Source organism: Brumicola pallidula DSM 14239 = ACAM 615 (assembly GCF_000428905.1).
In the GTDB taxonomy this organism is placed as follows: Bacteria; Pseudomonadota; Gammaproteobacteria; order Enterobacterales; family Alteromonadaceae; genus Glaciecola; species Glaciecola pallidula.
Genome location: NZ_AUAV01000024.1, coordinates 57,672 through 101,285 on the forward strand (window position 1 = coordinate 57,672; position 43,614 = coordinate 101,285).

Below are 43,614 nucleotides of genomic sequence, written 5' to 3' on the forward strand. Positions count from 1 at the left end.
AACAGCGAAATTGCAGCGGGTGTAATACCTGAAATACGCGATGCTTTTCCAATGGTTTCTGGTCGAGCATCACTTAATTTAGCAACGACCTCATTTGATAAACCTGAAATTTGCGAAAAGTTAAAGTCAATTGGCAATAGTGAATTTTCATGGCGCAATGATTTTGCAACTTCATCTTTCTGACGCTCTATATAACCCGCGTATTTTATTTGAATTTCAACCTGTTCTGCTGCTTTGGGATCACTAATACTTGGCCCCAAACTTTCGATACTGGTTAGTTTGGCATAGGTCATTTCAGGACGTCTTATTAACTCCTCGAGAGAATGCTCACGGCTAATAGGCGTTTTTAACATGCCATTGAGTTGCTCTAACGACTCATGTTTAGTATGTATCCATTGTGATTTTAGTCTTTGCTTTTCAAGCTCAACACTGTTCATTTTTTGCTGGAAATATGCCCATTGTTCATCTCCAACAAGACCAATTTCCCTGCCTTTTTCAGTCAGGCGAACATCAGCATTATCTTCTCTAAGTAACAACCGGTACTCCGCTCGGCTGGTAAACATACGATAAGGTTCTTTGGTGCCCATTGTGGCCAGGTCATCAATTAACACACCCATATAGGCCTCATCGCGACGCAATTCAAAACCGTCTTTTCCTTGGCACTGCAATGCGGCATTTGCGCCCGCTACTAAACCTTGTGCTCCAGCCTCTTCATAGCCAGTTGTACCGTTAATCTGACCCGCGAAAAATAATCCACCAATAAATTTAGTTTCAAGTGTTTGCTTTAAATCACGTGGATCAAAAAAATCATACTCTATGGCATAACCAGGGCGAATAATGTGTGCATTTTCAAACCCATTAATTGAGCGAACTAACGCCATTTGAATATCAAAAGGTAAACTCGTTGATATTCCATTTGGATATACTTCAACGCTGGTCAATCCTTCAGGCTCAACAAATATCTGATGTGATGTTTTATCTGCAAAACGAACTACTTTATCCTCAATTGACGGACAATATCTTGGTCCTACACCTTCAATAACGCCCGTATACATAGGCGATCTGTCTAAGCCAGAACGCACAATATCATGGGTTTTTTCATTGGTGTGAGTTATGTAACAAGGAATTTGACGAGGATGATCCTCTGCTTTACCCGTAAATGAAAATACAGGAAGCGGTGTATCGCCTGGCTGTGCCTGCATTTTTGAATAATCAAGCGTACGCGTATCTAAGCGAGCAGGGGTCCCTGTTTTAAGTCTGCCAACTCTAAATGGCAAGGCACGAAGTCTTACTGCTAGTGCATTCGATGGAGGGTCGCCAGCTCTTCCACCTTTGTAATTTTCCATGCCAATGTGAATAGTACCACCGAGAAAAGTACCGACGGTGATCACCACTGTTTTTGCTCTAAATTTCAAACCCATTTGTGTAACTACGCCAACAACACAATCATTCTCTACGATAAGATCATCACATGATTGTTGAAATAGAGTTAAGTTGGGTTGGTTTTCAAGTACCTGACGAACCGCCATACGATACAAGCTTCTATCAGCTTGTGCACGGGTTGCTCGCACTGCAGGTCCTTTGCTTGAATTTAATGTTCGAAACTGGATACCTGCTTTATCGGTTGCTTTTGCCATAACGCCACCAAGGGCATCGATTTCTTTGACTAAATGTCCCTTGCCAATACCACCTATGGCAGGATTACATGACATTTGTCCAAGCGTTTCAATACTGTGAGTAAGCAATAAGGTATTTACGCCCATGCGAGCCGCGGCTGTTGCAGCCTCAGTTCCAGCATGACCACCACCGACAACAATGACATCAAAATCTTGTTGGTAAAACATGTGCAATTGCCTCAATTAAAATCACGGTAAAACAAACAGCTTAGTTAGTGTTAGTACCCAATCAATTTATTGATCTGGTTATATTATATCTAACGCTAAAAAAAATATTTAAAACAACCCGAAAAAACGGGGTTCACATGGTATACGAGTTTAACCTTATTTGGAATCCTTATGATTCGAACACAAGTTGAAGTTGGGTTCATTTTTTATAAGATAGATTGAGTGTGAATTGAATTACCTATGCTAAACAATAGTTGAAAATTAAAAGTAGTCTAGTTAGATGCTTAAACATTTTTGTATGTTTTTAGCCTCAATTTATTGATTTTTTGCTTAGTAAAAAAAAAGGCTAAAATTGGCTTTGCGTTTTGCTTAATAAAAACAAAGATCTTAGATATATAGTTTATTATTATTATTATTAGGCAAGCACTTTTCTGTTTATAAGTGTTTATTTAAATTAAAAATCAATAAGTTAGAACACTTCAAACCCTGTGATCAAGAGGGTGTAGGTTGGGTATATGCTATGTATAACTAGCCCTTTTATCCACAAGCAGAATATCCGTTAAAATTGTCCAGTGAATGATCATAACTTTTGTACAACTTAGGATCGATCTTATCCACAATACTGAAGAACAGGTGTAAATATTGTGTATAACTTGTATATGAAATTAGAAAATAATGAGTTGTACTCATCGTCAGTGTCCTAGATCAATGCTTCTTATGGAATACGTAGATTGTTTTATTGATGTTTAGGTACTTATGCACAATAATTTACTTGCTTACAAAGTAATGAAAAACCTTACCTTCAAATAAAGTAAAAAAATAAGGTAAAGCAGGTCAATATATGGGTCCCCGTAATTCATGTTTTTTCGATTTTACAAGTAACATTAACGCTTATATAACCATTTTCAGTAGTTGAAATTATCATTATGAACATAGGAATCATTTCTATTTTGGTACTAAAACATAGTTAATAAAGGTACTAATGGTTAATATAGAACCGTTAAATTTTTTAAGGTAGTCATTTTTTTTGACTGTTTATAGCTAAAAAACGGAATGCTGCTTGTAAAATGATGCCAATGTCATCATTAAAGTCAGCTCTGTAGGCACAAATAATAAAGAAAGTGATACTAAAGACAACAGAACTTCAGGTTGGTTTATGGATTTTGTTGCGATGAGTTAGTATTTACAGGAAAAAAATAGGGTAGCGGATAATATTAGCTAAGGGGTATTAACGCTAAATTTAGTAAGGATGATGAGCAACCCTGCTATGTTCTCACCATTGAGCTGAACTAGCGTACTTGATTAGGCTGGTATTGATTGCCACTGGTTGGTTCTGCATAGTCAGGAACGACTTGCTTACGTCTGCTAGGGCCTTGGAAACGCACTTTATAAGTATCATACTCTTTAATTGATTCAAAACAGTATCGACCTAAGGCAGTTTCAAGGTCTTTTAAATTATGGTTGGTAATAAGAATACAGTTTTTATTATCAATAAGGCGTTGTCGCAATAAACTACCTAGCCAGCTTTGTGTGGTTTTTTTAAGCATTGTTTCATTGACGCAAACTTCATCTAATATTAGCAAATCAACTTCTTGTAGTTGTTTGTTTATTTGACGGAATTTTTCTGGAGCACTGTCGGCAGATTGGAAATCGTAAGACGAGAATCGCATTTCTAACAGTGTTTGTAATTGACGGTACATCACGGTAGTTTCGTACTGGTCTATTAACTGATGAGCGATGGCCCCTGCAATATGTGATTTACCACGACCATAGTCACCGTAAAAAATCATCATATGAGCGCCACTGTTGCGCCAGCTTGCATCGGCATGAGCTGCAATAAATGATTTTGCTATATTGATAGCTTCAACAACATCTTGTGCGTCTTCAATTAAATTGTGAAAAGTCCACTTTGGGTCTAGCTCTGATTTACCGTGTATCTTTTGTACGCGCTGAAGTCGAGTCTCTTGTTGTAATTTTTGAACATCTTGGTTGGCTAAACGATCAAATTCTTGACGACGTTCTTTATAGTTAAATTGAGCTTCAGGTTCGGGATCTTTTCCCAAAGACTTGGCCAATTCATTAATCCTATCGTTTAGACTTTTCATGATTTCCCGCTGTATTTTTCAATTAGTTGTTTAACGTTGTCATCTATTTCAATACCTGCCTGTGGTGTTATCCACTGGTGGCCTACTTTGGTTTGTTCTTTATTAACAGGCAGTCGTTGACGGCGCTGCTTTATATTTAACACAAATTTTTGTGTCCACTGATAATCAGTAAATTGTTTTTCAGGATAACCTAACCAATAAGCAATGTATTCACCCAGTTCATCAGCAGAATAACCTTTATCAATAACGCCGACAAGCTGGCAAAGTTGCTCGAATAAATCAGCATCTGGTCGCCAGTTGATATTCATTTTAATAAAACTCTGGTGTTTGTCTGTGCTGATGTCAAAAAGGTCTTTACTAATACTTAATGGCAAATGAATTACTTGATTATTCAAACTGCGTTTGTAAGATTGCTCGTGATTAATCCTAATTAGCCCAACGCTGTCTAATTCTTTAAGTAATGAATTAACTTGTCGTCCTAAAGTCACCACTTCTTCCTTACCATTCAAAAAATCCATAATATCTTTATAAGAAAGTGTAACATTACCTTTCATGGATTTACTTTTGGATACTAAATAAACACTATAGAGTGCTCTAGCATGATTGCTCATGGATAATTGAAGGGCGTCTAATTCTAAGCTATTCATGCTAATGACTATTCACCTATTACTTTATCTAATTGTGCAACAAACCATTCGACTGCAACTTCCTCAGGAATAGGGTGGTGCAGTACATCTATATGCAGGGGTTCACTTAGCAAAGTTACACCTTTTTCAACAAGTAAGGTTTCCATTTTCATTGCAGCGCCGCAATAAGTATCGTAACTGCTATCGCCAAGTCCAATAATCATGGCATTAAAACCGGTTAAATCATGCTGTTGAAGCGCCTTAGCATAAGGGGCAATATTGTCAGGCAAATCACCCGCGCCATGCGTAGAAGTACATATCAATAATACATGGTCTTTATTCAACGTAGACACGCTAGGTTCAAAGTGACATTCACCTGTATGACCAATTTCAATAATGCTAACCAATATTGCTTCTGCGACATATTCCGAAGCGCCTAGTACAGAACCTACCATGATATCGAAGTGCATGTAATTACCTTAAATGATGAATGCTATTGTAATTTAATATTTGTATTGGAAATCGATAACCTGAAACAATATATTGTTGATATTAAGCAGTGTTGTAAATACCTCAACCAAAAACGACCAGATATTGAGTGAGTGTATTTATATGACAAAGGTTATTTACCAATGCAAAAGGATGAAAATATTTTACCTAATAAATCATCTGAACTAAATTCACCGGTGATTTCATTTAAATACTGTTGTGCTATACGTAACTCTTCAGCAAGTAATTCCCCTGCCATATTATCTTCAAGTTGTGATTTGCCCAGTTTTATATGCTCATCAGCTTGTTGTAATGCGATAATATGACGTTGCCGTGCGATGACTTGGTCTTCTCCCGCTTGCTCAAAGCCCATACACTGCTTTAAATGGTCTCTGAGCTCATTTATACCGTGTTGTTGCTTTGCTGAAATACGTAATACAGGGTAAGTAGCACTTGTTGATAGACCAATCGTCTCACCGCTTTCATCACATTTATTACGAATAACGGTGATGTTTGGATTAGCGGGCAGGCGAGCGTAAAATTCTGGCCATATAGCGCTGGGTTGGTCTGCTTTTTCCTCGTTGCTGTCTACCATAAATAAAATACGGTCGGCCTTCTCAATTTCAGTCCAAGCTCTCTCTATACCAATTTTTTCGACTTCATCGGTGCTTTCGCGCAGCCCAGCGGTGTCGATAATATGCAATGGCATTCCATCAATATGAATATGTTCCTTTAGTACATCACGAGTAGTACCCGCGATGTGAGTTACGATCGCAGATTCTTTACCTGAAAGTGCATTGAGTAAACTCGACTTACCTGCATTGGGTCTACCTACAATGACCACAGACATGCCGTCGCGGATTAAGCTACCTTGTTTGGCTTGATGTTTAATGCTGTCGAGCTGTTTACAGATTTTAAGTAAGTCACCTTGAATTTTGCCGTCTCCCAAAAAATCGATTTCTTCTTCGGGGAAGTCAATCGCTGCCTCAACATACATACGGAGGTAAATAACTTGTTCAACCAAGGTATTAATTTGCTGAGAAAATTCACCTTGAAGCGAACGAAGTGCACTTTTGGCCGCTTGTTTTGAGGTTGCGTCGATAAGGTCGGCAATAGCTTCAGCTTGAGTTAAATCTAATTTATCGTTTAAAAAGGCTTGTTCACTAAATTCACCTGGTCGAGCTAAGCGGATATCCGAGATGGCAACACAAGCGTCGAGTAATAATTCCATTACAACTTGACCGCCATGGCCTTGTAGTTCCAACACATCTTCCCCTGTAAAAGAATGTGGAGCCTTAAAATACAAAGCGATGCCTTGGTCAATGACATTATTATGTTGGTCTTTAAATGGTAAATATCTAGCCTGACGCAGTGGAGGGCATTGACCCAATAAACGCAGCGCAACGTCTTGTGCTTTAGGTCCAGACACACGCACAATACCAACACCACCGCGTCCGGGCGCGGTGGCTTGTGCAACAATGGTTTCTTTATTTAATGACATGTTTAATCAATAGCCTGTTTTTGCTAATAACGGTTAACTAATTTCTTAGTATCGGAAGTTATTAAATTGCAATGGTTGACCCAAGTCTTCTTGTTTTAACAGTGCCATGACGTCTTGCAGATCGTCACGCTTTTTGCCGGTAACACGAAGTTGTTCGCCCTGAATAGTGGCTTGTACTTTTAGTTTTTTATCTTTAATTAGTTTAACTATTTTCTTTGCTAACGGTTGGTCAATACCTTGTTTAAATCCAATAGTTTGGCGATGAGTCCGGCCAGTATGACTGCTATCATTACGGTCCATAGACGATGTTTTGATTCCACGTTTTACTAACGCATTACGAAGTATATCCATCATTTGCTTAAGTTGGAAATCATCCTGAGCACTCATGATGACGGTTGAATCTTTGAATTCAAATGAAGCTTCGACGTTTCTGAAATCAAAGCGAGTGGTTAATTCGCGGCTTGCATTTTCAGTCGCATTCTTGACTTCTTCTTCGTTCAATTCAGAAACAATATCAAATGTAGGCATGGGCTTTCTCTCTAAAGTTATTTTGCGCTTAGCTTGTGTCAGTTATGTTAGTGGCTTTAGTGTAGCTTGTAACCACTGCGGTGTTTAGTAATTCTGAAATGTCGTAGACAAAAAAGCCCGCAATTAGCAGGCTTTTTAAAAAAAGATAATTAAAACTGTATATCAGTCTTACTATTTTACGTCTGTTTGCCCTTTACTACTAATGCCTCTTTTTTCCATTGATGCATAGATAATTTTCGCTTGAACAAGAGTAATAACATTACTCACTAACCAGTACAAGACCAACCCAGCAGGGAAGAAGAAGAAGAAAATACTCATTGCAACAGGCATATATGTCATTATTTTTTGTTGTAACGGATCAGTGATAGTCATGGGCTGTAAACGTTGCAACAAGAACATGCTCGCACCAGTTAAAATAGGTAATACATAATATGGATCAGCAACTGATAGGTCAGTTATCCAGAATATGAAATCGGCGTGACGTAATTCAACACTTTCGAGCAACACCCAGTATAAGGCTAAAAATATCGGCATTTGTAGAAGTAGAGGAAAACAACCGCCCATAGGGTTTACTTTTTCTTTCTTATACATTTCCATCATGGCCTGAGACAGCTTTTGGCGATCATCTCCAAAACGCTCTTTTAACTGCGCCATTTTAGGTTGCAAGTTACGCATTTTAGCCATTGATTCATATTGCTTTTTGGTTAGCCAGTACATGGCACCCTTAACAACAATAGTGACACAAATAATAGCTAAGCCCCAATTGATCACGATACTCTGTATCCACATTAGTAATGAAAATAGAGGTTGCGAAATCATAAATAAGAATCCGTAATCTACGGTTAGGTCCAGTCCAGGAGCAAGAGCTGCTAAAACGCTCTGTGTTTTAGGTCCCATATATAGTTGGCTTGAAATCGTACTTTCACCGTTAACTGCAATGGTTACAGGTTGTCCTGTATATCCGATAATCGCAAAATTACTATTAACAATTCTACTGGTAATAGTATTGGTCTGTTCTTGTGGTGGTACCCATGCAGTGACAAAATAATGCTCAATCATACCGGTCCATCCGCCAATGGTAACGACATTTAGTTTATCGTCTTGAAAATCACCAAAAGGAAATTTGTCATATTTGTCGTCTTTTGTAGAGTAAGCACCACCGCGATAAATAGGCATAAACATGCTGCCACCAGGCTGATCTAAGGTGGTTTGCTTGAGCTGTGCGAATTGCGCCATTATTGCAGGGGCATTTGTATTGTTTTTGATGTCATAATTGACCTCAACAACATGGTGATCGCGTTTGAACACAAAGGTTTTAGTGACACTAAGTCCTTCTGCTGATGACCACGTTAATGGAACGCTTAAGGTATCACCTTCCAATATAAAGTCATTCTTTGAGGTGCTGTATAAAGGACGGCCTTTTGGATTTGCATCAGGGCCTGACTTACCAACTAAGCCACTTTGTGCAATATGCAGTCGCTCAATATCGGGCTTGAGTAATTGATAGGAATCATTTTCGCCTTGGGTTATTGGATATTTAACTAGGTCAGCACGCACTACGTCACCACCGACTAAATCGATTGTAAGGTCGAGTGTGTCGGTCATGATTGTAATATAACGGTCACGGTTAGTTTCCAAAGCGCTAATTTGCGGCACGATGGAATCACTTACCGGGATGTCGTTAGCGATGTTATTGCCGATGGAGGGTATCGACGAGGGTGTCGGTATTTCTCCATTGGCTGACGAAACACTCGGCACACCTTGGCTGGCACTAGTTTGTTGAACAGGGGGTGTTATTGGCTGTGGGCCATAAGCGTCCCTATACTCAACCCATAATAGATAACTGACTAATAATAAGCCAATAACCAAGAGACTTCTTTGGGATTCCATATTTTTCTCATTTTAAAGTTTATTTTTAGGTGTTGCTACTGACGTTGGTTCTGCTGTCTCAGTGCGTTCTGAATGCGCGTCGTCGTTGTCAATTGTGCCAGGTACGTAATCGAACCCACCCGCATGCATTGGGTTACATTTCATTATTCTTTTTACAGATAGCCAAGTTCCCTTTACTAATCCGTGTCTTTCTAAGGCTTGGTGTGCGTAACAAGAACAGGTCGGATGAAAACGACAATTTTGTCCTAGCATTGGAGATATCAGAACTTGGTAAACTTTTATCAATGTTCTAAACGGCAGTGTTAGCACAGAAAGAAGCCTTGGGACGTCTGGATCTGGGTTTATTTTGCCGGTTGATTGCACCGAAGAGTCATCTTTCGCCATAATTTCTCTAATTGAATAACTAGTGCTTGGTTCTCCATTTGACCAATGCCTTGTTTCGCGATAACGATAATATCAACATTTGGTAGCTGATGTCTTTGTAATCGGAAGCTTTCTCTAATAATTCTTTTTATTTTGTTACGATCAGTCGCATTTTTGACTTTTTTCTTAGGTACAGTAATACCTAAACGAGCTGTTTTGTGTTCATTGTGTCGAGCTAAAATAGTGATGTGATTAGATACGGCAGGAATGGCTTGGTCAAATACAAAGGAGAAGTTTTTGGGAGTCAACAAACGTGACTCCCTGGGAAATGAGTGATTTACCAGTTTAATATGTTTTACTCACACATTAAGCTGATAATTTCGCTCTTCCTTTTGCTCTGCGATTTGCAAGAATTTTGCGACCATTTTTAGTGGCCATGCGAGCACGAAATCCGTGTGAGCGTTTGCGCTTTAAGTTACTTGGTTGAAAAGTTCTTTTCATGACCTGATCTCTACTTGTTTCAATTTAGCGTTGAAGCATTAGTTTCAACTTTTATGAAACCTTGCTTGGAAATGGACGCAGAATGATAGAGACCCTTAGTCGCATTGTCAATGTTTATCAGCGTATAAAGGGGTATTTATTTAAATTGTGCATAAATATCAAGCATTGGTGGTTTTTATCCACATTTTTTTAACTGGCAAGTAATTTATATGTGTTTGAGTGACGTAAAAAGGACGTAATTATTGCGTATTATGGTGTTACTGATACAATAAATTGAACAAATACAGGAGGTTATCCCCAGGTAAAGTTGTTATATAACAGTTATTTAGCAGTTTAAGGTGGGTTAGAGGTTATTGAACTAAAAGAATTCCCAATTATCTGTGGATAAATCGGTGAAAATCCCCTATTCTTATTGCCCTTTTTAAAAGACTAGCTAGAAAAGTGAGCCGTCAGAAGTGAAGCTTGTTAGTTGGTTTAAGTCGACCCAAATGGAGGTAGTCAGTTGAGTATAAGTTGGGAGCATTGCCTGGAGTTACTAAAGGAAGAACTTCCTTCTGAACAATTTAATATGTGGTTAAAGCCGCTTCGGTCTGAATTCAACGGTGAATATCTCCATTTATTTGCAACTAATCATTTTATTCTAGATTGGGTCAGAGATAAATATCATGGCATGATCACTGAAAGCCTTCGGACATTATACGGCCAGGATGCACCTAATCTAATAATAACAGTGCGTAGTATCGCTCAACAAAATGCGATGATGCAGCAGGAAGACTCGGTCAACATAAATTCCGCACATACACGTAATACTACGTTAGGCGGACAAGCATCATTGAGTGATAACATTCAATCACACACCAGCAACCAAACTAACATCCTTGATAATGCACAGAATGGCAATCAAGGCGATACTATTCAAAATAATAAGACACAAAGTCATCCGGCTCATATCAACGACAACGCTTCCGAAAATACCAATCAAAACAATGTAGATAATCGTCGTGCGCAATCGATGCATGCAAATAAAAGGCATCCGCAAGGCAGCGATGCTTATAAGGAAGGAACTGTTTTTGATCGCAGGAAAGTCAGTGTAGGAAAAAATAGCAGTGGTTCGCATGATCTCGCAGCACAAAAAAATCAGTCCGAACATAATGGTCATTTGTCGGAGCCACCAGGAAGTAGTAATCAAAACCCATTTTTAAATAAACAAAATGGAGCATCTCCTTCCTCAAATGCCGGTACTGGAATCGATATTAATCTGGGTAACCACAATCAGAGTAAGCAGGGATACTCACAGGCAAATAAAGTGGGTGAATATTCACAGTCAAATAGATTTAGTCAATATTCGGTTCAAAATAGTAAGGTAGGAATGAATCAAAATACAGACCGTGGCAATGCTGCTGCGGGATCTGTCAATGTGCATAAAAGTAACGTGAATCCTGAATATACTTTTGAGAATTTTGTTGAGGGTAAATCCAATCAGTACGCGCGCGCGGCAGCAATTCAAGTAGCCAATAATCCGGGGAAGTCATATAACCCCTTATTTTTATACGGCGGTACTGGCCTAGGTAAAACGCATTTAACACACGCGGTTGGTAATGGCATTTTGGCTAACAAACCGGATGCTAAAATTGTATACATGCACTCTGAGCGGTTTGTTCAAGATATGGTAAAGGCCCTACAGAATAATGCGATAGAAGAATTTAAGCGCTTTTATCGTTCAGTAGATGCGTTGCTAATCGATGATATTCAATTCTTTGCAAATAAAGATCGTTCGCAGGAAGAGTTTTTTCATACCTTCAATGCATTGTTAGAAGGTAATCAACAAATTATTTTGACGTCGGACCGTTATCCAAAAGAAATTGATGGCGTAGAGGACCGACTCAAGTCACGTTTTGGTTGGGGTTTAACAGTCATTATCGAACCACCTGAGTTGGAAACTCGCGTAGCAATTCTGATGCGCAAGGCCCACGAGTGCAATGTTCGTCTTCCAAATGAAGTGGCATTTTTTATGGCTAAACGATTGCGTTCTAATGTTCGTGAATTGGAAGGCGCACTAAATCGCGTAGTAGCAAACGCAAATTTTTCTGGTAGACCTATTACAATCGACTTTGTTCGCGATGCATTGCGGGATTTACTTGCCTTACAGGACAAGTTAGTTACTATTGAGAATATACAAAAAACAGTGGCAGATTATTATAAAATCAAAGTCGCTGACATACTGTCGAAAAGACGCAGTAGAAGTGTTGCTCGGCCTAGGCAAGTTGCCATGGCACTAGCTAAGGAGCTAACAAACCACAGCTTACCCGAGATTGGTAATGCTTTTGGTGGAAGAGATCATACGACGGTTATTCATGCTGTAAGAAAAGTTGTGCAACTTCGTAATGAAAGTCATGATATAAAAGAAGACTATAAAAATTTAATAAGAACGCTTTCTTCATAATAATTTTAACGAGAAGACATAAATGAAATTTACCATTAGCCGTGAAGGTTTATTACAACCTCTTCAACTTGTCTCTGGCGCGGTTGAACGACGCCACACATTACCCATATTATCCAATGTATTAATTAAGGTTAGTGAGGGGACACTGTGGTTAACAGGTACTGATTTAGAAGTTGAACTGATTTCGAGTGTCAAGCTCTCTGGCAGTTTCACAGATGGTGAGATTACGGTTCCTGCTAAAAAATTAGTTGATATTATTCGCGGTATTAATGGTGAAAGTAATATCATTTTTGAAGTTGAAGAAAACAAGGCCATTATAAAATCTGGTCGAGGCAAGTACACGTTATCGACACTGTCCGCTAGTGACTATCCTAACCTTGACGATTGGGAGGGTGAAGTCGAGTTTGAAGTGAAGCAATCAGACTTAAAAGGGTTAATTGAGAAAACCCATTTTTCAATGGCCCAGCAAGATGTTCGCTACTATCTTAATGGTATGAGCTTAGAAACGGAAGAACATATTATTCGGACGGTAGCAACAGATGGCCATCGACTTGCTTTGTCAACGCTTGATTACGTTGCGTCGGCATTGCCTGCACGTCAGGTAATTATTCCGAGAAAAGGTGTATTGGAAATCATTCGTTTAATTGACTACAACGACACGTTGGTTAAAGTACAAATCGGCAGCAATCACATTCGAATCTATTCAACAGACTTTATTTTTACAAGTAAATTGGTTGACGGTCGTTTTCCAGATTACAGAAGAGTGCTACCTAAGGGTTCCGACAAATCGGTTTGGTCCTCAAGAGAGTTACTCAAAGCGGCGTTTTCGAGAGCGATGATCCTGTCAAACGAGAAATTTAAAGGTGTTCGGTTAAATTTGGTAAGTGGCGAATTAAAGATAACAGCGAATAACCCAGAGCAAGAACAAGCAGAAGAAGTCGTTGATGTAAATTACGAAGGCGAGGATTTGGAAATAGGTTTCAATGTTGCTTACCTAATCGACGTATTAAATGTGTTGAATTCAGAGAACGTTATCTTTAATTTATCTGATGCTAATGCAAGTGCGCTGATCCATGCGGAAGGTGATGAGTCAGCGTTGTATGTCATCATGCCTATGCGTCTATAATTACTATCAAGGGCAAATCGTAGCCTTTATGCATTTATCCTTAGTGCAACTTGCTCAGTTTAGAAATTTTGAGCATGTTGCGTTCTCCCCCTGTAAATCTCTTAATATTATCCACGGTGCTAATGGCACCGGGAAGTCTTCGATTTTGGAGGCGGTCCATTTATTAGGATTCGGCCGTTCGTTTAGGACAAATCGGCAAAGCTCCATAGTTAAACACGGCACTGATACCGCAACGGTGTTTAGTCGTTTAGTTGACGAAGAGGGCGTTGAACAACGAATTGGTTGTTCAAGAAATAAGTCTGATGGATTCGAGTTTAGTATTAATGGAGAGAGAACCAAGAAGCTCTCAGATGTTGTTCGTAAAATTCCCATGCAGATTTTCACGCCACAAAGTAGTGATTTGATCATTGGACAACCGATGCTGAGAAGGCGCTTTGTTGATTGGGCATTGTTTCACGTGAAACATAGCTACTCTGATTTAATGTCGGCGTATTCAAAAACCTTAAGTCAGCGTAACGCTCTATTAAGAAATCATGTAAATAGCGGAACGGCAATAGACAGTCAACAGTTCGATTATTGGAGTGATTCCTTGTGCCGATATGGCAATTTGATTTCGGACGCTAGAAAGAGCTATTTGGCATCAATAAATGCTGAAGTTGTTGCACTTTATAGTCAATTTATACCTGAGTTCAAGATAGAACTAAGGTATAATACTGGATGGGATAGGGGCATGCTATTTGAAGAATCTCTTAGGCTTAAACAGTCACGTGATTTGCAATATGGATACACCACGGTTGGGCCTCATAAAGGCGACATTAAGTTCACCGTAAATGGTCTGAGCGCTTCTGAAAATCTGTCAAGGGGTCAACTCAGAATATTAGTGTCTATATTGCAAATTGCACAAATGAAAATGTTTTCTGCTTTAAGTGATAAATCAACTATCTACTTAGTAGATGATATAGCGGCGGAGTTGGATTTGAAAACGAGGGAGCATTTTCTGGACTTGATCCTTGAAACAAATACACAGGTGTTTGTGACGGCGATTGAGACTTCACAATTTGAATTCACAAATAAATATAATGATAAAAAAGTGTTTCACGTGGAACATAACCAAGTGAACGAGGAGTAAGAAATGTCAGAACAGAATTACGATTCTTCCAGTATTAAGGTTCTAAAGGGATTAGATGCCGTACGTAAACGTCCAGGTATGTACATCGGTGATACCGATGACGGAACTGGTTTACATCACATGGTTTTCGAAGTTGTTGATAACTCGATTGATGAGGCGTTAGCTGGGCATTGTAAAGATATCGTAATTAAAATTCATTCTGATAACTCTGTCTCTGTAAGCGATGATGGTCGAGGAATACCAACAGAAATTCATGAAGAAGAAGGCGTTTCCGCCGCTGAAGTTATTATGACCGTATTGCACGCCGGCGGTAAATTTGATGATAACTCTTATAAAGTATCCGGCGGATTACACGGCGTAGGTGTATCGGTTGTAAATGCGCTTTCAAAAAAACTGACTATTAATATTCGTCGCAGAGGCGAAATATTTGAACAAGAATATAACATGGGAGTGCCATGCGCTCCGCTAGCGGCTACTGGTAAAACTGATAAATCAGGGACTACTATTCGCTTTTGGCCAAGTGAAGAAACATTTACTAATATTGAATTTCACTACGATATATTGGCAAAACGAGTTCGTGAACTTTCATTCTTAAATTCAGGTGTTTCCATAATTCTTGAAGACGAAAGGGATGGTCGTAAAGACCACTTTCAATATGCTGGCGGTATTAAAGCCTTCGTTGAATATCTAAATACAAATAAAACAGTAGTTCACCAAAAAGCGTTCTACTTTGATCTGCACCGAGAAGATGGTATTTCAGTAGAAGTTGCAATGCAATGGAATGACGGTTTCCAAGAAAATGTTTTTTGTTTCACTAATAACATACCTCAAAGAGATGGCGGTACTCACTTAGCTGGTTTCCGTGGGGCATTAACAAGAACACTAAATACCTTTATGGAAAAAGAGGGTATGAATAAAAAACACAAAACCAGTGCTAGTGGCGACGATGCTCGCGAAGGCCTAACTGCTGTCATTTCGGTTAAAGTTCCTGACCCTAAGTTTTCTTCACAAACTAAAGATAAATTAGTTTCATCTGAAGTAAAAACTGCTGTTGAAAGCGCGATGGGAGAGAAGCTTGGTGATTACTTAATTGAAAATCCAAGTGAAGCACGAATTATTGTAGGAAAAATCATTGATGCAGCAAGGGCTCGCGAAGCTGCGCGTAAGGCTCGCGACATGACTCGTCGTAAGGGCGCTTTGGACCTTGCGGGCTTGCCAGGAAAGCTAGCTGATTGTCAGGAAAAAGATCCTGCACTATCTGAACTATATATAGTAGAGGGTGACTCTGCTGGAGGTTCTGCTAAGCAAGGTCGTAACCGTAAAAACCAGGCCATACTGCCATTGAAAGGTAAAATACTTAACGTAGAAAAAGCGCGTTTTGATAAGATGTTATCTTCCCAAGAAGTCGCTACGTTAATTACTGCTCTTGGTTGTGGTATAGGTCGCGACGAGTATAATCCTGAGAAATTGCGCTATCACAGTATTATCATAATGACTGATGCTGATGTCGATGGTTCTCATATTCGAACCCTTTTGCTAACATTTTTCTTCCGCCAGATGCCCGAACTTATTGAACGTGGTTATATTTATATTGCACAACCACCGTTGTATAAAATTAAGAAAGGGAAGCAAGAGCAGTATTTGAAGGACGATGAAGCATATAATAACATGATTACATCGATTGCCGTTGATGGCTCAAGTCTTTACTTTAGTCCAGATGCACCGCCTATTAAAGAAGTTAGCTTAGAAAGTATGGTAAAGCTTTTTCAATCTACCCAGACTATGATAAGTAGAATGCATCGTAGAATGCCAAGTTCGATATTGAAGCAACTGGTTTATTTAGAAGTAATGACGACAGAAAGCTTAGGAGACAAAGAAAAATTAAGTCGCATAGGGCAATCTTTAGTAGATCAACTTGGGACATCTGAAGATGATGGACAAAGTTTTTCCTTTAACATTAATGCCACTGAAAATGGATTAAATGAACTCGAAATCGTAATGAAGATGCACGGCATTGATTACAATTACTCGTTTACTCAAAGCTTCATTGAAGGTTCTGAATATAAGAAAATAAGAGCGTTGAACGAAACCATTAACGGCTTGATGGAGGAAGGATCTTACATTCAGCGCGGTGAAAAAACACACGCAGTAAGCACTTTCGAAGAAGCATTAGTATGGTTAATTAAAGAGGCTGAACGTGGCCAATACAAGCAGCGTTATAAAGGCTTAGGTGAAATGAATCCAGAGCAACTTTGGGAAACCACCATGGATCCTTCGCAACGTCGTATGTTACAGGTGAAAATTGAGGATGCGATTTCAGCTGATCAATTATTTACAACCTTAATGGGTGATCACGTTGAACCACGCAGAGACTTCATTCAGACCAATGCCTTGAATGTTGAAAACTTAGACGTATAACAATATCAAAATCAGAAAGGTGCTCGTATGTGAGCGCTTTTTTTTATGTCTAAAAAAGATGAACAAGAAAACAAGCCATAAATTAAACCATCATATCTGATATGGTTAAAAATCTAACAGAATCGCATAAAATGCACGTTGCAAAATCACCACTACGTAATATTTCACTAACCCTATATATATCAGTTACTTATAATAATATTATCAAACTCCGTTTCGAGCCTGTAACGTCGCAAAAGAAAAATCGCTATAGGGAGTATTTTAAAGCAATAAATAGTCCGGGATTTACTTCACTAAATGTATTAAAAAATATCCACAGTATAATGCTATAAAACGTAAACTATTTATTAATCAATGGCTTACTGTGTAGGAGAGATACAAGTACAGACGTTTTATCAAATATATAATAGTAATTGTAATGATGGTTAATGACGCTAAGAACAATAGTCACGGATCATCGCCGCTTCGCAATTAGTAAGGACAATTAGGAAAATTCACACAAGAACAATGTGCACTTCTATATGACGATTTAAGCAAATCATTCTCCGTGTTGTTGTGTGAGAGCAGCGCGACGCCCTAGATGTATTGCCATTTCGCCACCAAGCACTAAACTGAGCGATGCAGGTCAAACCATCGTTCGACCATTTAAGTCCATCAACGAAAATGAACCTAGAACCGGATTGCAAATGACCACCAATAATTCCGTTTGCTTAATTATCTGCCTTAGTAATGGTAAGTTCGGGTTCGTTGTTATCTGATATATCAAATTCAAATGTAAATAAGCCAGTGTCTGCTGGCACAAATTGAATGTTTTGACTGGTCTGCTCGCAGACTAATTCCACCGCATCATACAATTCAACTCTACGCGGTGAGTATTCGAAACCACAATTAAACTCCGGCGACCAACTTGCATTAGCGACTTTAAAATCATATGGCTGACCATCAGCAATTAACTCAATCGTAATGGTATAAAACTCGGGACGAACTCGGGTAAACTTAAATTGATCGCTTGCTTCCCACCAATTAAAGACACCGCGCAAATACATATCCTCGTAGTTTTTATCTGGCTCAAAGCTGATCAAGTTTCTAGCGGTCTGAGTTGAACAAGCACTTAGCGCAGCTAAACTCACTACCGCTACTGTTAACTTAATAAATTTATGCATCACCACTTGCCCTTAAACTGCTAAGACAGAAACGTCCGCTACAGACAAGAACAGCTGTCTGGCTTTGCCAACGAGGGCAACACGGTTTGATTTTACCAATTCGTCATCGGTCATAATCATGACATCATCAAAAAAGTTATTCAGTGGGGTTTTCAACACGGTCAACGATGCCAAAACTTGGTCATACGACAAGGTCTCAATAAGTTGAGTAACGTCGCTTTGTGCACTTTCTAAAGCGCTAAATAATGCTTTCTCTGCATCTTCGCTAAATAACGCCGGGTTAATAGAAGGTAATGCATCGATATCGATAGCATTTTTGTTTAAGATATTAGCTACTCGTTTGTTTGCTGCTACTAAATCAACTGCGCTATCCATTTTCTTAAACGCCGTGACGGCTTTAATGCGCGCATCGAAATCAATGGCAGTAGTGGGTTGCTGTGTCATAACAGCACTAACCACATCTCCTGAAATGTCTTGGTCTTGATAGAAAGGTTTGAATCGATCTAATAAGAACATATGCACTTGAGTTGCTGTTTGTGTATTCGACAATTTGTCAGCATAAATACTAACAACACTGTCGACCATCTTTTGTAAATCAAGTGGTAAGCTATTTTCAACTAGAATACGCAATATACCAATTGCAGAACGACGCAGTGCAAATGGGTCTTTGTCGCCTTTTGGTAGTTTACCAATACCAAATATACCAACCAATGTGTCAAGTTTCTCGGCGAGTGCCAACACATAACCTGCGGTCGATGTTGGCAACTTATCTCCTGCGAAACGCGGCAAATATTGTTCTTCAATAGCTAATCCAACTGCTGCATGCTCACCATCATGTAAGGCATAATGATGGCCCATGATCCCCTGAACACTTGGGAACTCCATAACCATATCACTCAACAAATCCGCTTTGGCTAATGCTGCAGCTCGCGAGACATGTGTCGGATCCATATCCAATGCCTTGGCAATGCTCTGACTGATTGCCACCAAACGTGCAGTCTTTTCAGCAACTGTTCCGAGTTCTTTTTGAAATAGAACCGAGGCTAACTTTTCTGCCTTAGAGGCTAAGGTTGTCTTTTTATCTGTTTCGAAGAAGAATTTGGCGTCGGCCAGGCGAGGACGAATGACCTTTTGATTCCCTTCAATCACTTGAATAGGGTCTTTACTTTCAATATTTGATACGAACAAAAAGTGTGATGAAAGTTGACCGTCTGCGCTCAATAACGGCACATACTTCTGGTCGTCTTTCATGGTGTAAATAAGCGCTTCTTTGGGAACATCTAGAAAATCAGCTTCAAACTTCGCTGACAAAATAACAGGCCACTCCACCAGAGACGAAATCTCCTCTAACAGAGCCCGATCATAATCAGGACGCAGTCCCAATTCTTTTGCTTTCGCTTTAAGAGCCGCTTCGATGGTATTGGTCCGTTGAGCGTAATCGGCAATCACATATTGTGCTGTTAACGCGCTCGCGTAATTATCTGCATGCGCTAATGTGAAACGATGCTGACCATGAAAACGGTGACCCGATAGCTGATTTGCAGACCTTAATCCGAATAATGAGACAGTTAGCACTTCGTCTCCAAACATCACACATAATGTATGTACGGGGCGTATGAATTCAGCCGATGACAACCCCCAGCGCATTGGCTTTGAAATTGGTAACTTGTTAACAGCTGTTTGTAAAACGTCCTGCAGGACGTCCTTTAATGCTTTACCTTTGACTTCTGCAACATAAAGTAGCCACTCACCTTTGTCGGTCTTCAGCCTTGATGCTTGAGCAACGTCTATACCATTGCCTTTTGCCCAACCTTGAGCCGCTCTAGTCGCGTTGCCGTCGGCGTCGAAAGCTGAGCTTACCGCAGGACCGCGCTTTTCAACATGACTATCAGGCTGAGTCCCAGCGCAGTTTTTAACCACCACTGCCAAGCGTCTAGGCGCTGCATACGACGCAATGGAATCAAATTCAAAACCAGACTTACTCAGTTCATCATGCATGTTTTGTGTGAAGCTTTCAGACAGCTTCTTGAGAGACTTTGGCGGTAATTCTTCGGTGCCCAGTTCAATTAATAAATTTTCTTTGATAACAGTCATTGTTAGGCCCCCCTGTCAAGTTTATTGGCGTTGGTATGCTCACCCTGTATATTTTTACAAAGAGGAAAACCAAGCGCTTCACGTGTTGCATAGTACATCTGCGCACATGCTTTTGATAAAGTACGAACACGTAAAATATAGCGTTGCCTTTCTGTCACAGAAATAGCATGGCGGGCATCTAATAAGTTAAAGGCATGAGAAGCTTTCATTACTTGCTCATATGCCGGTAATGGTAGCTGTGCGTCAATTAATTTATTGCTGGCTTTTTCACATTCATCAAAGGTTTTAAAAAGGAAATCAACATCAGCATATTCAAAATTATAAGCGGACTGTTCTCTTTCGTTCTGCAAAAATACATCACCGTAGGTGACTCTACCCATAGGGCCGTCAGTCCAAACCAAATCATAAATGCTATCAACACCTTGAATATACATAGCTAAACGTTCAAGACCATAGGTAATTTCGCCAGTAATCGGTTTACACTCAAGACCCCCTACTTGTTGAAAATAGGTAAATTGCGTAACTTCCATACCGTTTAACCACACTTCCCAACCCAAGCCCCATGCGCCAAGCGTTGGTGACTCCCAATTGTCTTCAACAAAACGGACATCGTGTACCAGAAGGTCAAAGCCAAGCATTTCAAGCGAGCCTAAGTAGAGCTCCTGAATATTATCAGGGGAGGGCTTTAACATTACCTGAAATTGGTAATACTGTTGCAAGCGGTTCGGGTTTTCACCATAGCGGCCGTCAGTAGGCCGACGACAAGGCTGAACATAAGCGCTGTTTATTGGCTCTGGACCAAGAGAACGAAGGAATGTCATTGGATGAAATGTACCTGCGCCTACCTCCATATCAAGAGGTTGAATAATAACGCATCCCTGAGATGCCCAATAGTCTTGCAATGCAAGGATAAGACCTTGAAAGGTCTTGCTGTCGTATTTTTGCATAAGTGCTAAATTCTTCTATGCCCAGTGTGTGAAATTCAAATATACGTTTGTGCAAATCATTTTAGGCAGTACTCATCATTTGGATGACAAATACACACTGCTGATCAACGGGGTCGCCAATGCCTAAAAATATAACTTAACTAACGCAAAAAATAAGCTGTAGAGTATACCGCCTAGTGGACTCAATTGGTAACCCTGCACCTCAGATATTCAATGTGTGCGCGTAAAAACATGTTTTTCAACAAAATCGTTGTCTTGTAACGCGTAAATCACTAGTTTTATGCCCGATAAGCTCTATGCTAGTGCATCTGGATTTTACCGGTAACCGCGCAAGGAAGTAAGCAATGAGTTATATTTTGAGCACTAACAAACCGCGAGAGACGACCAAGTGTGCCTGGGAAACCTCTGACCCTCAATATGTTGCTTATCATAATGAACAATGGGGAAGACCTATTTTAGGCAGCCGCGAGTTGTTTGCAAAATTGTGTTTGGATGGTCAACAAGCCGGATTGAGTTGGTTAACCATATTACGTAAACAGTCCAACTATGAACAAGCCTTCCACCAATTTAATCCGCAACAAATTATTAAGATGAGCGAATGTGATGTTGCTAATCTAATGCAAAATAAGGGCATAGTACGTAACAAGTTAAAAATACAATCGATAATTAAAAATGCACAAGCTTATATAAATATAGAAACGACAATGCCATTTAATGCTTATTTATGGCAGTTTACCGATTTTCGTGTTATTAAAAATAACTGCAAAACAAAAACTGATGTTGCCACGGCATCGATAGAATCTGGACTAATGGCCAAAACACTAAAAAAAGCAGGCTTCAGTTTTGTGGGTAGCACAATTTGTTATGCATTTATGCAAGCGGTTGGAATGGTCAATGATCATTTAGTGGCTTGTCCTTGCTACGCAGAAATAGGTGCAGAACAAGCCAATGTTGAGGGCAAGTTATTGTTGTTGCAGCGCAGTGTAACTAAAACCTGATTGCGATTAGCAACTAAAGCCTCTTAACCTAACTATTTCTTCCTGAATTCCACTTTCAGCTTCACTTTCAACCTGCTCTCGCTGCTTGTCTTGTTGACGTCTTTCTTGTTTGCTTAAGGCACCGCGCTCTTCATGAGTTGGGTAATTTTTAATTTTATCAAATAAGGCATGCAACTTAGGGAACGATAGTGAGTAATCCGGAATGTTTTCTATGGGCAGCGCTTTTAGCAAACTGCATATTCTAATTGCCCCTTCCGAATAGTTGCACTGCTGTTGCTGCATTGCAAACGCAATCGTTTGGATGCTTTGCACCATTGAATCTACGCGCTTGCTTATCGCGCTTTGTTGGCGTGCTTTTTGTTGCTTTAGCAAAAAAAGCAATCGGCCAGTATATATAATTAGGCCGATAACCAATATCGCCCCAAAACCACTAAGTATTGTTTGTATCATTTCTCTGCTTAATCTTTGAAGTCATCTATATTAATTGCGTCTAAACCGGCAAGTGGATCACCTTCGTCTTCATTTTCTTCTGCAGTATCAATTCCCAGCATGCCACAAAGTACTAAGTGACGAGCCAAATTTATGTTCACATAGTCTTGCTCTAACTTGGCTAAGCCCTTTGTTTCTCGCTTATCCAATAGTTTTTGTAATTTTTCATCAGCTTCAATAGCCTCCAATTCGTGCTTTGGTGTTCTATATGTAACCTTTTTTTCAACAGCCTGACTGCTGATTTTTTTATGGCGTAATAAATCAACAGGAACTTTACTGCCAAAGCGAGGATCCTTCCTCTGGTTCTGTCTTGCACTCTCAGCAGCTTCAATAACACTATTTCTAGTACCCGATTTGTTACCATTTTTCTTTCGTGTACGGTCTGACGGGGTGCGTACTATTGGAATAGTCGATTTTGGCGTGCCTATTTGCCCGCCTTTTCTAGTTTTCTTGCTAGCCATTTTTGCCTCTTACTTGCGATGCCGTTACTCTCTTTTATTTACGCATTAAAACGCTTTTATTGAGACCGCATAGCGATTATGTTTCATGATTTATTGGTATTATACCTGAGCCGGAGGGGTTATTGATAAGGGTAATTGATAATTCTTTTTTTTGCGCAGGGAATTTATTTAGAAATGCTGGGTCTACATGGTTAGAGTGTTGATTAGCTGAGACAATTTATGTACCCAGAGGTGATGCCATTTATCAGTGGTCCGTTGCAAGCGCGATAGGGATCTAGAAAGAAAAAAGGTGATAGCCAAAGCTATCACCTTAATTTAATCAGTGTCTAATGACACCTCTCCCGTATAGCACATCATGTGCTTTGTTGTTCATAATGTTACTTTTCTCTTTTTATTATTATTAGCGAAATAGTAACGAACTTTGTTCTAGGTCTTCCTGACGCTTTATTATTATATTATTTCAGAGACAACGCTTGACTATTGGTAGTGAGAACTACCGCTAGAGCCGAGCTGCCCCTGAAAGATGAGTTGATAATACCCTATTAAATAAAATTTACAACTTATTTACAAATAAAAATTAATTTAAGTAAATTAGTATAATCCGCTCAAATACTTAGATAAAACGTCAATATCGTCATCGGTCAATTTTGCAGCAATATCAGCCATCATACCGTTGTGACTGTTTGCTCTTGTACCATTTCTAAACATTTTTAACTGCGAGCTAGTGTATTCTGCGTGTTGCCCACTTATTACCGGAAAGCCTGCTAAACCCATGCCTTTTCCTTTTGGTCCATGGCAAGAAATACAAGATGTGATCCCTCTTTCAGCATTGCCACCTCTATATAAAGCTTGGCCCGCTTCGATAACATCTTCAGGTGCTTCGCCTGCTTTTTGGTCTTGACTAGAAAAATAAGCGGCTAAATCAGCAATGTCTTGGTCAGATAATCCAGCCGCCATGCCATTCATTACTGCATTGTTGCGACCTTCTTTGCCGCCGGTACGTGATGCTAATCTATACTCAGTTAATTGCTTAACCAAATAACCTTCATGCTGACCTGCAATCTTTGGATTCATTGGAATTAAACTGTTACCATCGCTGCCATGACAAGCTGCACAAGTTAGTGATTTTGCCTTTCCTGCCGCTGCTTCGCCTTTCGCAAACGCGAGGGAAGTCGTACCTAAAATCAAACAAACAAGCAAACCTAGTTTTTTCATACATAATCTCTTTATACTGGTGATTAGCAAAGCATATTTCTCAAATCGCATTGAAGAACGTGGTATTGTACACAAATATCGGCCGAAAAAAACTCTTCCACACGCTTTGTATGGATAAAATAAATGATTGGTAACCATTTCCGCAAATTTTTGGTTACAATACACTCAATATCGGCTTTACTTGACAAAACTCCAATTCAACATTCTTTCTTTAAAAGTGAAAACATGTCCTATTTTACCAAAGCAACTTTCCTAACCAGCGCACCCAGTATTGATCATCTAACTAATTCCGATGGAATGGAAGTTGCCTTTGCTGGCCGGTCTAACGCAGGCAAATCAAGTGCACTGAACACACTGACTAGGCAAAAAGGTCTGGCTAGAACCAGTAAAACGCCCGGCAGAACGCAATTAATTAATATGTTCGAGCTTGATGACGAACGACGTTTGGTTGATTTACCAGGTTATGGCTATGCGAAAGTGCCACTGGAAATGAAATTAAAGTGGCAGAAATCGTTAGGTGAGTATTTACAACAGCGTAAGTGCCTAAAAGGCCTTGTGGTGCTCATGGATATTCGTCATCCACTAAAAGACTTGGATCAGAACCTCATTCACTGGGCTGTTGAAGTTAATTTACCCGTGCTGATACTGTTGACCAAAGCCGATAAATTAAAATCAGGCAAGCGTAAAGCACAAACCTTAATGGTTCGAGAAGCCGCTATGGCATTTTGTGGTGACGTAACGGTGCATTCATTCTCATCACTTAATGGACTTGGAGTGCCTGAGTTAGAGCAGATTTTGTTTAAATGGCTCGGGCTTGAAAAACAGATAAAAGACAACGTTGATATGTCAGTATAATAAGCTTAAAAAAAAGCCCCATCAAATCGATGGGGCAAATTGTCTGGGATTGACAACACATTCACAGTATAGGACGAGTCATTTCCCAAATAGTTCAGATTACTTTGAAAAAGCCTAGAATGTATTGTTATCTTAGCCTTTGTGTGACGTACATCAAACCCCGATGTGTCGTTTTGTTAGGAGTACATGATCTTCAAATATGCTGATTAATCAGCATTATTAGTGAGCTTCATCCCAATTATTACCAATACCAACATCCACAATTAATGGCACATCAAGCTGCACCGCGTTTTCCATTAAGGCTTTAATTTTTGCCACATATTCGTCAACGTAATCCTCTTTGATTTCGAAAACCAATTCATCATGCACTTGCATAATCATTAAAATTGCTTGGTCATTAATATCGTTGATCCACGCATCAACATCGATCATTGCTTTCTTAATAATATCAGCCGCGGTGCCTTGCATCGGAGCATTAATAGCAGCACGCTCAGCGCCTTTTCTGCGCATCGCATTACTTGCTTTAATATCGGGCAAGTATAATCGACGACCAAATACAGTGCTAACATATCCTGCTAGTTTCGCGCCTTCTCTGGTTGATTCCATGTAGGTTAGTACACCAGGGTAACGTTCAAAATATAAATCCATATATTGCTGGGCATCATGTCGCCCAATATTAAGTTGCTTAGATAAGCCGAAAGCTGACATCCCGTAAATCAGGCCAAAATTAATTGCCTTGGCACTTCGTCGCTCATTTACTGAGACTTTTTCCAATGGCACGTCAAAAACTTCAGCAGCGGTGGCGCTATGAATATCTTTACCTGATGAAAACGCGCTCACCAATCCTTTATCTTTACTCAAATGAGCCATAATACGTAGTTCAATTTGACTGTAATCGGCCGCGACCACTTTATAACCAGGACGCGCAATGAAGGCTTGGCGAACTAGTCTGCCTTCTGATGTTCGAATCGGAATATTTTGTAAATTAGGATCAGTAGAGGACAATCTGCCGGTTGCCGTGACTGCTTGATGATAAGAAGTATGCACACGGCCGGTTCGATGGTGGATCATTTTAGGTAGTTTATCGGTGTAGGTGTTTTTGAGCTTGGTTAAGCCTCGGTACTCCATAATTTTCTTTGGAAGTTCATATTCAAGCGCAAGTTCCTGCAGTACTTCTTCTGACGTAGATGGCGCACCTTTGGGCGTTTTCTTTACCACCGGCAAGCTCATTTTGTCGAACAAAATGTGTTGTAACTGTTTAGTAGAACCTAAATTGAACGATTCCCCGGCTAACTCATGAACTTCTTTTTCAAGCTCCATAATACGCGTAGCTAAGGTTTGGCTTTGTTGGCCTAACAGTTGGCTGTCAATAAGCACGCCGTTTTGTTCCATTTTTGCTAATACCGATGACAGTGGCACTTCAATGTCATTTAACACCGTTAGCAATTGGCCTTTGTCCTTAAGCAACAATTGCAGTGCTTCGTGTAACCGCAAAGTTACATCGGCATCTTCGGCAGCATAGGGAGCTGCTTCTGCTAATGCAATTTGGTTAAAGGTGATTTGTTTTGCACCTTTACCCGCAATGTCTTCAAAATGAATCGTGTTATGGCCTAGATATTTTAGCGACAGGCTGTCCATATTATGGCGGGTTGCAACGCTGTTCAGTACATATGACGCGAGCATCGTGTCAGATAAAATCCCTTGAAGTTTAATCCCGTAATTGGCGAGCACGTTTTTGTCGTATTTTATGTGCTGCCCAATTTTTTTCGCCGACGGATCTTCCAAAATAGGTTTTAATTGTGCCAGCACGTCGTCACGTTTAAGCTGTTCTGGTGCTCCCGGATAATCATGTGCCACTGGTATATAACATGCTGTGTTTTCGCCGGTAGCAAACGAAAATCCAACCAACTCAGCTTGCATGTAGTCCACACTAGTGGTTTCTGTATCTAGGGCGTAGTAAGTCGCGGCCTTCATTTTAGTAATCCATTCACCAAGCTGTTGCTGGGTTAGCACTATTTCATATTTAGATTTATCGATTACTTGTAAAGAAGCATGTTCATTCTGTGCGTTATCATCTGCAGATGTTTCTGCGTCCATAGATAGCGGCTTACTTACTGGACTGGCATTACCTTCAACACCGTCACTGACTTCCACTAGCCAGCGTTTAAATTCATATTCAGCAAAAAGAATGCGCAGTTCAGACTTATCCATTTCACCCATGTTCAGCGTCGCTGGCTCATATTCCAACTGCAAAGCACATTCTATTGTGGCCAATTGGTAAGACAACATGGCTTGTTCTTCATACTGGGCTATTTTAGCGCCCATTGTTTTAGCACCACGAAATTCCAAAGTCGCAATTTTGTCTAGGTTTGCGTAAATATCTTTTACTCCACCAATACCGTTAAGCATGGCGACGGCGCTTTTATCGCCAACACCCGGGATACCCGGGATGTTGTCCACCTTGTCGCCTTTCATTGCAAGGTAATCTATGATCAGTTCAGCCGGTACACCAAATTTTTCTACAACGCCATTTATATCCATTGTTGTATTTGTCATGGTATTAATGAGCGTGACATGTTTATCAACGAGTTGCGCCATGTCTTTGTCGCCGGTGCTAATAACACATTCGATCCCTTGCGCAGATGCTTGGCGCGCCAGAGTACCAATGACGTCGTCGGCCTCAACGCCGCCTTCAACGATAATGGGGAAACCCATCGCTTTGATAATTTTGTGCAACGGTTTAATTTGTGAACGCAGTTCGTCAGGCATCGGTGGACGGTTTGCTTTATATTCTTTATAAATGTCGTCTCGAAAGGTTTTGCCTTTGGCATCAAAAATGACAGCAATATGACTGGGCTTATAAGTTGCCATTAAGCTACGCAGCATATTCACTACGCCATAAATGGCACCTGTATCTTGGCCTTTCGAATTAGTGAGAGGAGGTAACCCGTGAAAGGCTCTGAATAAATAAGACGAACCGTCAACCAGGACTAACGGGCTTGTTGATTGTTTTTCCATCATTTGCTCATGTTAATACTTTATGGAGTGAAGAATGCCATATTTATTGACGTGTAGCCACCAAATGCTTTTTTAAAGCCTGTGGATAAGTCTGTGGCTAAAATGTGATGAACAGCGTTGCCGATACGTTTTAATTTTCAGAAAAACGTATTCCGTATGGGGGTAGTACTACAATAATGACTGAGGAAAACTGAATCCTTTTATTTTATTATTATTCCTTGGTTCTTACTTTTGCTAGCTACTTTTTGCTTATGGACAACTCGGAGATTCGAAGAAAGCATGAATGAAGTAACAGTTAAAATTTAGCATAAATTGGCGTATTTCCAAGTTTTATTTTCAACTATTTTATTTGTTCAATGGGAACAACAAGTTAGTAAAAAAACGCTTTTCAGGTTATTCAAATTTGAATTATTGTGATTCAGGCTCTGCAATTATTCAGATTTTAGAGAAATAAATTGGATTTCAGTCCGATTCAATTTAACATCGGCTATTTAGTGCACTGACTGCGCGCTTATATAGTGATTAAAGCAGCTAATACTCTTATCCATTGGTGCTGCTATAAACACAGCATTATAAGACACTAAACTGCCTTGACATGACTTATCCTAATCAAGTTGTCAAAGTGTGGCCTTGTAATAAGCTAGTAATAACAATAAAGGCATAGTGTAAATGCAATACCGCGCCATCATTCGTATTTTAGGACTGCTCGTTACTCTGTTCAGCGTAACTATGATCCCACCTGCGTTTATTTCTCTTATTTATGGAGACGGCAGCGGCTTAGCCTTTGTCCTTGCCTTTGTGCTTTCTATTCTGACTGGTATTGCTATTTGGTATCCAAACCGCCGTTCTCGAGCAGATTTAAGAGCAAAGGAAGGCTTTCTAATTGTGGTTTTGTTTTGGACTGTACTGGCGTCATTTGGTGCATTACCATTCGCTTTATTAGAGCAGCCTCAAATGACAATTACGGACGCCATGTTCGAAGCATTTTCAGGACTAACCACAACAGGTGCAACAGTAATAGAAGGCATCGAATACTTGCCTAAAGCGGTGCAGTTTTATCGACAGCAGCTGCAGTGGTTAGGCGGTATGGGTATTATTGTATTGGCCGTTGCCATTTTGCCAATTTTAGGCGTTGGTGGCATGCAGTTGTATCGTGCAGAAACACCTGGTCCGGTAAAAGATTCAAAAATGACACCACGTATTGCCGACACTGCAAAGCATTTATGGTACATCTATTTGTCACTTACCATTGCATGTTCTGGTGCTTACTGGCTAGCGGGAATGAGCCTCTTTGATGCGGTTTGCCATGCGTTCTCAACCATAGCAATAGGCGGGTTTTCAACCTACGACGCAAGTTTGGGTTATTTCAATAGCGCAGCGGTTAATGTTGTATGTGTTATTTTCCTTTGGATAGCAGCACTCAATTTTTCGCTTCATTATGCCGCTGTCTCGGGTAGAAATATTCGAAATTACTTTAAAGACCCAGAGTGTAAAGCCTTTTTCACTATTCAGTTGAGCTTAGTGACACTATGCTTTTTAGCTTTAGTTTATCATTCGGTCTATGAAACGGCTGAAATGGCCCTCGATCAAGCGTTACTGCAAGCAGTCTCAATTAGCACGACAGCGGGTTTCACCACCACCGACTTTTCTGCTTGGCCGGCGTTTCTGCCTATCGTTTTGATATTCTCAAGCTTCATTGGTGGTTGCGCAGGCTCCACCGGCGGTGGTCTGAAAGTTATTCGCGTGCTCTTATTGTTTTTACAAGGAAAGCGCGAGGTTGACCGACTTATTCACCCCAAAGCAGTATATGCGGTTAAGTTAGGTGACAGAGCGATGCCAGAGCGAGTGGTTGAAGCTGTGTGGGGTTTCTTCTCTGCTTATGCTGTTGTCTTTGTTGTCATTATGGTGGCGTTAATTGCCACCGGGATGGATGACATTACCGCATTTACTGCAACAGCCGCAACGCTCAATAACTTAGGTCCCGGACTGGGCGCAGTAACGGGCACCTATGCTGATGTAACCGATGCTGGAAAGTGGCTATTGGTGGTCGCTATGTTATTCGGGCGACTAGAAATATTTTCGTTATTGGTGTTATTTTCTCCAACATTTTGGCGCAGTTAATTCACGCGCGCTTTTTAACCAAAGAAAAGCGCACTTGGTTGGAACAGCTTCTCTACGTCCCAAATAAACTTCTTGTCGACTAAAAACAGAATAACATGATCATTTGCTTTGATAACGGTGTCGCTATGCGCGATGATAACCTCATCTTTGCGCACAATCGCACCGATTGTTGTGCCTGGGGGGAGCTTAATATTTTGAATTTGCTTACCGACAACCTTAGACGTACTTTCATCACCATGTGCAATGGCTTCAATTGCTTCAGCTGCCCCGCGTCGTAGCGAATACACGTTTACAATATCACCGCGACGAATGTGGGTCAGTAACGCCGAAATTGTGGCTTGTTGAGGTGAAAATGCAATATCAATTTCGCCGCCTTGAACCAAATCAACATAGGCGCTGCGCTGTATTAACACCATCGCTTTTGCTGCGCCCATGCGTTTAGCAAGCATGGCGGACATAATATTAGCTTCATCGTCATTGGTGACGGCAATAAAAGCGTCAACCTGCTCTACGTTTTCTTCGCTCAATAGGCTAGCGTCTGAAGCGTCACCATGAAACACAATTGTTTTACTCAGCATCGCCGAAAGTTCTTTGGCACGATCTGCATTGAATTCAATTAATTTAACGTTATGTTTGTTTTCAAGACGCTTAGCTAAACCGGCGCCAATAAGTCCACCGCCTGCAATCATAATGCGTTTGTAACTAGATTCTAACTTTTGAAGTTCGCTCATTACTGCGCGAATATGCTTAGTATCTGCGATGAAAAATACTTCATCGTCGGCTTCAATAACCGTTGAGCCTAATGGACGGATAGGTTTACCGCGACGATAAATTGCAGCTACCCGTGTATCCACATTAGGCATGTGTTCTTTTAGTGCCGAAAGTGCATGCCCAACGAGTAAGCCGCCGTAATACGCCTTCACTGCAACTAGGCTGGCTTTGCCTTCAGCAAATTCAACCACCTGCAAAGCGCCAGGATAATCGATAAGTCGTTTTATCGCTTGCGTAACCAGTTGCTCAGGTGCAATTAAGTGGTCGATCGGAATGTCTTGGTGCTTGAACAGTTGTTCTTGATAAATAATGTATTGCTCTGAGCGAATTCTGGCAATCTTAGTTGGCGTTTTAAATAGACTAAACGCCACTTGGCAAGCCATCATGTTACTTTCATCGCTGTTAGTTACCGCAATCAACATGTCTGCATCTGCGGCACCGGCTTTTTTGAGCACATCTGGATGTGATCCCACGCCACACACAACTTGCAAGTCGAGCCTATCTTGCAGATTGCGCAACGTGTTCATATTTTGATCGATAACCGTAATTTCGTTTTTTTCGCTCACCAAGTTTTCGGCTAGCGTGCCACCAACTTGACCTGCGCCGATGATGATGATTTTCATTGCGTTATTTCCTACCCCCTGAGTGACTCGAACATATCAACCTTAAGTTCCCATGCTCCTGAGCTTAATTCAGCAAGACTTTAGCAGTCTTGCATAGTAGAAACCATCCATTTGTGCTTGACCGGGCAATATTTGCAGACCCGGGCATTGGGCTGTGTCTTTTTCATGTATTGGCAATAACCTCGCATCTGATTGAGTTGTTAAAAACTCGGCGATTTGATACTCGTTTTCTTGTTTTAATATGGAACACGTGGCGTATAGTAGAACGCCACCGGGTTTTACCCGCTGCCAAACTTGCGCCAAAATACGTTTTTGCAAGGCCACCGTATTGTCAATATCCGTGGCTTTTCTTAACCAACGAATATCAGGATGGCGGCGAATAACGCCGGTAGCAGAGCAAGGGGCATCGAGCAAAATACGATCATATTTTTTGTCTTTCAAAACACGGGATATGACTTCTTCATTTGCAGCATCGACCACATACAAGTTGAGTCTGTCGCCAAATTCAACATCATGGCCCAGGCGCTGCATATTCTCCTCAATACGTTCAAGGCGTTGTCCGTCGTTATCAATGGCATCTAAACTGCCGAGCAGTGGTTGGCTCTCTAATATGTGAGCCGTCTTTCCACCCGGTGCAGCACAACAATCCAATACATCGTCACCCGGTTGCACATCTAACAATTGAGCTGCAAGTTGCGCGGCAAGATCTTGAACTGAGAATAGACCTTCTGCAAAGCCTGGCAGTGTTGTAACGTCGGTACGCTTGCTAAGTCGGATCGCACTCTGTGTTTTTACATTTAAGAGACCAAGCGGTATCGCGTTGGTTTCCACCTCTTCAAACTCAATACCTTGCGCATCTAGCTGAGCGCTATAGTTCAAGCGACTCGTTTTTAAGGCATTAACACGCAGCCAGAGTGGTGGACGAGCATTAATTTGCTCTGCGATCTCCTGCACTTGTTGTGGATAATGCTGCAGTAATTGTTTATGCAGCCATTTCGGTAGACCAACTTGAATATGCGGAACATCAATTTCTTGCTCAGCCAAGGCCTCGCGCTGAAAGCTGCGTAAATTTGCATTTACCAAGCCTTTTAAACGATGCTGTCCTATTGCAGCGCAAGCTTCAACTGTTTCAGATACAGCAGCGTGCTCTGAAGTGCGGGTAAAAACCAATTGATAAAAACCTAACATGATTAAATGCTCAACTATCTTTTGTTCGCCTTTTAATGGTTTACTCAGTAACTGACGTAGCCAATATTGTAATTTTGGCAGTTCACGTAAGCAACCAAACACCATTTCCTGTAACCATGCGTTATCTTTACCTTCGTGGCGATCAAACACTTTGGGCATGACTTCTCTGGATGACTTGCCATGTTCTAATATCTGGAATAACACCCAAGCTGCATCGGCCCGCAAGTGTGGGCGGTGCCTTAATTGATAAGTGCTTGTACCTTTACTTTTATATCCTGGTTTCGACGCGTTTTTGATGTTGTGCGATGGCTTCATGATAAACGCTGACCAACAACAAACAGGGCCGGTTTACCATTGATGATGTCAGCAACCGGTTGCGCTTTTTTGCTCGGGAATTGAATAATTGACAGGAGTAAGTTGTGTTCACCCGTAGCAACCTCGATACCGTTTTTGTCGACATTCACGATCGTTCCCTCGGTCAACTCGCCAAAAGACTCGACAACTTCAACTTGCCACACCTTGATTGATTCATCATTGTGGATAAACCAAACAAAAGGCCATGGATTAAATGCACGTACATTTCTAGCCAATTGCTGAGCACTCAGTGTCCAATCAATACGCGCTTCTTCTTTTGATAATTTGTGAGCGTAGGTGGCTTCATCATTATTTTGCACAGTAGGCGTTAGGTTATCCAAATTCTCAAGCGTTTCTAGCAATATTTGAGGGCCTAGCTCCGCTAAATCGTCATACAAACTGGCGCTTGTAGCCGCGCCGATAATAGCCATACTTTTTTCAAGCAACACAGCGCCGGTATCTAAGCCTTCATCCATTTGCATAACACTGATGCCGGTAAATTTATCGCCTGCCCATATGGCACGCTGAATGGGTGCAGCGCCACGCCATTTGGGTAATAACGAACCATGTACATTCAAACAACCTAGTTTTGGCGTATCAAGCACCGTTTTGGGTAGTATAAGACCGTAGGCAACAACAATCATAATATCGGCGTTCAGGCTAGCAAGTTCTTGCTGAGCTTCTTCATTTTTTAGTGACGCAGGCTGATAAATAGATGTCCCGTGGTCGAGCGCTAGCAACTTTACGGCGCTGGGCATGAGTTTTTTACCTCTGCCTGCATGGCGATCAGGCTGCGTATAAACGGCAATGATATTATGCTCACTAGCGTATAGTGCAGCTAAGTGTTTAGCTGCAAATTCAGGTGTGCCAGCAAAGATAATATTTAATGAATTAGCCAATATATTGATATCCTTAATGCTAGTCTTTCGCAGCTAGCTTAGCTTCTTTTTCAAGTTTCTTTTTGATACGATTTCGTTTTAAGGGTGATAAATAGTCAACCAACAGCTTGCCTTTTAAATGATCAAGTTCGTGCTGAATACAAATGGCGAGCAAGCCTTCAGCTTCGAGTTCAAAGTATTTGCCATCTCTATCCAATGCTTTTACCGTGACTCTTGCTGCTCTATCTATCTCTGCGTAGTTGTTGGGAACCGATAAACAACCTTCTTCACTAATCGTAGAGCCTTCCGCTTTTGTGATCTCTGGGTTGATAAAAACACGCGGTTCATTTTGTTCCTCAGAAACATCCATCACCACAACACGCATATGTACATCAATTTGTGACGCCGCCAAACCAATACCTTTTTCGTCTTTCATGGTATCGAACATGTCGTCCACAAGAGTCCGAATTTCTTCGTTAACTTCCTCTACAGACGCTGCTACAGTGCGTAGTCTCTCGTCTGGAAAGGTTAATACAGTTCTTACTGCCATTGCTAAAACCACTCATCTAGTCAGTATTAAAAAATATACTATTCATGCAGAATAGTTATTTAAACCTTGCGCATAATGTCTATTCTAACGCATAAGCCACAGTCTGTGGACTAGATATGGGGTTAATTTTTTGAAAAATAAACCGATAACTAATTAAATGGACATAAATTATAACTGTCTGTGACAATTCTAGCCTTAAGTACAGGCGACTCACGAGTACACGAAGAGTAGTATAAGAATGACTATGATAAAAAAATTATCGATGCTATGCCTCATTGTTGTTGGGGTATTGATGATAAGCGTCAAATCAGCATCAGCAGATATTATAAATATAAAAACCGACGCGCCACAAACTTATGTCGTTAAGAAGGGCGATACATTGTGGGATATATCTAGCTTATTTTTAGACCAGCCTTGGTTATGGCCTGAGCTGTGGCGCAACAATACGCAAATTGAAAATCCGCATTTAATCTATCCGGGTAATGTTTTACGTTTGCATTATGTTGACGGTCAACCGGTTATGGAAATTGTCCGAGACAAAACCACGATTTTATTAACGCCTGAGTCGGTGACCAATACAAAGCCATCAGCTATTGGCGTGTTGCCTTGGAAAGTGCTTGGTCCCTTTTTTAAGAATGACAGTATTATTGGTCTTGAAGAATACAATGCGTTGCCAAGACTATTAGGTGACAGCGAAGGGTCGACTACGTTTGTGAAGAAAGATTTCGTGTTGAGTCATAAGCCGGTAAATGCAGATACCCATTACACGATCATTCGCAAAGGTAAACTGTTAAAAGATGATGAAGGCAAGGTCATTGGTTATCAGGTGAAGAATGTTGGTGAAGTAGAACTAATGAACTCTAGTTCAGGTAAGCAGCAAATTGTTAGAGTCGTTAAAAGTAACCGTGAAGCTCGACCTGGCGATAAGCTAAGACCGGTTGAAAGTGCCGATAATAATGATTTAGTGTTGCAAGCCTCAACCACTCAAATGGGTCGTATTATTGCAAACATTGAAGACCGTTCACTCATAGGTAAACGCGATGTTGTGGTTATTTCATTAGGTGCAGCAGACGTTGAGCCTGGAACAGTAATGGGTATTTACGCACGAGGTCCTGCAATTTTGGACAATGAAAATCCATCATATGAAGTAAGTCAAAGCCCAGTTAAAACCTTGTTCAGTGCGAGCGAACGAGTAGAACAGCCAGCCTTTAAAATTGGTGAGTTGATTATATTCAAAACGTTCGATAATGCCAGCTATGCTTGGATAACACGATCTGATAAACACATGAAGGGTGGGGAGTATTTAGGGCAACCTTAGTCAGCTCTTCTAGCATATGAAACATTCAAAACAGGTAGCTCAGGCTACTTGTTTTGTTTTGCCCAGTAGATTAATAACCAAGGATGGTTTACATGATCATTTTAGAACAAGACATACGCTATTGGTTGGCGTTAACTGCGCTGTCAAACATCGGTATTAAAACCCTCTTAAAAACAGCGAGTACATGCAATGTTACGTTGTCTGAGTTAGCACAGGTAGACACGTCGAGATTGCAATCGGTCGGCTGGGATGCCGGACAAATAGCCTGTTTAGTTGAGCCGCATCCGTTCACTCAAAAATGTATTGATTGGTTGTCAGGTGATAATAATCGAGCCATTATTTCTTATCAGTGCAAAGAATATCCTGAGCAACTCAAGCAAATAGCGCAAGCTCCGTTACTACTTTTTGCAGATGGTGATTATGAGCTACTGTCAAAACCACAATTAGCAGTGGTTGGCAGTCGTGCCCCAACATACAATAGCTTGGCAAATACTAATACACTGGTAACAGAGGTGCTAACTAGATCTGATTTAGTCATTACCAGTGGTTTAGCCTTGGGTATTGATGCGCAAAGCCATACTGCAGCCTTAAATTTTAGTCAATGTTTGCATAACGCTGCAACGCTAAACGGCAGAACCATCGCTGTACTTGGCAATGGTATTGATGTTATCTATCCCAAAAGACACGCAACACTGAGTGCACAAATTCGCCAAAACGGATTGTTAGTAAGTGAGTTTCCGCCCAGCGTGATGCCGTCACCAAAACTCTTTCCACGGCGAAATCGTATTATTAGTGGGCTCAGTTTAGGCACGCTAGTTACTGAAGCCAGAATTAAAAGCGGATCGTTAATAACGGCAAAATATGCGATTGAACAGGGACGAGAAGTATTCGCCATGCCAAGTAACATAAATAATAAGCAAGCTGAAGGTTGTCATTGGTTAATTAAGCAAGGGGCAAAGCTATGCGAATGTGCTCAAGATATCTTCGATGAACTGCCGATGACATTGCTAAAAACTGCACAAAAACAGCAGGCTGAAAAAAAACCAAAACAAAACTTGGCAACCATCAGATTGTTAGATAGTGTAGAGCTTGAATCTAATAAATATGGCGCAAATAGCCGAGCGCAGCAGGATGAGACAGAAAATTCGTCCTTACTGCTGCAAGCCGTGGATTTTGATGTTACTTCAATAGACGTCATAGCGATGCGTACCGGCCAGTCGATTTCGACATTATTTGTGCAGTTATTGGAATATGAGTTACGCGGGTTTATAACCTCTACGTCTGAAGGTTACCTTAAATTGAGGGACTAATTATGTTTGACATCCTCATGTACTTGTTCGAAAACGTAGTACACAATGAGAGTGAGTTTAGAGTCGACCACGATGAATTAACCGACGAGTTAATTCGCGCGGGTTTTCATCACGACGAAATATTTAAAGCACTGGCTTGGGTTGAAAAGCTAGCAGCACTGCAAGAAACGGACGCCACACCTTATTTATCAAGAGTGACAATACCAAACAGCACAAGGGTGTATACAACTGAGGAGCAAATGCGCCTTGATGTGCAATGTAGAGGCTTCTTAATTTTCCTAGAGCAAGTCAAAGTTCTTGATGTCAGTACAAGAGAAATGGTCATCGACCGCACAATGGAAATTGAGTCTGCCGAGTTTTGCCTAGAAGACTTGAAGTGGGTAATACTCATGGTGTTATTTAATGTGCCGGGTAAAGAGTGGGCCTACGAGCAAATGGAGGACCTTTTGTTTGAAGTTCAAGAAGGCCCTCTGCATTAGTAACGGTAAAAAAAACGGCAAAATCAGTAGTACAAGTAGCGGAAAAAACAATGGCAAAAATTGATCATTCATTATTCGCTGCTAATCAACATGCTCTCAATGAAGCTTATGGTAAGTGCCCTGTTTGTGAAGGCCAACTTGTTTTAAAGCACGCAAATAAATCGTCTTTTCTGGCCTGTCAGAACTATCCTACTTGCAAGCACACGCAGCAATTACATAAAAACGATGTCACTATTCTCAAAGTCATGGATGGAACTACTTGTCCTGAGTGCGCTAAGACCTTGGCCGTTAAAAAAGGTCGATATGGCATGTTTATCGGCTGTACAGGTTTTCCTGATTGCCACTTCATTGCAACCAGAGATATGGTAACCAAAGATGGCGTGGTTAAAAGTAACAGCGATAATGTAGACGAGCATGGTAACGCAAAATCGAACACTACCTTAGCTTGCCCGAAATGCCAGCATGGTTCTCTAATAAAACGCCAAAATAAGTTTGGTAAATATTTTTATGCTTGCAATGACTACCCAAAATGCAAATATATGCTAAATTCCGTACCCATCGATACCGCTTGTGAAAGTTGTGGTTGGAAAGTGATGGTGCTGGTGGATAAAAACCATTCAGAAAAAGGCTTAACTTGTCCGCAAGTGAACTGTCAGCACAAACAAACACAATAATAATTGGTATTAAATTATATTTCTAATTTTTGGGGTAGTTCATGCAATCATTTGAGCATGCTTTTCATCATCATCGTTGTTTTGCCTATCCAACTGAAGCTGTTTTTGGTCTTGGTTGCGACCCACTCTCAGAAACTGCCATGATGGAAATTCTGCGTTTAAAGTCTCGTCCTGTTGAGAAAGGGGTTATTTTAATCGCCGCAACATTCGAGCAGTTGAGGCCATTTGTACATATTGATAGGTTACCCATTGAACATCAACAAAAAGCCTTCGATTCATGGCCCGGTCCGTTTACTTGGTTACTACCTAAAAGCGCTCTCACGCCCACTTGGGTAAGTGGTGATTCCGATCTGGTTGCTGTGCGAGTAAGCAATCATCCACTGGTACAAAAAATGTGTCAATTAGTCGGTAGCCCGATGATATCCACAAGTGCAAACCCGGCAAGCATGGAGCCCGCTCGTTCTAGCGATGAAGTACGCTCTTATTTTGGTAGTGATTTACTCATTATTGAAGGCAGTTTAGGCGAACAACAAACGCCTAGTACTATTATTAATGGACTCAACCTCGAAACCTTGCGAGCATAGAGCACTATAATTAACACAGGAATGATTTTGCCCCTATGGTAACTCAGCAACAAATTGATGAAGTTAAAGCGTTTCTACTCAAGCTCCAAGACGAGATATGTCAAACCTTAGAATTGGTAGATGGTAAAGGCTCATTTCACCAAGATGAATGGGCGCGAGAAGAAGGCGGTGGCGGGCGCTCCAGAGTCTTAAGCAAAGGGGGGGCTATTGAGCAGGGTGGGGTTAATTTTTCCCACGTGTTTGGTGATAAAATGCCTGCATCAGCAACTGCATCGCGGCCTGAGTTAACGGGGCGTCGTTTTCAAGCAATGGGGGTTTCGCTGGTTATCCATCCGCATAATCCCTATGCACCCACTGCCCATGCAAACGTCCGTTTCTTTGTTGCTGAAAAAGAGGGTGCTGAGCCCATTTGGTGGTTCGGTGGCGGTTTTGATTTAACGCCTTCATATGCGTTTAAAGAAGATTGTGTGCATTGGCATAAAGTGGCAAAAGCAATTTGTGACCCCTATGGTGATGATGTGTATGCGACTTACAAAAAGTGGTGTGATGATTATTTTTATTTAAAACATCGTAACGAAACCAGAGGTATTGGTGGTTTATTTTTTGATGATCTTAATGAACAAGGATTTGATACTAGTTTTGCTTTCATGCAAGGCGTCGGCAACGGGTTTCTGGATGCCTATGTGCCCATACTTGAAAATCGAAAAAACACCTCTTTTACTCAAAAAGAACGTGATTTTCAGCTTTATCGTCGTGGCCGCTATGTTGAATTTAACTTAGTTTACGACCGCGGTACTCTATTTGGTTTGCAAACCGGGGGTAGAACAGAATCTATTCTAATGTCGATGCCACCCTTGGCTCGTTGGGAATATAACTATCAGCCGTCAACGGATTCCCCAGAAGGGAAAATTCAAGGTTTTCTGACCGCAAGAGATTACTTGAACGAATAAGAATCGAAGTAAACCACTTATTCACCGCTAATAATGTTGACTTGGATCAAGTAAAAGAGCGCCAAACAGCTGTTTTTTCATTAATGTAATCCAGATCAACTCTTTTCATTTTTCTCGCACTAAACTAGTTGTCATTAAGGCTCTAGCCTAAATAGTTTCTTCAACTTTTGACAACTCAAACGAGAATACACATGAAAAACACAGTCACAAAAACGCGAGTAACAGGTTCACTTATTCAAGGTGTCGCATTATCGGGCATCGTCTTCGCTAGTTTGGTATTTGCTGGTAACGCAATAGCTTACGAAAAAGGTGATTTGGTTGTCCGAGGTGGTTTCACCAATGTATCTCCTAATGATGATGCTTCAAACATCTTCGCTGGTGGTGCTGATCTCGGAGTAAGCTTAACTGTTGGTAGTGACACTCAATTGGGTTTGAACATTGCCTATTTTGTTACTGACAACATTAACATTGAAGTATTAGCGGCAACGCCATTTACACATGATGTTAATTTTAGCGTATCTGACCCACTAGGTACGGGTAACAAACTAGGCGAAGTTACTCACTTACCACCTTCGGTAACGGCTAACTATTACTTTATGGATGCCTCTTCTGCTTTCCAACCTTATGTCGGTGCCGGTCTTAACTATACTATTTTCTTTGACGAAGAATTTACCAGTGCAAATAAGGCGGCGGGTTTAACCGACTTGGAATTAGATAACTCTTTGGGCCTAACTGCTCAACTGGGAGCGGACTATAAAATTAATGATAAGTGGCACGTAAATGCATCAGTTCGGTGGATTGATATAGACACAGAAGCCAATTTTAAATTGGGTAGTGCTAGCGGCAAAGTAAGTGATATTGAAATCGATCCAACCGTTATGACGGTTTCTTTAGGTTACACTTTCTAATAGTAGTATTGATTAAACGGTATAAGGGTCAGTAATTTGGCTTGCAATGTGCGGCCATTTTTTGGGCCTTATCGTTAGTAAACGCGCAAAGCCTTAATGAATTCATTGAGGCTTTTTTTGTGCCGTGAATATTAGCTAAAAATGTGTATATTCATAAAGTAAATAAACCGTGAGTTAGGGTTCATTGCAATCAGCTTTCATGTATCCTCTGATCATTATTATTACTTGAAAGTTAAGATACCCGTGTCAGACAATTCCACTTCGATAAAAAAGCTGGCTGTATTTGGTAATCCAATTGCGCAGAGCAAATCACCAGACATTCATCAGATGTTTGCTAATCAATTTAATATGACAATAAGTTATGCGCGCATTCTGGGTCAACCATCTACTTTTACTGAGCAGTTAAGCGCCTTCTTCGATGACCCTAACGCGATCGGCGCTAATATTACAATGCCGTTTAAAGAAGATGCAGCAAACTGGGCAACGGAAAGGTCAACAGGAGTAGCCCAAGTAAATGCGGCTAATACCATTATTAGACAAGCACAAGGTTTTCGAGCAGAAACCACCGATGGTCGAGGTTTAGTCTCAGATTTACTGCGTAATGACATATCATTGCAGGGCAAGCAGGTATTGTTGATTGGAGCTGGTGGAGCAGCGCGTGGCGCGATTGAAGCCTTATTGTCTGAACAGCCTGAGCACATATACATTACAAATCGAAGTGAAGTAAATGCAAAGCGTTTAGTTAGTATGGCTGATGACAACAGAGTGAGTGCGGTTAGTGAAAATGACTGTGAACAGTTAAGTATTGATGTCATCATCAACGCAACATCACTTAGCTTAAGTGGCAAATTGCCTGCTATATCCGACGCAATCTTCGATAACAAACCCGCAGTTTACGACATGGTCTATCACGACGCAGATACGAGCTTTATTAAAAAGGCAAAGTCATTCGGCTGTACTAAAGTCGCCGATGGTCTAGGCATGCTAGTGAGCCAAGCCGCAGAGAGTTTTTATTTATGGTTTGGTGTGCGACCCGATGTTGAGCCGGTGCTTGAGTATCTGCGGCAACAACTAGCTAATGCGTAAATTATTGCTCAAGATACTCGCGACTTAATTCAACGTAGTTAACCGCGCTTTGTTTAAGAAATGCCATTTCACTGTCTTTTAGTCGACGTTTCTTTAGTGCAGGATTGCCGACATATAAAAAGCCGCTTTCTAATATTTTATTAGGGGCAACTAATGATCCTGCTCCGATAAATACATCGTCTTGCACTACGGCACCGTCCATAATGATTGCCCCCATACCAACAAGAATACGATTGCCTAGTTCGCAACCGTGCAGCATGCATTTATGTCCAACAGTCACATCATCCCCGATAATTAGTGGAAAACCGGTGGGATTTTGTCTGGATTTCCGTGTTACATGCAATACTGAACCGTCTTGTACATTAGTACGTCGTCCAATTCGGATAACATTGACGTCACCTCGTCCAGCAACGAGTGGCCAAATACTGCTTTGCTCACCTAATTCGATGTCGCCAACTAAAACGGCACTGTCATCTATATAAACGGAATTATCGAAAGTAGGACTGATATTACGGTAGCTACGAATTGTCATAGTGGGCCCTTTTGTAAGTCTGTTGCCTCATATACTAAGGCATTTGTTCGTAGTAAGTTAGGGTATTTATATAAATGTACTTATGTAAGGGGATTTATATAAGCACATGAGATAGGCGCGTTCATATAGCCATTGCGCGGGTAATAAGTTCTTAAGACAATGCGAGCCATAAACCCACAGCCACTAATAGACTGCCGGCGATCCTATTGAGCCAGACCACATTGTTACCGCGACTTAATAATCGCTTTAATCCTTTGCCACCGTTTGCGTATATAAGCATACAAATAAATTCACTCAGCATAATAATAGCCAGTAAAACCGAAAACTGCAGTGCAATGGGTTTTTCGACAGCGATAAAGGGCGGTAATATGGAAACCATAAACGCCCAGCCTTTCGGGTTTGCCACTGCCGTAATATAACCTTGCGACACTAAGTTAATGGATGACAATTGACTATTGGTAATTGCATACTGTGATACATCAGCATCGGCTAACCACATTCTTACACCAAGGAAAACCAAATAGGCTCCGCCAATCCATTTAAACCAAGCAAATAACAATGGATAGTTGAGCATTAGACTCGCCACACCAATTACCGCCAATATCGCAACAGTAGCTACCCCAAGGACTTCACCTAACATCATCCACAGCGTCCGTGTTACCCCGACGCTCATGCCGAGGGTCATCGCAAGTGTCATGCACATGCCCGGAGTGATGGAGATAAAAAACCAAGTAGGGATAAAAACGGCAAGGAGGGTAATATCAGGCATAAGTCGTCATTTATAGGTAGTTGAACGTTGATTGTGCCGCTATTATTAACCAATAAAGGCTGATTTACATTAATTTACCTCACAATAGCCAAGGTAAATTATGCAATATAACCATTAATTTTGATTGAAAGGTGCTTTTTTAAGCCTTTCGTACTAATTATCAGCAAACGATCACAAAAATGACATTTATTTGTAAAACGGGGTTGAACAAGTGGTTTTAATCTGTAGAATGCGCGCTCTGGTCAAGGGAAGCAGCCAAGCAGTAGTTTGGTAACTCACTTGAACAGTAAGTTTTAGCGCAGTTTGAATTGGTTTT

The 43,614-nt window shown here is 40.8% G+C and carries 38 protein-coding genes and 1 pseudogene (1 of these 39 cut by a window edge); 16 read left to right on the plus strand and 23 right to left on the minus strand.

What is annotated here, in order from left to right:
• From mnmG to rpmH, 10 genes are all read right to left on the minus strand, one after another.
• Positions 1 to 1,844, minus strand: partial view of a tRNA uridine-5-carboxymethylaminomethyl(34) synthesis enzyme MnmG gene (gene mnmG, locus G399_RS0109825; protein ID WP_006013949.1) — the 5' portion only. The gene continues 58 nt to the left of window position 1, outside the view; only the first 1,844 of its 1,902 coding nucleotides appear in the window; its start codon is at positions 1,842 to 1,844; its stop codon lies beyond the left edge, outside the window.
• A 1,289-nt stretch (positions 1,845 to 3,133) separates the two neighbouring features.
• On the minus strand, positions 3,134 to 3,949 hold the full coding sequence (locus G399_RS0109830) for a DnaA ATPase domain-containing protein (RefSeq protein ID WP_026843623.1): 816 nt from the start codon (positions 3,947 to 3,949) through the stop codon (positions 3,134 to 3,136).
• Positions 3,946 to 4,596 (minus strand): DnaT-like ssDNA-binding domain-containing protein, encoded by a 651-nt coding sequence (locus G399_RS0109835; RefSeq protein ID WP_006007924.1) that lies wholly within the window; start codon positions 4,594 to 4,596, stop codon positions 3,946 to 3,948. The genes G399_RS0109830 and G399_RS0109835 overlap by 4 nt, the downstream gene beginning before the upstream one ends.
• A gap of 8 nt (positions 4,597 to 4,604) precedes the next feature.
• Positions 4,605 to 5,045, minus strand: a complete 441-nt coding sequence (locus G399_RS0109840) for a flavodoxin domain-containing protein (protein WP_006007922.1) — start codon at positions 5,043 to 5,045, stop codon at positions 4,605 to 4,607.
• A gap of 152 nt (positions 5,046 to 5,197) precedes the next feature.
• Positions 5,198 to 6,565: a tRNA uridine-5-carboxymethylaminomethyl(34) synthesis GTPase MnmE gene (gene mnmE, locus G399_RS0109845; RefSeq protein ID WP_006007920.1), complete on the minus strand. Its 1,368-nt coding sequence runs from the start codon at positions 6,563 to 6,565 to the stop codon at positions 5,198 to 5,200.
• Positions 6,566 to 6,610: 45 nt separating this feature from the next.
• Positions 6,611 to 7,093 (minus strand): YajQ family cyclic di-GMP-binding protein, encoded by a 483-nt coding sequence (locus G399_RS0109850; protein WP_006007918.1) that lies wholly within the window; start codon positions 7,091 to 7,093, stop codon positions 6,611 to 6,613.
• Positions 7,094 to 7,264: 171 nt separating this feature from the next.
• Positions 7,265 to 8,983, minus strand: coding sequence for a membrane protein insertase YidC (gene yidC / locus G399_RS0109855; RefSeq protein ID WP_026843624.1), 1,719 nt, complete (start codon positions 8,981 to 8,983; stop codon positions 7,265 to 7,267).
• Positions 8,984 to 8,995: 12 nt separating this feature from the next.
• Positions 8,996 to 9,367, minus strand: coding sequence for a membrane protein insertion efficiency factor YidD (yidD, locus tag G399_RS21610; protein ID WP_081585694.1), 372 nt, complete (start codon positions 9,365 to 9,367; stop codon positions 8,996 to 8,998).
• Positions 9,325 to 9,657 (minus strand): ribonuclease P protein component, encoded by a 333-nt coding sequence (gene rnpA / locus G399_RS0109865; protein ID WP_026843625.1) that lies wholly within the window; start codon positions 9,655 to 9,657, stop codon positions 9,325 to 9,327. Before rnpA ends, yidD begins: the two co-directional genes overlap by 43 nt.
• 55 nt (positions 9,658 to 9,712) lie before the next feature.
• Positions 9,713 to 9,847 carry a 50S ribosomal protein L34 gene (gene rpmH, locus G399_RS0109870; RefSeq protein WP_006007908.1) on the minus strand — a complete coding sequence of 45 codons (135 nt, stop codon included), beginning with the start codon at positions 9,845 to 9,847 and terminating at the stop codon, positions 9,713 to 9,715.
• Positions 9,848 to 10,349: 502 nt separating this feature from the next.
• On the opposite strand from rpmH, the pseudogene G399_RS22845 reads away from it, so the two are divergent.
• The 5 genes and pseudogenes from G399_RS22845 to gyrB all read left to right on the plus strand — a co-directional run.
• Positions 10,350 to 10,526 (plus strand): annotated as a pseudogene (locus G399_RS22845) (DnaA N-terminal domain-containing protein); the annotation flags it as partial.
• 333 nt (positions 10,527 to 10,859) lie between these two features.
• Positions 10,860 to 12,290, plus strand: coding sequence for a chromosomal replication initiator protein DnaA (gene dnaA / locus G399_RS22850; RefSeq protein ID WP_425304080.1), 1,431 nt, complete (start codon positions 10,860 to 10,862; stop codon positions 12,288 to 12,290).
• A gap of 22 nt (positions 12,291 to 12,312) precedes the next feature.
• Positions 12,313 to 13,416 (plus strand): DNA polymerase III subunit beta, encoded by a 1,104-nt coding sequence (gene dnaN, locus G399_RS0109880; protein WP_006007904.1) that lies wholly within the window; start codon positions 12,313 to 12,315, stop codon positions 13,414 to 13,416.
• A gap of 28 nt (positions 13,417 to 13,444) precedes the next feature.
• Positions 13,445 to 14,545 (plus strand): DNA replication/repair protein RecF, encoded by a 1,101-nt coding sequence (gene recF / locus G399_RS0109885; RefSeq protein ID WP_026843626.1) that lies wholly within the window; start codon positions 13,445 to 13,447, stop codon positions 14,543 to 14,545.
• A 3-nt stretch (positions 14,546 to 14,548) separates the two neighbouring features.
• On the plus strand, positions 14,549 to 16,963 hold the full coding sequence (gene gyrB, locus G399_RS0109890; RefSeq protein ID WP_006007899.1) for a DNA topoisomerase (ATP-hydrolyzing) subunit B: 2,415 nt from the start codon (positions 14,549 to 14,551) through the stop codon (positions 16,961 to 16,963).
• 710 nt (positions 16,964 to 17,673) lie between these two features.
• On the opposite strand, the gene G399_RS0109895 is transcribed toward gyrB, so the two are convergent.
• Genes G399_RS0109895 through glyQ form a run of 3 tightly spaced genes read right to left on the minus strand, consistent with a single transcriptional unit; the run spans position 17,674 to position 21,167 of the window.
• Positions 17,674 to 18,126: an early set domain-containing protein gene (locus G399_RS0109895; RefSeq protein WP_034896763.1), complete on the minus strand. Its 453-nt coding sequence runs from the start codon at positions 18,124 to 18,126 to the stop codon at positions 17,674 to 17,676.
• A gap of 12 nt (positions 18,127 to 18,138) precedes the next feature.
• Positions 18,139 to 20,220 (minus strand): glycine--tRNA ligase subunit beta, encoded by a 2,082-nt coding sequence (gene glyS / locus G399_RS0109900; RefSeq protein WP_006007895.1) that lies wholly within the window; start codon positions 20,218 to 20,220, stop codon positions 18,139 to 18,141.
• A 2-nt stretch (positions 20,221 to 20,222) separates the two neighbouring features.
• A complete protein-coding gene (glyQ, locus tag G399_RS0109905; protein ID WP_006007893.1) occupies positions 20,223 to 21,167 on the minus strand; it encodes a glycine--tRNA ligase subunit alpha in 945 nt (314 codons plus the stop codon).
• A 344-nt stretch (positions 21,168 to 21,511) separates the two neighbouring features.
• On the opposite strand from glyQ, the gene G399_RS0109910 reads away from it, so the two are divergent.
• A complete protein-coding gene (locus G399_RS0109910) occupies positions 21,512 to 22,165 on the plus strand; it encodes a DNA-3-methyladenine glycosylase I (RefSeq protein ID WP_006007891.1) in 654 nt (217 codons plus the stop codon).
• A 6-nt stretch (positions 22,166 to 22,171) separates the two neighbouring features.
• Here the strand turns inward: G399_RS0109910 and G399_RS0109915 are convergent, their stop codons facing one another.
• The 3 genes from G399_RS0109915 to G399_RS0109925 all read right to left on the minus strand — a co-directional run bounded on the left by G399_RS0109915 (position 22,172) and on the right by G399_RS0109925 (position 24,330).
• On the minus strand, positions 22,172 to 22,615 hold the full coding sequence (locus G399_RS0109915) for a DUF2489 domain-containing protein (protein WP_006007889.1): 444 nt from the start codon (positions 22,613 to 22,615) through the stop codon (positions 22,172 to 22,174).
• Positions 22,616 to 22,623: 8 nt separating this feature from the next.
• Complete coding sequence (yihI, locus tag G399_RS0109920) at positions 22,624 to 23,115, minus strand: Der GTPase-activating protein YihI (protein ID WP_006007887.1); 492 nt, start codon at positions 23,113 to 23,115, stop codon at positions 22,624 to 22,626.
• A gap of 591 nt (positions 23,116 to 23,706) precedes the next feature.
• Positions 23,707 to 24,330, minus strand: coding sequence for a c-type cytochrome (locus G399_RS0109925; RefSeq protein WP_006007885.1), 624 nt, complete (start codon positions 24,328 to 24,330; stop codon positions 23,707 to 23,709).
• Positions 24,331 to 24,555: 225 nt separating this feature from the next.
• Between G399_RS0109925 and yihA the strand changes: the two genes are divergently transcribed.
• Positions 24,556 to 25,185: a ribosome biogenesis GTP-binding protein YihA/YsxC gene (gene yihA / locus G399_RS0109930; RefSeq protein WP_006007883.1), complete on the plus strand. Its 630-nt coding sequence runs from the start codon at positions 24,556 to 24,558 to the stop codon at positions 25,183 to 25,185.
• A 219-nt stretch (positions 25,186 to 25,404) separates the two neighbouring features.
• Here yihA and polA read toward each other — a convergent pair whose 3' ends face one another.
• Positions 25,405 to 28,203: a DNA polymerase I gene (gene polA / locus G399_RS0109935; RefSeq protein ID WP_006007881.1), complete on the minus strand. Its 2,799-nt coding sequence runs from the start codon at positions 28,201 to 28,203 to the stop codon at positions 25,405 to 25,407.
• 669 nt (positions 28,204 to 28,872) lie between these two features.
• Here polA and G399_RS0109940 point away from each other — a divergent pair.
• On the plus strand, positions 28,873 to 30,324 hold the full coding sequence (locus G399_RS0109940; RefSeq protein WP_006007879.1) for a TrkH family potassium uptake protein: 1,452 nt from the start codon (positions 28,873 to 28,875) through the stop codon (positions 30,322 to 30,324).
• 14 nt (positions 30,325 to 30,338) lie between these two features.
• On the opposite strand, the gene trkA is transcribed toward G399_RS0109940, so the two are convergent.
• The 4 genes from trkA to def form a co-directional block, all read right to left on the minus strand.
• Positions 30,339 to 31,718, minus strand: a complete 1,380-nt coding sequence (gene trkA / locus G399_RS0109945; RefSeq protein ID WP_006007877.1) for a Trk system potassium transporter TrkA — start codon at positions 31,716 to 31,718, stop codon at positions 30,339 to 30,341.
• Between the two features lie 69 nt (positions 31,719 to 31,787).
• Positions 31,788 to 33,221 (minus strand): 16S rRNA (cytosine(967)-C(5))-methyltransferase RsmB, encoded by a 1,434-nt coding sequence (gene rsmB, locus G399_RS0109950; RefSeq protein WP_081585691.1) that lies wholly within the window; start codon positions 33,219 to 33,221, stop codon positions 31,788 to 31,790.
• Positions 33,218 to 34,159, minus strand: a complete 942-nt coding sequence (gene fmt / locus G399_RS0109955) for a methionyl-tRNA formyltransferase (protein ID WP_006007873.1) — start codon at positions 34,157 to 34,159, stop codon at positions 33,218 to 33,220. The genes rsmB and fmt overlap by 4 nt, the downstream gene beginning before the upstream one ends.
• A gap of 19 nt (positions 34,160 to 34,178) precedes the next feature.
• On the minus strand, positions 34,179 to 34,688 hold the full coding sequence (gene def, locus G399_RS0109960) for a peptide deformylase (protein ID WP_026843627.1): 510 nt from the start codon (positions 34,686 to 34,688) through the stop codon (positions 34,179 to 34,181).
• Between the two features lie 244 nt (positions 34,689 to 34,932).
• Between def and G399_RS0109965 the strand changes: the two genes are divergently transcribed.
• The 8 genes from G399_RS0109965 (at position 34,933) to aroE (ending at position 41,997) form a co-directional block, all read left to right on the plus strand.
• Positions 34,933 to 36,006 (plus strand): LysM peptidoglycan-binding domain-containing protein, encoded by a 1,074-nt coding sequence (locus tag G399_RS0109965; RefSeq protein WP_226988894.1) that lies wholly within the window; start codon positions 34,933 to 34,935, stop codon positions 36,004 to 36,006.
• A 92-nt stretch (positions 36,007 to 36,098) separates the two neighbouring features.
• Complete coding sequence (gene dprA, locus G399_RS0109970) at positions 36,099 to 37,316, plus strand: DNA-processing protein DprA (protein ID WP_006007868.1); 1,218 nt, start codon at positions 36,099 to 36,101, stop codon at positions 37,314 to 37,316.
• Positions 37,317 to 37,318: 2 nt separating this feature from the next.
• Positions 37,319 to 37,795 (plus strand): DUF494 family protein, encoded by a 477-nt coding sequence (locus G399_RS0109975; RefSeq protein ID WP_006007866.1) that lies wholly within the window; start codon positions 37,319 to 37,321, stop codon positions 37,793 to 37,795.
• Positions 37,796 to 37,845: 50 nt separating this feature from the next.
• Positions 37,846 to 38,469: a DNA topoisomerase family protein gene (locus G399_RS0109980; RefSeq protein WP_006007864.1), complete on the plus strand. Its 624-nt coding sequence runs from the start codon at positions 37,846 to 37,848 to the stop codon at positions 38,467 to 38,469.
• 41 nt (positions 38,470 to 38,510) lie between these two features.
• Complete coding sequence (gene tsaC / locus G399_RS0109985) at positions 38,511 to 39,053, plus strand: L-threonylcarbamoyladenylate synthase type 1 TsaC (protein ID WP_006007863.1); 543 nt, start codon at positions 38,511 to 38,513, stop codon at positions 39,051 to 39,053.
• A 35-nt stretch (positions 39,054 to 39,088) separates the two neighbouring features.
• A complete protein-coding gene (hemF, locus tag G399_RS0109990) occupies positions 39,089 to 40,003 on the plus strand; it encodes an oxygen-dependent coproporphyrinogen oxidase (RefSeq protein ID WP_006007861.1) in 915 nt (304 codons plus the stop codon).
• 191 nt (positions 40,004 to 40,194) lie between these two features.
• Entirely contained in the window at positions 40,195 to 40,911 is a 717-nt protein-coding gene (locus G399_RS0109995; protein ID WP_006007859.1) for an OmpW/AlkL family protein, read from the plus strand.
• A 243-nt stretch (positions 40,912 to 41,154) separates the two neighbouring features.
• Positions 41,155 to 41,997: a shikimate dehydrogenase gene (gene aroE / locus G399_RS0110000; RefSeq protein WP_026843630.1), complete on the plus strand. Its 843-nt coding sequence runs from the start codon at positions 41,155 to 41,157 to the stop codon at positions 41,995 to 41,997.
• Between the two features lies 1 nt (position 41,998).
• On the opposite strand, the gene G399_RS0110005 is transcribed toward aroE, so the two are convergent.
• Together G399_RS0110005 and G399_RS0110010 are read right to left on the minus strand one after the other, a co-directional pair.
• Positions 41,999 to 42,529: a gamma carbonic anhydrase family protein gene (locus G399_RS0110005; protein ID WP_006007855.1), complete on the minus strand. Its 531-nt coding sequence runs from the start codon at positions 42,527 to 42,529 to the stop codon at positions 41,999 to 42,001.
• A 151-nt stretch (positions 42,530 to 42,680) separates the two neighbouring features.
• Positions 42,681 to 43,298: a LysE family translocator gene (locus tag G399_RS0110010; RefSeq protein WP_006007853.1), complete on the minus strand. Its 618-nt coding sequence runs from the start codon at positions 43,296 to 43,298 to the stop codon at positions 42,681 to 42,683.
• Positions 43,299 to 43,614: the final 316 nt, after the last annotated feature.

Coding starts and splice junctions, on each gene's coding strand:
- G399_RS0109975 (WP_006007866.1), top strand. CDS start 37,319: ATGTTTGACATCCTCATGTACTTGTTCGAAAACGTAGTACACAATGAG.
- yihA (WP_006007883.1), top strand. CDS start 24,556: ATGTCCTATTTTACCAAAGCAACTTTCCTAACCAGCGCACCCAGTATT.
- glyQ (WP_006007893.1), bottom strand. CDS start 21,167: ATGCAAAAATACGACAGCAAGACCTTTCAAGGTCTTATCCTTGCATTG.
- G399_RS0109995 (WP_006007859.1), top strand. CDS start 40,195: ATGAAAAACACAGTCACAAAAACGCGAGTAACAGGTTCACTTATTCAA.
- yidC (WP_026843624.1), bottom strand. CDS start 8,983: ATGGAATCCCAAAGAAGTCTCTTGGTTATTGGCTTATTATTAGTCAGT.
- recF (WP_026843626.1), top strand. CDS start 13,445: ATGCATTTATCCTTAGTGCAACTTGCTCAGTTTAGAAATTTTGAGCAT.
- G399_RS0109925 (WP_006007885.1), bottom strand. CDS start 24,330: ATGAAAAAACTAGGTTTGCTTGTTTGTTTGATTTTAGGTACGACTTCC.
- dnaN (WP_006007904.1), top strand. CDS start 12,313: ATGAAATTTACCATTAGCCGTGAAGGTTTATTACAACCTCTTCAACTT.
- yihI (WP_006007887.1), bottom strand. CDS start 23,115: ATGGCTAGCAAGAAAACTAGAAAAGGCGGGCAAATAGGCACGCCAAAA.
- gyrB (WP_006007899.1), top strand. CDS start 14,549: ATGTCAGAACAGAATTACGATTCTTCCAGTATTAAGGTTCTAAAGGGA.
- trkA (WP_006007877.1), bottom strand. CDS start 31,718: ATGAAAATCATCATCATCGGCGCAGGTCAAGTTGGTGGCACGCTAGCC.
- G399_RS0109910 (WP_006007891.1), top strand. CDS start 21,512: ATGAGTTATATTTTGAGCACTAACAAACCGCGAGAGACGACCAAGTGT.
- G399_RS0109835 (WP_006007924.1), bottom strand. CDS start 4,596: ATGAATAGCTTAGAATTAGACGCCCTTCAATTATCCATGAGCAATCAT.
- G399_RS0109850 (WP_006007918.1), bottom strand. CDS start 7,093: ATGCCTACATTTGATATTGTTTCTGAATTGAACGAAGAAGAAGTCAAG.
- G399_RS0109895 (WP_034896763.1), bottom strand. CDS start 18,126: ATGCATAAATTTATTAAGTTAACAGTAGCGGTAGTGAGTTTAGCTGCG.
- G399_RS0109965 (WP_226988894.1), top strand. CDS start 34,933: ATGATAAAAAAATTATCGATGCTATGCCTCATTGTTGTTGGGGTATTG.
- glyS (WP_006007895.1), bottom strand. CDS start 20,220: ATGACTGTTATCAAAGAAAATTTATTAATTGAACTGGGCACCGAAGAA.
- mnmE (WP_006007920.1), bottom strand. CDS start 6,565: ATGTCATTAAATAAAGAAACCATTGTTGCACAAGCCACCGCGCCCGGA.
- G399_RS0109830 (WP_026843623.1), bottom strand. CDS start 3,949: ATGAAAAGTCTAAACGATAGGATTAATGAATTGGCCAAGTCTTTGGGA.
- polA (WP_006007881.1), bottom strand. CDS start 28,203: ATGGAAAAACAATCAACAAGCCCGTTAGTCCTGGTTGACGGTTCGTCT.
- G399_RS0109940 (WP_006007879.1), top strand. CDS start 28,873: ATGCAATACCGCGCCATCATTCGTATTTTAGGACTGCTCGTTACTCTG.
- rpmH (WP_006007908.1), bottom strand. CDS start 9,847: ATGAAAAGAACTTTTCAACCAAGTAACTTAAAGCGCAAACGCTCACAC.
- hemF (WP_006007861.1), top strand. CDS start 39,089: ATGGTAACTCAGCAACAAATTGATGAAGTTAAAGCGTTTCTACTCAAG.
- G399_RS0110005 (WP_006007855.1), bottom strand. CDS start 42,529: ATGACAATTCGTAGCTACCGTAATATCAGTCCTACTTTCGATAATTCC.
- G399_RS0109840 (WP_006007922.1), bottom strand. CDS start 5,045: ATGCACTTCGATATCATGGTAGGTTCTGTACTAGGCGCTTCGGAATAT.
- rsmB (WP_081585691.1), bottom strand. CDS start 33,221: ATGAAGCCATCGCACAACATCAAAAACGCGTCGAAACCAGGATATAAA.
- G399_RS0109915 (WP_006007889.1), bottom strand. CDS start 22,615: ATGATACAAACAATACTTAGTGGTTTTGGGGCGATATTGGTTATCGGC.
- G399_RS0110010 (WP_006007853.1), bottom strand. CDS start 43,298: ATGCCTGATATTACCCTCCTTGCCGTTTTTATCCCTACTTGGTTTTTT.
- dprA (WP_006007868.1), top strand. CDS start 36,099: ATGATCATTTTAGAACAAGACATACGCTATTGGTTGGCGTTAACTGCG.
- dnaA (WP_425304080.1), top strand. CDS start 10,860: ATGCATGCAAATAAAAGGCATCCGCAAGGCAGCGATGCTTATAAGGAA.
- tsaC (WP_006007863.1), top strand. CDS start 38,511: ATGCAATCATTTGAGCATGCTTTTCATCATCATCGTTGTTTTGCCTAT.
- G399_RS0109980 (WP_006007864.1), top strand. CDS start 37,846: ATGGCAAAAATTGATCATTCATTATTCGCTGCTAATCAACATGCTCTC.
- def (WP_026843627.1), bottom strand. CDS start 34,688: ATGGCAGTAAGAACTGTATTAACCTTTCCAGACGAGAGACTACGCACT.
- yidD (WP_081585694.1), bottom strand. CDS start 9,367: ATGGCGAAAGATGACTCTTCGGTGCAATCAACCGGCAAAATAAACCCA.